This is a genomic window from Streptomyces sp. NPDC014864 (assembly GCF_043081525.1).
Lineage (GTDB): Bacteria > Actinomycetota > Actinomycetes > Streptomycetales > Streptomycetaceae > Streptomyces.
Map to the genome: position 1 here is coordinate 337,017 of NZ_JBIBWT010000007.1, position 54,692 is coordinate 391,708.

The 54,692-nt window shown below is 73.3% G+C and carries 57 protein-coding genes and 1 pseudogene; 29 read left to right on the forward strand and 29 right to left on the reverse strand.

From position 1 onward, the window contains the following. Positions 1-16 precede the first annotated feature (16 nt). Positions 17-1,645, forward strand: coding sequence for an APC family permease (locus ACF1A5_RS15840; RefSeq protein ID WP_392193420.1), 1,629 nt, complete (start codon positions 17-19; stop codon positions 1,643-1,645). A gap of 137 nt (positions 1,646-1,782) precedes the next feature. Here ACF1A5_RS15840 and ACF1A5_RS15845 read toward each other — a convergent pair whose 3' ends face one another. Further along, positions 1,783-2,142 (reverse strand): ArsR/SmtB family transcription factor, encoded by a 360-nt coding sequence (locus tag ACF1A5_RS15845; RefSeq protein ID WP_392193421.1) that lies wholly within the window; start codon positions 2,140-2,142, stop codon positions 1,783-1,785. A gap of 62 nt (positions 2,143-2,204) precedes the next feature. On the opposite strand from ACF1A5_RS15845, the gene ACF1A5_RS15850 reads away from it, so the two are divergent. After that, positions 2,205-3,380 (forward strand): cation diffusion facilitator family transporter, encoded by a 1,176-nt coding sequence (locus tag ACF1A5_RS15850; RefSeq protein WP_392193422.1) that lies wholly within the window; start codon positions 2,205-2,207, stop codon positions 3,378-3,380. A 53-nt stretch (positions 3,381-3,433) separates the two neighbouring features. Here ACF1A5_RS15850 and ACF1A5_RS15855 read toward each other — a convergent pair whose 3' ends face one another. Next, positions 3,434-3,988 (reverse strand): YbaK/EbsC family protein, encoded by a 555-nt coding sequence (locus ACF1A5_RS15855; RefSeq protein ID WP_392193423.1) that lies wholly within the window; start codon positions 3,986-3,988, stop codon positions 3,434-3,436. A 43-nt stretch (positions 3,989-4,031) separates the two neighbouring features. Beyond that, positions 4,032-4,604 carry a helix-turn-helix domain-containing protein gene (locus tag ACF1A5_RS15860; RefSeq protein WP_392193424.1) on the reverse strand — a complete coding sequence of 191 codons (573 nt, stop codon included), beginning with the start codon at positions 4,602-4,604 and terminating at the stop codon, positions 4,032-4,034. Between the two features lie 93 nt (positions 4,605-4,697). On the opposite strand from ACF1A5_RS15860, the gene ACF1A5_RS15865 reads away from it, so the two are divergent. Beyond that, the gene (locus tag ACF1A5_RS15865) at positions 4,698-5,555 is read left to right on the forward strand and encodes an EamA family transporter (protein ID WP_392193425.1); all 858 of its coding nucleotides are present in this window, start codon (positions 4,698-4,700) and stop codon (positions 5,553-5,555) included. 53 nt (positions 5,556-5,608) lie between these two features. On the opposite strand, the gene ACF1A5_RS15870 is transcribed toward ACF1A5_RS15865, so the two are convergent. After that, positions 5,609-6,439, reverse strand: a complete 831-nt coding sequence (locus ACF1A5_RS15870) for an acyltransferase (RefSeq protein ID WP_392193426.1) — start codon at positions 6,437-6,439, stop codon at positions 5,609-5,611. Between the two features lie 119 nt (positions 6,440-6,558). Here ACF1A5_RS15870 and ACF1A5_RS15875 point away from each other — a divergent pair, with 119 nt between their 5' ends. Then, positions 6,559-7,086 carry a gamma carbonic anhydrase family protein gene (locus ACF1A5_RS15875; RefSeq protein ID WP_392193427.1) on the forward strand — a complete coding sequence of 176 codons (528 nt, stop codon included), beginning with the start codon at positions 6,559-6,561 and terminating at the stop codon, positions 7,084-7,086. A gap of 123 nt (positions 7,087-7,209) precedes the next feature. Here ACF1A5_RS15875 and ACF1A5_RS15880 read toward each other — a convergent pair whose 3' ends face one another. Continuing rightward, positions 7,210-7,863, reverse strand: a complete 654-nt coding sequence (locus ACF1A5_RS15880) for a DedA family protein (protein ID WP_392193428.1) — start codon at positions 7,861-7,863, stop codon at positions 7,210-7,212. Between the two features lie 180 nt (positions 7,864-8,043). Continuing rightward, positions 8,044-9,156, reverse strand: a complete 1,113-nt coding sequence (locus ACF1A5_RS15885) for a hypothetical protein (protein WP_392193429.1) — start codon at positions 9,154-9,156, stop codon at positions 8,044-8,046. 369 nt (positions 9,157-9,525) lie between these two features. Between ACF1A5_RS15885 and galU the strand changes: the two are divergent. Further along, positions 9,526-10,543: pseudogene (galU, locus tag ACF1A5_RS15890) on the forward strand (UTP--glucose-1-phosphate uridylyltransferase GalU). A 24-nt stretch (positions 10,544-10,567) separates the two neighbouring features. Here galU and ACF1A5_RS15895 read toward each other — a convergent pair. Beyond that, positions 10,568-11,005, reverse strand: a complete 438-nt coding sequence (locus tag ACF1A5_RS15895; RefSeq protein WP_392193494.1) for a DUF4442 domain-containing protein — start codon at positions 11,003-11,005, stop codon at positions 10,568-10,570. Positions 11,006-11,150: 145 nt separating this feature from the next. Here ACF1A5_RS15895 and ACF1A5_RS15900 point away from each other — a divergent pair, with 145 nt between their 5' ends. Next, on the forward strand, positions 11,151-12,155 hold the full coding sequence (locus ACF1A5_RS15900) for a hypothetical protein (RefSeq protein WP_392193430.1): 1,005 nt from the start codon (positions 11,151-11,153) through the stop codon (positions 12,153-12,155). Positions 12,156-12,214: 59 nt separating this feature from the next. Here ACF1A5_RS15900 and ACF1A5_RS15905 read toward each other — a convergent pair whose 3' ends face one another. Next, positions 12,215-13,060, reverse strand: coding sequence for a spermidine synthase (locus ACF1A5_RS15905; RefSeq protein ID WP_392193431.1), 846 nt, complete (start codon positions 13,058-13,060; stop codon positions 12,215-12,217). Between the two features lie 150 nt (positions 13,061-13,210). Continuing rightward, positions 13,211-14,380 (reverse strand): elongation factor Tu, encoded by a 1,170-nt coding sequence (gene tuf / locus ACF1A5_RS15910; RefSeq protein WP_392193432.1) that lies wholly within the window; start codon positions 14,378-14,380, stop codon positions 13,211-13,213. Positions 14,381-14,749: 369 nt separating this feature from the next. On the opposite strand from tuf, the gene ACF1A5_RS15915 reads away from it, so the two are divergent. Next, the gene (locus tag ACF1A5_RS15915; RefSeq protein WP_392193433.1) at positions 14,750-15,628 is read left to right on the forward strand and encodes a TVP38/TMEM64 family protein; all 879 of its coding nucleotides are present in this window, start codon (positions 14,750-14,752) and stop codon (positions 15,626-15,628) included. A 221-nt stretch (positions 15,629-15,849) separates the two neighbouring features. Beyond that, a complete protein-coding gene (locus tag ACF1A5_RS15920) occupies positions 15,850-16,725 on the forward strand; it encodes an undecaprenyl-diphosphate phosphatase (protein ID WP_392193434.1) in 876 nt (291 codons plus the stop codon). A 7-nt stretch (positions 16,726-16,732) separates the two neighbouring features. Here the strand turns inward: ACF1A5_RS15920 and ACF1A5_RS15925 are convergent, their stop codons facing one another. Further along, the gene (locus ACF1A5_RS15925) at positions 16,733-17,671 is read right to left on the reverse strand and encodes an N-acetylmuramoyl-L-alanine amidase (RefSeq protein WP_392193435.1); all 939 of its coding nucleotides are present in this window, start codon (positions 17,669-17,671) and stop codon (positions 16,733-16,735) included. Between the two features lie 196 nt (positions 17,672-17,867). Between ACF1A5_RS15925 and ACF1A5_RS15930 the strand changes: the two genes are divergently transcribed. Beyond that, a complete protein-coding gene (locus ACF1A5_RS15930) occupies positions 17,868-18,047 on the forward strand; it encodes a hypothetical protein (RefSeq protein WP_392193436.1) in 180 nt (59 codons plus the stop codon). 24 nt (positions 18,048-18,071) lie between these two features. Here ACF1A5_RS15930 and ACF1A5_RS15935 read toward each other — a convergent pair whose 3' ends face one another. Beyond that, positions 18,072-18,812 carry an SDR family NAD(P)-dependent oxidoreductase gene (locus ACF1A5_RS15935; protein ID WP_392193437.1) on the reverse strand — a complete coding sequence of 247 codons (741 nt, stop codon included), beginning with the start codon at positions 18,810-18,812 and terminating at the stop codon, positions 18,072-18,074. 270 nt (positions 18,813-19,082) lie between these two features. On the opposite strand from ACF1A5_RS15935, the gene ACF1A5_RS15940 reads away from it, so the two are divergent. Together ACF1A5_RS15940 and lnt are read left to right on the forward strand one after the other, a co-directional pair. Next, entirely contained in the window at positions 19,083-19,568 is a 486-nt protein-coding gene (locus ACF1A5_RS15940) for a nuclear transport factor 2 family protein (RefSeq protein WP_392193438.1), read from the forward strand. Between the two features lie 133 nt (positions 19,569-19,701). Then, entirely contained in the window at positions 19,702-21,276 is a 1,575-nt protein-coding gene (lnt, locus tag ACF1A5_RS15945) for an apolipoprotein N-acyltransferase (RefSeq protein ID WP_392193439.1), read from the forward strand. Here lnt and ACF1A5_RS15950 read toward each other — a convergent pair. Beyond that, a complete protein-coding gene (locus ACF1A5_RS15950; RefSeq protein ID WP_392193440.1) occupies positions 21,194-22,105 on the reverse strand; it encodes a Gfo/Idh/MocA family protein in 912 nt (303 codons plus the stop codon). The two genes, lnt and ACF1A5_RS15950, sit on opposite strands and share 83 nt — an antisense overlap. A 10-nt stretch (positions 22,106-22,115) precedes the next feature. After that, on the reverse strand, positions 22,116-23,300 hold the full coding sequence (locus tag ACF1A5_RS15955) for an FAD-dependent monooxygenase (protein WP_392193495.1): 1,185 nt from the start codon (positions 23,298-23,300) through the stop codon (positions 22,116-22,118). Positions 23,301-23,448: 148 nt separating this feature from the next. Between ACF1A5_RS15955 and ACF1A5_RS15960 the strand changes: the two genes are divergently transcribed. The 3 genes from ACF1A5_RS15960 (at position 23,449) to ACF1A5_RS15970 (ending at position 25,194) form a co-directional block, all read left to right on the forward strand. After that, on the forward strand, positions 23,449-24,054 hold the full coding sequence (locus ACF1A5_RS15960; protein ID WP_392193441.1) for a TetR/AcrR family transcriptional regulator: 606 nt from the start codon (positions 23,449-23,451) through the stop codon (positions 24,052-24,054). Between the two features lie 28 nt (positions 24,055-24,082). Continuing rightward, positions 24,083-24,595: a DinB family protein gene (locus tag ACF1A5_RS15965; protein WP_392193442.1), complete on the forward strand. Its 513-nt coding sequence runs from the start codon at positions 24,083-24,085 to the stop codon at positions 24,593-24,595. Positions 24,596-24,720: 125 nt separating this feature from the next. Continuing rightward, a complete protein-coding gene (locus ACF1A5_RS15970) occupies positions 24,721-25,194 on the forward strand; it encodes a hypothetical protein (RefSeq protein ID WP_392193443.1) in 474 nt (157 codons plus the stop codon). Between the two features lie 94 nt (positions 25,195-25,288). Here ACF1A5_RS15970 and ACF1A5_RS15975 read toward each other — a convergent pair whose 3' ends face one another. The 7 genes from ACF1A5_RS15975 to ACF1A5_RS16005 all read right to left on the reverse strand — a co-directional run bounded on the left by ACF1A5_RS15975 (position 25,289) and on the right by ACF1A5_RS16005 (position 31,433). Further along, entirely contained in the window at positions 25,289-25,810 is a 522-nt protein-coding gene (locus ACF1A5_RS15975; RefSeq protein WP_392193444.1) for a hypothetical protein, read from the reverse strand. Between the two features lie 159 nt (positions 25,811-25,969). Then, positions 25,970-26,653 (reverse strand): uracil-DNA glycosylase, encoded by a 684-nt coding sequence (ung, locus tag ACF1A5_RS15980; RefSeq protein ID WP_392193445.1) that lies wholly within the window; start codon positions 26,651-26,653, stop codon positions 25,970-25,972. Positions 26,654-26,744: 91 nt separating this feature from the next. Next, the gene (locus ACF1A5_RS15985; protein ID WP_392193446.1) at positions 26,745-28,322 is read right to left on the reverse strand and encodes an ABC transporter substrate-binding protein; all 1,578 of its coding nucleotides are present in this window, start codon (positions 28,320-28,322) and stop codon (positions 26,745-26,747) included. Positions 28,323-28,532: 210 nt separating this feature from the next. After that, complete coding sequence (locus ACF1A5_RS15990) at positions 28,533-29,291, reverse strand: SDR family oxidoreductase (RefSeq protein ID WP_392193447.1); 759 nt, start codon at positions 29,289-29,291, stop codon at positions 28,533-28,535. Between the two features lie 17 nt (positions 29,292-29,308). Further along, positions 29,309-30,070: a 3-oxoacyl-ACP reductase FabG gene (gene fabG / locus ACF1A5_RS15995; protein ID WP_392193448.1), complete on the reverse strand. Its 762-nt coding sequence runs from the start codon at positions 30,068-30,070 to the stop codon at positions 29,309-29,311. A gap of 161 nt (positions 30,071-30,231) precedes the next feature. Then, positions 30,232-30,672 carry a DUF3037 domain-containing protein gene (locus ACF1A5_RS16000; RefSeq protein ID WP_392193449.1) on the reverse strand — a complete coding sequence of 147 codons (441 nt, stop codon included), beginning with the start codon at positions 30,670-30,672 and terminating at the stop codon, positions 30,232-30,234. Continuing rightward, positions 30,669-31,433 (reverse strand): HipA family kinase, encoded by a 765-nt coding sequence (locus tag ACF1A5_RS16005; protein ID WP_392193450.1) that lies wholly within the window; start codon positions 31,431-31,433, stop codon positions 30,669-30,671. Before ACF1A5_RS16005 ends, ACF1A5_RS16000 begins: the two co-directional genes overlap by 4 nt. A gap of 159 nt (positions 31,434-31,592) precedes the next feature. On the opposite strand from ACF1A5_RS16005, the gene ACF1A5_RS16010 reads away from it, so the two are divergent. Both ACF1A5_RS16010 and ACF1A5_RS16015 read left to right on the forward strand, forming a co-directional pair. Further along, the gene (locus tag ACF1A5_RS16010; RefSeq protein ID WP_392193451.1) at positions 31,593-32,078 is read left to right on the forward strand and encodes a Rieske (2Fe-2S) protein; all 486 of its coding nucleotides are present in this window, start codon (positions 31,593-31,595) and stop codon (positions 32,076-32,078) included. A gap of 184 nt (positions 32,079-32,262) precedes the next feature. After that, on the forward strand, positions 32,263-32,730 hold the full coding sequence (locus tag ACF1A5_RS16015) for a pyridoxamine 5'-phosphate oxidase family protein (RefSeq protein WP_392193452.1): 468 nt from the start codon (positions 32,263-32,265) through the stop codon (positions 32,728-32,730). A 47-nt stretch (positions 32,731-32,777) separates the two neighbouring features. Here the strand turns inward: ACF1A5_RS16015 and ACF1A5_RS16020 are convergent, their stop codons facing one another. Continuing rightward, positions 32,778-33,680, reverse strand: coding sequence for a LysR substrate-binding domain-containing protein (locus ACF1A5_RS16020; protein WP_392193453.1), 903 nt, complete (start codon positions 33,678-33,680; stop codon positions 32,778-32,780). A 75-nt stretch (positions 33,681-33,755) separates the two neighbouring features. Here ACF1A5_RS16020 and ACF1A5_RS16025 point away from each other — a divergent pair, with 75 nt between their 5' ends. After that, positions 33,756-34,820, forward strand: coding sequence for a DMT family transporter (locus ACF1A5_RS16025; RefSeq protein ID WP_392193454.1), 1,065 nt, complete (start codon positions 33,756-33,758; stop codon positions 34,818-34,820). A 36-nt stretch (positions 34,821-34,856) separates the two neighbouring features. Here the strand turns inward: ACF1A5_RS16025 and ACF1A5_RS16030 are convergent, their stop codons facing one another. Further along, positions 34,857-36,188, reverse strand: a complete 1,332-nt coding sequence (locus ACF1A5_RS16030) for an aminotransferase class I/II-fold pyridoxal phosphate-dependent enzyme (protein WP_392193455.1) — start codon at positions 36,186-36,188, stop codon at positions 34,857-34,859. A 35-nt stretch (positions 36,189-36,223) separates the two neighbouring features. On the opposite strand from ACF1A5_RS16030, the gene ACF1A5_RS16035 reads away from it, so the two are divergent. Together ACF1A5_RS16035 and ACF1A5_RS16040 are read left to right on the forward strand one after the other, a co-directional pair. Further along, on the forward strand, positions 36,224-36,907 hold the full coding sequence (locus ACF1A5_RS16035) for a pyridoxamine 5'-phosphate oxidase family protein (RefSeq protein WP_392193456.1): 684 nt from the start codon (positions 36,224-36,226) through the stop codon (positions 36,905-36,907). After that, the gene (locus tag ACF1A5_RS16040) at positions 36,907-37,539 is read left to right on the forward strand and encodes an FMN-binding negative transcriptional regulator (RefSeq protein ID WP_392193457.1); all 633 of its coding nucleotides are present in this window, start codon (positions 36,907-36,909) and stop codon (positions 37,537-37,539) included. Before ACF1A5_RS16035 ends, ACF1A5_RS16040 begins: the two co-directional genes overlap by 1 nt. 47 nt (positions 37,540-37,586) lie before the next feature. On the opposite strand, the gene ACF1A5_RS16045 is transcribed toward ACF1A5_RS16040, so the two are convergent. The 4 genes from ACF1A5_RS16045 to ACF1A5_RS16060 all read right to left on the reverse strand — a co-directional run bounded on the left by ACF1A5_RS16045 (position 37,587) and on the right by ACF1A5_RS16060 (position 41,447). Beyond that, complete coding sequence (locus ACF1A5_RS16045; RefSeq protein ID WP_392193458.1) at positions 37,587-38,540, reverse strand: DMT family transporter; 954 nt, start codon at positions 38,538-38,540, stop codon at positions 37,587-37,589. 178 nt (positions 38,541-38,718) lie between these two features. Beyond that, entirely contained in the window at positions 38,719-39,726 is a 1,008-nt protein-coding gene (locus tag ACF1A5_RS16050; RefSeq protein WP_392193459.1) for a DMT family transporter, read from the reverse strand. 83 nt (positions 39,727-39,809) lie between these two features. After that, positions 39,810-40,505, reverse strand: a complete 696-nt coding sequence (locus tag ACF1A5_RS16055; protein ID WP_392193460.1) for a Clp protease N-terminal domain-containing protein — start codon at positions 40,503-40,505, stop codon at positions 39,810-39,812. A gap of 327 nt (positions 40,506-40,832) precedes the next feature. After that, positions 40,833-41,447 carry a PadR family transcriptional regulator gene (locus ACF1A5_RS16060; protein ID WP_392193461.1) on the reverse strand — a complete coding sequence of 205 codons (615 nt, stop codon included), beginning with the start codon at positions 41,445-41,447 and terminating at the stop codon, positions 40,833-40,835. A gap of 173 nt (positions 41,448-41,620) precedes the next feature. Between ACF1A5_RS16060 and ACF1A5_RS16065 the strand changes: the two genes are divergently transcribed. Then, a complete protein-coding gene (locus ACF1A5_RS16065) occupies positions 41,621-42,448 on the forward strand; it encodes a PhzF family phenazine biosynthesis protein (RefSeq protein WP_392193462.1) in 828 nt (275 codons plus the stop codon). A 22-nt stretch (positions 42,449-42,470) separates the two neighbouring features. On the opposite strand, the gene ACF1A5_RS16070 is transcribed toward ACF1A5_RS16065, so the two are convergent. Both ACF1A5_RS16070 and ACF1A5_RS16075 read right to left on the reverse strand, forming a co-directional pair. After that, positions 42,471-43,271, reverse strand: coding sequence for a CPBP family intramembrane glutamic endopeptidase (locus tag ACF1A5_RS16070; RefSeq protein ID WP_392193463.1), 801 nt, complete (start codon positions 43,269-43,271; stop codon positions 42,471-42,473). A 329-nt stretch (positions 43,272-43,600) separates the two neighbouring features. Further along, a complete protein-coding gene (locus tag ACF1A5_RS16075; RefSeq protein ID WP_392193464.1) occupies positions 43,601-45,118 on the reverse strand; it encodes a glutamate--cysteine ligase in 1,518 nt (505 codons plus the stop codon). Positions 45,119-45,686: 568 nt separating this feature from the next. Between ACF1A5_RS16075 and ACF1A5_RS16080 the strand changes: the two genes are divergently transcribed. Together ACF1A5_RS16080 and ACF1A5_RS16085 are read left to right on the forward strand one after the other, a co-directional pair. Then, positions 45,687-46,271, forward strand: coding sequence for a hypothetical protein (locus tag ACF1A5_RS16080; protein WP_392193465.1), 585 nt, complete (start codon positions 45,687-45,689; stop codon positions 46,269-46,271). Between the two features lie 404 nt (positions 46,272-46,675). Further along, the gene (locus ACF1A5_RS16085; protein ID WP_392193466.1) at positions 46,676-46,882 is read left to right on the forward strand and encodes a DUF5999 family protein; all 207 of its coding nucleotides are present in this window, start codon (positions 46,676-46,678) and stop codon (positions 46,880-46,882) included. Between the two features lie 501 nt (positions 46,883-47,383). On the opposite strand, the gene ACF1A5_RS16090 is transcribed toward ACF1A5_RS16085, so the two are convergent. Then, positions 47,384-47,611, reverse strand: coding sequence for a potassium-transporting ATPase subunit C (locus tag ACF1A5_RS16090; protein WP_392193496.1), 228 nt, complete (start codon positions 47,609-47,611; stop codon positions 47,384-47,386). Positions 47,612-47,758: 147 nt separating this feature from the next. Between ACF1A5_RS16090 and ACF1A5_RS16095 the strand changes: the two genes are divergently transcribed. The 7 genes from ACF1A5_RS16095 (at position 47,759) to ACF1A5_RS16125 (ending at position 54,585) form a co-directional block, all read left to right on the forward strand. After that, a complete protein-coding gene (locus tag ACF1A5_RS16095; protein ID WP_392193467.1) occupies positions 47,759-48,391 on the forward strand; it encodes a hypothetical protein in 633 nt (210 codons plus the stop codon). A gap of 307 nt (positions 48,392-48,698) precedes the next feature. Then, on the forward strand, positions 48,699-50,648 hold the full coding sequence (locus ACF1A5_RS16100; protein WP_392193468.1) for an amino acid transporter: 1,950 nt from the start codon (positions 48,699-48,701) through the stop codon (positions 50,646-50,648). A gap of 95 nt (positions 50,649-50,743) precedes the next feature. Continuing rightward, on the forward strand, positions 50,744-51,139 hold the full coding sequence (locus ACF1A5_RS16105) for a helix-turn-helix transcriptional regulator (RefSeq protein ID WP_356193855.1): 396 nt from the start codon (positions 50,744-50,746) through the stop codon (positions 51,137-51,139). 174 nt (positions 51,140-51,313) lie between these two features. Continuing rightward, positions 51,314-52,150 carry a molybdate ABC transporter substrate-binding protein gene (modA, locus tag ACF1A5_RS16110; RefSeq protein ID WP_392193497.1) on the forward strand — a complete coding sequence of 279 codons (837 nt, stop codon included), beginning with the start codon at positions 51,314-51,316 and terminating at the stop codon, positions 52,148-52,150. Further along, a complete protein-coding gene (locus tag ACF1A5_RS16115) occupies positions 52,147-52,989 on the forward strand; it encodes an ABC transporter permease (RefSeq protein WP_392193469.1) in 843 nt (280 codons plus the stop codon). Before modA ends, ACF1A5_RS16115 begins: the two co-directional genes overlap by 4 nt. Next, positions 52,986-54,077: an ABC transporter ATP-binding protein gene (locus tag ACF1A5_RS16120; protein ID WP_392193470.1), complete on the forward strand. Its 1,092-nt coding sequence runs from the start codon at positions 52,986-52,988 to the stop codon at positions 54,075-54,077. The genes ACF1A5_RS16115 and ACF1A5_RS16120 overlap by 4 nt, the downstream gene beginning before the upstream one ends. Positions 54,078-54,165: 88 nt before the next feature. Further along, positions 54,166-54,585, forward strand: a complete 420-nt coding sequence (locus ACF1A5_RS16125) for a molybdopterin-binding protein (RefSeq protein WP_392193471.1) — start codon at positions 54,166-54,168, stop codon at positions 54,583-54,585. Positions 54,586-54,692 lie beyond the last annotated feature (107 nt).

A 54,692-nucleotide genomic window follows, 5' to 3' on the forward strand; every position in this document is an offset into this window, starting at 1 on the left:
CCTTGACATGGTGAAAGTGGACCATGTAACGCGTGAGACCACGCGGGACACAAGCAGCCTGCGGCGCGATGTCGGACTGATCGGGCTGATGTGGGCCTCGGTCGGATCCATCATCGGCTCCGGCTGGCTCTACGGCGCCGAGAAGGCCGTGGTGACGGCCGGACCCGCAGCGATCATCTCGTGGTTGATCGGTGCGGTGGCGATCGTCCTCCTGGCGCTCGTGCACGCCGAACTCGGCGGCATGTTCCCGGTGGCGGGCGGCACGGCCCGCTACCCGCACTACGCCTTCGGCGGCCTGGCCGGAATGTCGTTCGGCTGGTTCTCCTGGCTGCAGGCGGCGACCGTGGCGCCGATCGAGGTCGAGGCCATGATCGGCTACGCCGCTCACTGGAACTTCGCCAAGGGCTTCCAGCACACCGACGGAACACTGACGACCAGCGGTTTCATCGTCGCGGTCGTCCTGATGGCCCTCTTCGTCGCCGTCAACTTCCTGGGTGTGCGCGTCCTGGCCCACACCAACAGCGCGGCCACCTGGTGGAAGATCGCCGTACCGCTCGCCGCGATCTTCATCATCGCCGTGGGCAACTTCCACCCGCACAACTTCACCGTCGAGGGCTTCGCCCCGTTCGGCGCCAAGGGCGTGCTCGGCGCCATCAGCTCCAGCGGCATCATCTTCGCGCTGCTCGGATTCGAGCAGGCGATCCAGCTCGCGGGCGAGAGCCGCGACCCCAAGCGCGACCTCCCCCGCGCCACGCTCGGCTCGGTCGCGATCGGCGCGGTCATCTACGTCCTGCTCCAGGTCGTCTTCATCGCCGCGCTGCCGCACAGCTCGTTCGCGCACGGCTGGGCCAAGCTCGACTTCCCGGGCATCAGCGGCCCGTGGGCGGGTCTGGCGACGCTGGTCGGCCTCGGCTGGCTGAGCGTGGTGCTCTACCTGGACGCCGTCATCTCCCCCGGCGGCACCGGCCTCATCTACACCACGGCCACCTCCCGGGTCTCCTACGGCCTGTCCAAGAACGGCTACGCCCCGAAGATCTTCGCGAAGACCGACTCCCGCGGCGTGCCGTGGTTCGGCCTGATCATCTCCTTCGTCACCGGCATCGTCTGCTTCCTGCCCTTCCCCAGCTGGCAGGAGCTGGTCGGCTTCATCACCTCGGCGAGCGTCCTGATGTACGCCGGCGCCCCGCTGGCCTACGGCGTCTTCGCCGACAAGCTGCCGAACCACGAGCGCCCCTACCGCCTGCCGGCCGGCAAGGTGCTGGCCCCGCTGTCCTTCGTGGTCGCCAACCTGATCATCTACTGGGCCGGCTGGGACACCCTGTGGCGGCTCGGTGTGGCCATCGTCCTCGGCTACGTCCTGCTCGGCGGCTACGCCTGGTACGCCACCAGCAAGAACCTGCCGGACGCGCCCCTGATGGACTGGAAGGCCGCGCAGTGGCTGCCCGGCTACCTGGTGGGCATGGGCCTCATCTCCTGGCAGGGCGGCTTCGGCGGCCAGGGCAACATCCCGCTGTGGTGGGACATCGTGGTCGTCGCGGCCTTCTCGCTCGCCGTCTACTACTGGGCCCGGGCCACCGCGTCCAAGCCCGAGGCGATCGAGCGGAGCATCGAGGAGGTCGTCGTCACCGACGCCCCCGCGCACTGACCCCGATCCGGTCCCGAACGGTGTCCCGTCGGCCGCGGCCCCAGCGCTGCGGCTGACGGGACACCGTCATGATGTTCGGGATCATGCTCGGGTGACGCACGCCTCCCCATCGCGGCGCCGTCCGCCCTCGGGCGGGCTCAGTCGTGCACGGGCCGGTCGCCGATGCGGTGGTCCGCGACGCTGAGCGCCTCGTCGACCAGCCGGCGCAGATGGCCGTCGCGCAGGGAGTAGACCACCCGGCGTCCCTCCTTGCGGGTGGTCACCAGTCCCGCCAGCCGCAGCCGCGCCAGGTGCTGGCTGACCGCGGGCCGCGCGGCACCGCACACCTCCGTGAGCGTCGTGACGTCCGCCTCCCCGCCCGTCAGCGCGTGCAGCAGGACGAGCCGCGTACGGTCGCCGAGCAGGGCGAGCAGTTCCGCGGCGAGCGTGAACTGCTCCTCGCCCGGGTGGTGCGGGTGCGCATCATGCGCAGGTGACAGGTGCATGCGTGCGCTCATACGCACATAATGACGTCAGGGACGCCCAGCGTCCACTGTCCGCGCACCGGAAGGGGAACCACGTGAGCGACCGGCACCACCACGAGCACGGCGACGAGCAGGCGTCCGGCGGCCACCGCGGTCATGGTCACGGGCGGGACGAACGCGGCCACAGCCACGCCCACCCCCGCGAGCACGATCACGCGCACGGACATCACCACGCCCACGGCGGCCCCGGGCACGAGCACGGACATGACCACGGCGCCGCCCCCGCCTCCCTCCGGCACCGCCTCGCGCACCTGTTCACCCCCCACTCCCACGAGACCGCCGACAAGCTCGACTCCGCGCTGGAGTCCTCGGCACGGGGGATGCGGGCCCTGTGGGTCTCGCTCGCGGTGCTCGGTGCCACCGCCCTGGTGCAGGCCCTGGTGGTGGTCGCCTCCGGTTCCGTGGCGCTGCTCGGCGACACGGTGCACAACGCCGCGGACGCACTGACCGCCGTACCGCTCGGCATCGCGTTCGTGGTGGGCCGGCGCGCGGCGACCCGCCGCTTCACCTACGGCTACGGTCGCGCCGAGGACCTGGCCGGCCTGGTGATCGTGCTGACGATCGCCGCGTCGGCGGTGTTCGCGGCGTGGGCGGCCGTCGAACGGCTCCTCGATCCGCGCCCGGTCCAGCACCTGCCCGCCGTGGCCGCGGCCGCCCTGGTCGGCTTCGCGGGCAACGAGTGGGTGGCGCGTCACCGCATCCGCGTGGGGCGCGCGATCGGCTCGGCCGCGCTGGTCGCCGACGGACTGCACGCGCGCACGGACGGCTTCACGTCACTGGCCGTGCTCCTCGGGGCGGGCGGCTCGGCGCTCGGGTGGCATCTCGCCGACCCGCTGGTGGGTCTGGCCATCACGGCCGCGATCGCGCTGGTGCTGCGGGATGCCGCGCGTGAGGTGTTCCGGCGGATGATGGACGCGGTCGACCCCGCCCTCGTGGACCGGGCCGAGCGGGCACTGCGCGAGGTGCCCGGTGTGCGCGGGGTCGGCGAGCTGCGGCTGCGCTGGATCGGCCACCGGCTGCGGGCCGAGGTGGCGGTCGTCGTGGACGGCGACGTGACGGTGCGCCAGGCCCACGACGTGGCCGTCGAGGCCGAGCACGCCCTGCTGCACGCCGTGCCGAGGCTCACCGCGGCCCTGGTGCACGCCGACCCGGCATCGGCCCCTGGCGCCGGCGACCCGCACCGGGCCCTGGCCCACCACACGGCGACCTGAGCCGGCCCACCCCGGGCTCGCCGGGCCCTGGCCCCGCCACGCCCCGGCCGTGGTCAGGTTCCGAGCCCCTCCAGCACCACGGCCCCCGGCAGCTCCGCGAACGCCTTGCCCGGCACCAGCAGCTTGCCGCGGCGTCGGCCGCTGCCGACCAGGACGTACGGCAGGTCGACGACGGCCGGGTCGACCAGGACCGGCCAGCCCTCGGGCAGCCCGATCGGGGTGATGCCGCCGTACTCCATGCCGGTCAGCCCCGTGGCCACGTCCATCGCGGCGAACGACGCCTTGCGGGCGTCCAGTCGGCGGCGCACGACACCGTTGACGTCGACGCGGGTGGTGGACAGCACGACACACGCGGCCATGCGGGTCTCGGCGCCCCGCCGGCCGGAGACCACCACGCAGTTCGCGGACCGCTCCAGCAGGTCCTGCCCGTAGTGCTCGACGAACACGGCGGTGTCGGCCCACCGGGGGTCCGTGTCGACGTGGACGATCTGCTCGGCGGGGACGCTGCCACGCCAGTGGCGGACGGCGTCGGCGACCGGGCGAGGCAGTTCGTCGAGGCGGTCGGGAGCGGGGGCGGCGTGGTCGAAGTTCCCGAGGGGAGCGCGCATGACCGCACGCTAACAGCACGGCGGGACGGGCCGGCCGCGCGTCTCAGTGCACGGGCGGGACCGACACCGTCATCATCATGCCCACCGGCACGGCACCCGTGTTGGCGTACGTGTGCGGGGTGTTCGCCTCGAAGGAGGCGCTCGCGCCCTCCGGCACGCGGTACTCCACTCCGTCGACCGTGAGCGTCAGCTCCCCCGAGGTGACATGGACCAGTTCGACCGTGCCCGCCGGGTGCGGGTCGGAGGGGCTGCCCTCACCCGGCATCAGGCGCCACTCCCACATCTCCAGCGGGCCGGGCGCCTCGACGCCCGCGAGCAGCCGGTTGTAGCTGCCGGCGTCGGTGTGCCACAGCCGGACGGCCTGGTCGGCGGGGACGATGCGGACCTCCGGGCCCTGCTCGTAGTCGAGCAGGGTGGTGATGCTGACCCCCAGCGCGTCCCCGATCTTGACGACCGTGCCGAGGCTGGGATTGGTGCGGGCCTGCTCGATCTGGATGAGCATGCCGCGGCTGACTCCGGCGCGGGCGGAGAGCGTGTCCAGGGTGAAGCCGCGCTCGGTGCGCCAGCGCTTGACGTTGCGCGCCAGGGACTGGGTCAGCAGGTCGAGGTCCGACACATTCCGTCCAATATCATGGATGACAAGGTTCACTGCATTGAACTACGGTGGGGTGCACCCGATCGTTCACCGAACTGTACTGCGAGGCACGCCGTGACAGCATTCTTCGCCCTGGCCACCAGCCTCCTGTGGGGGCTGGCCGACTTCGGCGGCGGCCTGCTCACCCGGCGCAGTCCTGCTCTCACGGTCGTCGTCGTCTCCCAGACGATCGCGGCGGTGGTGCTCGGCGCGATCGTGCTCGCCACGGGCGGCTGGAGCGAGGCCGGCCCGCGGCTGTGGTTCGCGGTCGCCGCGGGCCTGGCCGGGCCGGTGGCGATGCTCTCCTTCTACAAGGCCCTGGCCCTCGGCCCGATGGGCGTGGTCTCGCCGCTCGCGACGCTGAGCGTGGCCGTTCCCGTCGGGGTCGGCCTCGTGCTCGGCGAGCGGCCCGCCCTCGTGCAGGTCGCGGGGATCGCGGTGGCCGTCGCGGGCGTCGTGCTGGCGGGCGGCCCGCGGCTCGGGGGTGCCGCCGTGGAGCGGCGGACGATCGGGCTGACGCTGGTCGCCGCGCTCGGCTTCGGCATGGTGTTCGCGCTGATCGCCGAGGCGTCCACCACGGTCACCGGACTCTTCCTGGCGCTGTTCGTGCAGCGCGTGACGAACGTCGCCGCCGGGGGCGCGGCGCTGTGGCTCTCCACCCGGCGGGGCGCTCCCGCGCTGCCGGAGGGCGGCTTCCCCTGGTCCTCGCTCCCGGCGCTGGCCTTCGTCGGCCTCGCCGACGTCGCGGCCAACGGCACCTACTCGGTGGCCGCCCAGCACGGCCCGGTCACCGTGGCCGCGGTCCTCGCCTCGCTCTACCCGGTGGTCACCGCCCTGGCCGCCCGCGGCTTCCTCAGCGAGCGGCTGCGCGCGATCCAGGCGGCGGGCGCGGGCCTGGCCCTGGTGGGGACTCTGCTGCTGGCGACGGGCTAGGGGGCTTCGCTGCCGCGGCCTGATCCGACCTGACCCGGACGAAACGCCCTGGGTCAGCCCTCGGCCTCGGCCTCCGCGAGCCGGGGGGCCGGCTGCGCGGCCGGCGCGGCGAGTCCGGCGGCTGCCGGCTCGTCGAGGGCGGCCGGCCGGGCCAGACTCTCCTCGTCCAGCTCCGCCAGCGCGGCAAGCTGCTCCGGGGTGACGTCCTTTGGAATCGGCGTCGGGGCCGGCGTCCGCAGCGGCGGCTGCCATCCCTCGGCGGGCGTCCAGCGGCGTACGACCCGGGCGGGCGCCCCGGCGACGACCGCGTGGTCGGGCACCTCGCCCCGGACCACGGCGCCGGCCGCCACCACCACGTTCCGCCCGATCCGCGCCCCCGGCAGGATCACCGCGCCGGTGCCGATCCAGCACCCGGGGCCGATCTCCACGGGCTCCATCCGCGGCCACTGCCTGCCGATGGGCTGGTGCGGGTCGTCGTAGGAGTGGTTGGTGGAGGTGACGTAGACGTACGGCCCGAAGTAGCAGTCGTTGCCGATGCTGACCGTCGTGTCCGCGATGACGTGGCTGCCGCGGCCGAGGACCACGCCGTCGCCGATGCGCAGGATGGGGTCCGGGCCGAGGTCGAGATCGGGCATCAGCCCGGCGGTCAGGGTGACCTGTTCGGCGATGATGCAGTAGGAGCCGAGGTGGATCCAGGGCTCACCGAAGACCGTGCCGAGCGGGAAGGCGAGTCCGGTGCCCGTGCCTATCGCGCCGAAGCGCAGCCGGCCGGGGTGTTCGGCCGAGACCGAGCCCGCGCGCCGCACCCAGGCCCAGCCCGCGTGGACGGCGCGCTGCGCGAGGCGGCGCCGCCATGATGAGAACGTGTTCTTGCGCTTGGGCACCCGCTCACGGTACTCAGGGCGGGCCGCGCCCATGAGACCGGACGCCTGTGATCTTCGCCCCACCGGTTGACGTACGGTGCCGGTACACCCAGGAGGACCGGACGAGGGAGAGGACCGGCATGACGCACGAGGCGCTGATCGCGGGCATCGGCGGCAGGGAGCCGCAGGTCGATCGGGGGGCGTTCGTGGCGCCCACGGCCACGGTGATCGGTGACGTGGCGCTCGGCGCGGGCACGAGCGTCTGGTACGGCGCGGTGCTGCGCGGCGACGTCGAGCGGATCGCTGTCGGGGCGAGCAGCAACGTGCAGGACAACTGCACCCTGCACGCCGACCCGGGTTTCCCCGTCAGCGTCGGCGAGCGCGTCTCGATCGGGCACAACGCCGTCGTGCACGGCGCGACCGTCGAGGACGACTGCCTGATCGGCATGGGGGCGACGGTGCTCAACGGCGCGGTGATCGGCGCCGGGTCGCTGGTGGCCGCACAGGCGCTGGTCCCGCAGGGCATGACGGTGCCGCCGGGGTCGCTCGTGGCGGGGGTGCCGGCCAAGGTCCGGCGCGAGCTGACGGAGGAGGAGCGCCAGGGGATCACCCTGAACGGCACGATGTACGCGGAGCTGGCCAAGGCGCATCGCGACGTGCACGCGTAGGGGCGCGCCCGCGCGCGGTCTCGGGGCTCCGACCGGTGTGCGGGCAGGGGAGGAGACGTGCGTACCAGGGGGCGGAGAGGGGCCCGCGCGGGTTTCACCCCTGCGGCTTCACCCGTGCGGGCTTCACTCGCCGGCGGGAACCGGCTCCGGCTCCTCGGCCGTCGGCGGGGCGGCCTGTGCCTTCTTCGCCTTGCGCTTGAGCACCAGCATCGAGGTGAGCCCGATGAGCACGGCCGCCACCAGACCCAGCCAGGAGAACTTCTTCAGCCAGGACTCGGCGACCACGCCGACGTAGTAGATGACGGCGGTGGTCCCGCCGGCCCAGCAGATGCCGCCGAGGACGTTGGCGACGAGGAACTTCCAGTACGGCATCCGCAGCACGCCCGCGAGCGGGCCGGCGAAGATCCGCAGCAGGGCGACGAACCGGCCGAAGAAGACGGCCCACATGCCCCACTTCTCGAAGGACCGCTCGGCGGTGGCGACGTGCCCCTCGCTGAAGTGCCGGGGGAACTTCCTCCCGAGCCAGGCGAGCAGCGGCCTGCCGCCCTTGCGGCCGATGGCATAGCCGATGGAGTCGCCGACCACCGCGCCGACGGTGGCGCAGGTGCCGAGGACGACCGGGTCGATGCCCGCGTGCTGGGAGGACATGAGCGCGGCGGAGACCAGCACGATCTCCCCCGGCAGCGGGATGCCCAGGCTCTCCAGACCGATGACCAGGCCCACCACTGCGTAGACGGCGGCCGCGGGTACCGTGTCGAGCCATTCCTGGACGTGCACCGCCGGTTCCTCCCCGATTTCGCGTCCGTGCGTGCTCCCCGGGGGCGCCCGCAAGGACGCGCCCCCGGGAAGCCTACCCGCTCGACCCGAACCGGGGGGCGTCCACGAGCGGCGCCCGGTTCCGTCGGCGGGTTCGTTCAGGAGCCGGCCCGGGGCGGCTCCCACGGACCCGGTGGCAGGTCAGCCGCCGGCCGACGGCCCTACGACCAGGCCGGTTCCCGGAACGACGACGAGCCCCCGGCCGGACACGGTGGCGTGCGGTCCGGGGGCGGTGTGGTCGTCGGTCCGGTCCATGACGGCGAGCGCGGTCGCGAGCAGGACGAGGGACGTGAGGCCGACGACGACGGCGACGGACGCCCGGTGCCTGCGCCCCGCCTCGTCCGTATCGGCCGGCGGGGTGCGGTGGCGGCCGCCGGGCGTGCCCCGGACCCGCCCGGCGGCCCACGGCCCGGCCGGGGAGGCGGCGCGGGCCGGCCGGGAGCCGAGGTAGCGGCGGGCGCCCCAGCCGAGCACGCTCTCGGCGAGCAGGAGCGGCAGGCCGTCCTCGCACAGGCCGAGCTGCTCGGCGCCGTGGCGGCAGTGCCGGCACTCCCCCAGGTGCCGTCGGACGTCGGGCAGCAGAGCCCCGCCGCGGCGCGCGGGCGCCTCGAGGAGACGGTTGTGGAAACGGCATTCCCGGGTGGGCGCGAGTTCCCGGTGGGCGCGCAAGCAGCTCGCCCGGAATTGCTCGCGGGCCCGCTCCAGCGTGACCGTCGCGGTATCGGTGTCCATCGCCAGCAGACCGGCAGGTACGGTTATGGGTTCGCCCTCGACCTCGGTGTGCCACAGCAGGCATTGGAAGGCTCCGGGAAGGGCCTGGAATGCCCACGCGGCGAGTTGCCGCTTTTCGGACGTCATGGACCTGGCCGCACGCAGTCCACGACCGCCGGTGGGCCTGCGCAGTTCCGGCAGGACGACACATGCGGCGTCGTCGGCGGCCCACGCGCGGACGGTGTCCCGGACGGCGACGAGGAGCTGGGGGCGCAGTGCGCCGCCGACCGCTCCGCCGGCCAGCCGCCGCAGCACCCGGTGGTAGGCGGCGGTGGCCACCATCGCCGCCGAACTGCCGGAGCCGGCAAGGCAGATGGCCGCGTAGTCGTGAGCCGCCCGCCAGTGCCGGGCGAGCAGCAGGGCGACGGCGTGGTGGCCGCCGTCGGTGTCCCGCAGCCGGGCGACGAGAGCGCGGTCGGACTCCCCCGGAACCAGGCCGGGGTGGGGTGGATGAGGAGGACGTGGGGGGTGGGGATATTGCACGAAAGCATTTCCTTCCAAGGCGCAGGACGGGCATGCGCAATGCGCGTCCACTGGAAAGCAGGTGCCTGATTGGTGCATACCTGACCGGAAAACGGGGCCGGCCGTCGCCTTTCCCGATTCCCGACGGGGACGCTCACCCTCGCACAAGCGATCGCGCCCAACAAGAAGGACGAAAGGCGGCGCCGCGAAGGGCGGAAAATGAACGGCGTCGCCAGGCACACCCCACCCGCATTCGACGAATCCGTCGCAGCGGCGTCACCTTGTGTCGGCCGACGGCGGACGGCACACGAAATCTCCCCCTCCCCGCTCACAGCCCGCCCCTACCTTCCACCCGGCTCGCTCTCATCCCGGTGGACCAGCATGGCCCGCATGATCACCCCCCGCACCGCGCCCCCGTCCTCCTCCCTGCACCCGTCCCCGGCCGCTGCCGCCCGCACCGTGCGCAAGGCCGTCGTCCCGGCCGCCGGGCTCGGCACCCGGTTCCTGCCCGCCACCAAGGCGACCCGAAGGAGATGCTGCCGGTCGTCGACAAGCCGGCCACCCAGTATGTCGTCGAGGAGGCCGCGGCGGCCGGGCTCGACGACATCCTGATGATCACCGGGCGGCACAAGCGGGCCATCGAGGACCACTTCGACCACGCCGTGGAACTGGAACGGGCGCTGGCGGCCAAGGCGGACACCGCGCGGCTCGACGCCGTCCGCGCCCGGCGCGCCTCGCGGCCGTCCACCACGTCCGGCAGCGCGAGCCGCTCGGTCTCGGCCACGCCGTCCTGTGCGCCCGCCGCCACGTGGGCGACCAGCCGTTCGCGGTGCTCCTGGGCGACGACCTGATCGACCCTCGCGAGTCCCTGCTGAGCCGCATGATGGAGGTCCGCGACCGGCACGCGGGCAGCGTGGTCGCCCTGATGGAGGTCGATCCGGCGCAGATCCACCTCTACGGCTGCGCGGCCGTCGAACCGACCGGCGAGGAGGGCGTCGTGCGCGTCACCGGCCTGGTGGAGAAGCCCGCCCGCGAGGAGGCGCCGAGCACCTGCGCGGTCATCGGGCGTTACGTCCTCGACCCCGGCGTCTTCGACGTCCTGGAACGCACGCCGCCCGGCCGCGGCGGCGAGATCCAGCTGACCGACGCCCTGCGGGAACTCGCCGCGCGGGGCACCGTGCACGGGGTCCTCTTCACCGGGTCGCGCTACGACACCGGCGACCGGGCCGACTACCTGCGCACCTGGGTCCGGCTCGCCTGCGCCCGGCCCGACCTGGGGCCCGAGTTCGTGGCCTGGCTCAAGGAGTTCGCGGCGGGACTCGGCCCGGTTGGCACCGGCACCGGGGCCGCCGCGCGCGGGGGCACGACCGGCACCGGGCCCGCCGCGAGTGCGGGCGCGGCGGTCTGACGAACGGCGCGGCGCCCGGGCGCCTCAGCCGTTAGGGCGCAGGGTCCAGACGACGGTCATCTCGCCGGTCACGGCGCCGTCCGCGCGGCGGATCTCGATGGCGACCGGGAACTCGGGCCGCTGCCCGGCGTCCAGTTCGGCCACGACCTCGGCGGCCGGCCGGCCCAGGGTCGCGGTGGCGGTGACGGCGCCCATGGCGAGCTTCCTGTAGGCGATCTCGGCGCGCACGGCGAGCGGCACGGCCCGCGAGAGCTGCTCACCGAACGCGGCCAGCACGATCGCGCCGCTGGCGGACTCGCCGAGCGTGAACATCGCTCCGGCGTGCGGCCCGCCCACGTGGTTGTGGTACGCGCCCTGGTCCGGCAGGGCCACCACGGCCTTGTCCGGCGCGGTCTCCACGAATTCGAGGTTCAACGTGCGGGCCATCGGCACGGTGGCGGCGAGCATCTCACCGATGGACATCTGATCTGCGCTCATGGCGGCATGTTACTCATGGGTAGCCCGTGCTGACCAGAGCGGGGCCCGCCGGCCGGCTCCTATTTCTGGTACGTCCCTGACAAGACCCGGTGACCGAATCGTGTCCGCGGCGCCACTAGGGTTACTGGCCATGTGGCCAGGACAGCAGCCGCCCGGGGGCGAGCAGAACCCGCAGAACAACCCGTATCAGCAGCCGGGATACCAGCAGCCGAATCCGTATCAGCAGCCCGGCTATCAGCAGGGCAACCCCTATGCGCAGCAGTCGCAGTGGGGGGCGCCCGGGCCGGCGGGGGCTCCCCAACCGCCGCCGGGCGGGGGCGGCGGCAACCGGACCAAGCTCGTCGCGATCATCGCGGCGACGGCCGTGGTGGTGGCCGCCGGCGTGACCGGTTTCCTGGTCCTGGGCGGCGACAAGGACGACAGCGCCGGCGGCGGCACGAGCGACAAGGGCGGCCCGTCGGCGTCCGCGGACCCGAGCGTCTCGGCGTCGGAGTCGGAGGACAACCCGCGCGGCAACGAGACCGAGAAGCCGACGGTGCCCGGCTGGAAGGTCGTCGTCAATCCGAAGTACGGCACCGCTTTCGACGTGCCCCCGACCTGGTCGGTCGACTCCCCCGGCATCTTCACCTTCTTCGAGGACGAGAAGAAGGGCGACGGCTCGGCGTACATCGGCTTCTCCGCACCCGCGTTCCTGAAGGAGAACTGGTGCACGTCCGACGACGACAAGGACGGCACGGAGGAGTCGTCGTCCCTGGCGGCCAGCGGCACCAAGGGTGAGGACGGCGGGAAGGACACCGCCAGCATCGCCCGCGGCGACGCGGCCGCGTTCGCGTTCGGCGGGTACACCGACCAGAGCGACGCCGCCAAGAAGTACCTGAAGATCGGGGCGGCCAAGTCCTACACCACGAAGTCCGGGGTGAAGGGCAGCGTGGCGACGTCGTACACGTCGGGTGTGAAGAAGACACACAAGTGCGACAGCGACGGCAAGGCCACCACCTTCGCCTTCAAGAACTCGCAGGGCGACTTCGTCTCCTGGACCCTCTACGGCGCCAAGGGCGTGCGCGAGGAGATCCCGGACGCGACGATCCAGAAGGTCCTCAGCACGGTCCGGCTGCACGGCGACCCCACGGGCTGACCGGCGACGGCCGGACCCGCCCGGCCGCGCCGAGTCCTGGGGGCCTGGCGGAGAGCGGGTCAGCCGATGCCGAACGCCCCGCCGGGGGGCGCGGGTGACGGGACGGCGTCCTCGTCCCGTACCGGCTCGGCCCCGGCGACGAACGCGCGCAGGGCGGCGCCGTGTTCGACCCGGGCGGGGAAGGCGTCGGCGGCGGTGAGCCGGGCCAGGGCGGCGGTGTCGAGGGGGTGGTGCGCGGCGGCGAGCACCGCGTTGCCGAACCGGCGGCCGCGCAGCACACCGGGCTCGGCGATGAGCGCGATCTCCTCGAACACCGCCGCGAAGGTGGCGAGTTGGGAACGCAGGAAGGCGAAGGGCGCGGCGTCGGCGAGGTTGGCCAGATAGACCCCGCCGGCGCGCAGCACGCGCCCGGCCTCACGGGCGTAGGCGAGGGACGTGAGGTGGGCCGGGACCCGGGAGCCGCCGAAGACGTCGGCGATCAGCACGTCCGCGGAGTCGGCCGGGGCGGCCTCCAGCCCGGCGCGGGCGTCGGCCGCGTGCAGCGCGATCCCGGCGTCGTCGGGCAGCGGCAGATGGGCGACGACCAGTTCCAGCAGGCCGCGGTCCGCCTCGACGACGTCCTGCCGGGAGCCGGGGCGGGTCGCGGCCACGTACCGGGGCAGGGTGAGCGCACCGCCGCCGAGGTGCAGCACGTCCAGCGGTCGGCCCGGCCCAGCGAGGGTGTCCAGGACGTGCCCGAGCCGGCGCGCGTACTCGAACTCCAGGTGAGTGGGGGCGTCCAGGTCGACGTACGACTGCGGCGCCCCGTCCACGGTCAGCAGCCAGGCCCGCTCGCGGTCCACGTCGGGCATCAGCTTGGCGGTCCCGTGATCGACATCGCGCAGCAGGGGTATCGGCTCGGTCACGGCTCCATTGTGCCGGGGACGGGCCGGCACCGGTCCCCGCACGCCGGACCCCGGCCGCCGCGCGCAGGGCCCGAACCCGCCGAGCCTCCGGCGCCCCGGCCCCCCTGGCTGGGGAGTTCGGGGCGCGGAGGACTCGGGCGGCGGCCCGGACTACTCCACGGTGGTCACGGTGCCCGCGGCGACGGTGCGGCCGCCCTCGCGTACGGCGAAGCCCAGGCCCGGCTCGAGCGGCACCTCGCGGCCCAGTTCCACCGTCATCGTGACGGTGTCGCCGGGCCGGGCGACGGCGCTACCGCCGAGGTCCACGTCGCCGACCACGTCCGCGGTGCGGATGTAGAACTGCGGGCGGTAGCCGGTGGTCAGCGGGGTGGTCCGGCCGCCCTCGCGCTCCGACAGGACGTACACCCGCGCCGTGAAGCGCCGGCTGGGCGCGACGCTGCCCGGAGCGGCGACGACGTGGCCCCGGCGGACCGCGCCCCGCGGGACACCGCGCAGCAGCAGCGCCACGTTGTCCCCGGCCTGCGCCTCCTTCATGGGCTTGCCGAAGGTCTCCAGGCCGGTCACCACGGTCTCCACGCCCGCGCCGAGCACCTCGACCCGGTCGCCGACCCGCAGTGTGCCGCGCTCCACCGCGCCGGTGACCACCGTGCCGCGGCCGGTGATGCTGAGCACGTTCTCCACCGGCAGCAGGAACGGCGCGTCGAGATAGCGCTCGGGCAGGGGCACATAGGTGTCCACCGCGTCGAGGAGCGCCTCGATCGACGCCGTCCACCGCGGGTCGCCCTCCAGGGCCCTCAGCCCGGAGACCCGTATGACGGGCACACCGTCCCCGCCGTAGCCGTGCGCGGTGAGCAGGTCGCGGACCTCCAGCTCGACGAGGTCGTTCAGCTCCTCGTCGCCCGCGTCGGCCTTGTTCAGGGCGACGACGATGTGGTCGACGCCCACCTGCCGGGCGAGCAGCACGTGCTCGGCGGTCTGCGGCATGATCCCGTCGAGCGCGGAGACGACGAGGATCGCCCCGTCGAGCTGCGCGGCCCCGGTGACCATGTTCTTGACGTAGTCGGCGTGGCCCGGCATGTCCACGTGCGCGTAGTGCCGGGTGTCGGTCTCGTACTCGACGTGCGCGAGGTTGATGGTGATGCCGCGGGCGGCCTCCTCCGGGGCCCGGTCGATGCGGTCGAACGGCACGAACGTGCCGCCGCCCCGCTCGGCGAGGACCTTGGTGATGGCGGCGGTCAGGGTGGTCTTGCCGTGGTCGACGTGGCCCATCGTGCCGATGTTCAGGTGCGGTTTGGTGCGCGCGTACGCCGTCTTGGGCATGGCTGTACCTCGAAGCCTCTTCGGTGGTGCTCGGTGAGGGTCCCGGCGCGGATGCGGACACGCGGCCGGGACGGGGACCCCGGGAACTCCCCGACCCTCCCCCTGCGGGGTCCGCCGGACGATCCGGGGAGGGTCAGCTTCGGGCGCCGTCGACTGCGGCCGCGAGGATCAGGACGGCAGCCTTCGGGGCATCCGCGGCGGCGGATGCTGCGAGGAGGAAGGCGTACCGGAACATGGGACGATCATGTCCGACGCGTCCGTGCGCGTCGACCGGTTTTTCCGCGCGCCGCCCGCCGAGCGCCCGCGTCCGTGCCGCCCGGGGGAGGGACCATACGGCGATCACACACATGTGTCGGTTAGTGTCGCCGGATGCTCGATGCCACCACCCGCTCTGGAGGCACCGCCACGGCCTCTCCCCGGGCCGCCGCCACGGAGCGCTCCGTAGCCGTGGCCACGCCCCTGCCCGTCTCGATCGCCGCGCCCGGCGCCCCGGCTTCGTCGGTCCCGGCCGTCGAGCCGGTTCAGGACGCCCCGGCCGTCGTCCCGATCCCGGGCGCGGGCGTCGTCCCGGACGGGCGGCTCGCCCGCTGCTCCAGAGCGCTGCTCTCGCCCTGGTCGCGTCTGACGCTGCTGGTGGTCCTGCTCGCGGCGGCGGGGACCTCGGTGCTGCTCTTCGAGCCGCAGCGGCTGCTGGCGGCCGGCTGGCCCCCGCAGCTCGGCGGTGCCGCGGCGGCGGTGACGTTCGCGGTGGCGTACGGCCTGTGCACGGTGGCGTTCGTGCCGCGTCCGCTGCTCAACCTCGCGGCGGGCGCGGTGTTCGGCTCCCAGCTGGGACTGGCGTCGGCGCTGGCCGGCACCGTCCTCGGGGCCGGGTTGGCCTTCGGCCTCGGCCGGGTGCTCGGGCAGGACGCGCTGCGCCGGCTGCTGCGCGGCCGCTGGCTGACGGCGGCGGACGGGCAGCTGAGCCGGCACGGCTTCCGCTCGATGATGGCGGCGCGGCTGTTCCCGGGCGTGCCGTTCTGGGCCGCGAACTACTGCGCCGCCGTCTCCCGCATGGGCTGGCCGGCGTTCCTGCTCGCGACGGCGCTCGGATCGGTCCCCAACACCGCCGCCTACGCCGTCGCGGGCGCCCGTGCCTCCGCGCCGACCTCGCCGGCCTTCCTGATCGCCCTGGCCTTCATCGCCGTACCGGCCGTGGCGGGCGCGGTGCTGGCGTGGCGCAAGCGCCACCACCTGCGCCGCCTCTGAACGCCCGCGCCACCACCCGCGCCTCCCCTGGCTGCCCGCGCGCGACCCGGCGGCGTCCCTCCCTCGCGGCCGGAGAGCCGCACCTCCCGGCCCGCACGGCCCTGTGAAGGCCCCGTGCTCACGGGGCGCTACGCTGCCCCTCATGACACCCGATCACCGGGCACGGCGGCCCGGTGTGTCCATCTCCGTTTTCCCGATCGGCACTTGGACTCCCAACCTCCATGTCTTGGCTTGAATCCCTCATCCTCGGACTCGTCCAGGGGCTGACCGAGTTCCTCCCCGTCTCCTCCAGCGCGCACCTGCGGCTGACCGCGGCCTTCTCGGGCTGGAAGGATCCGGGCGCGGCCTTCACCGCGATCACCCAGATCGGCACGGAGTCGGCGGTGCTCATCTACTTCCGCAAGGACATCGGCCGGATCCTGTCCGCCTGGTTCCGCTCACTCGCCGACAAGGAGACGCGCCGCGACCACGACGCCCGTATGGGCTGGCTGGTGATCGTCGGATCGATACCCATCGGCGTGCTCGGGGTGACGCTCAAGGACCAGATCGAGGGGCCGTTCCGCGATCTGCGGATCACCGCGACCATGCTGATCGTCGTCGGCGTGGTCATCGGCATCGCTGACCGGCTGGCGGCGCGCGACGAGGCGGGCGGCCGGCACCGCGCGCCCAAGCAGCGCAAGACGCTGGAGAACCTGGGCGTCAAGGACGGTCTGGTCTTCGGCTGCTGCCAGGCCATGGCACTCATCCCGGGCGTCTCCCGCTCCGGTGCCACCATCAGCGGCGGGCTGTTCATGGGCTACAAGCGGGAGTCGGCGGCCCGCTACTCCTTCCTGCTGGCCATCCCGGCGGTCCTGGCCTCCGGCGTCTTCGAGTTGAAGGACGCGATGGAGAGCGACCACGTGGCCTGGGGGCCGACCCTGTTCGCCACGGTCATCGCGTTCGCGTCCGGATACGCGGTCATCGCCTGGTTCATGAAGTACATCTCGACCAAGAGCTTCATGCCGTTCGTCTGGTACCGGGTGGCCCTCGGAGCAGTCATCATCGCCCTGGTCGGCGCCGGTTTCCTGAGCCCGCACGCGGCGGAGTCCGCGGGCTGAGCGCGCTTCAGGACCCCCTGGCCACCAGGGTGGTCAGCTCCGCGACAGCGGCCCGCAGGTTCGCGACCTCACGGCGCAGCACGTCCACACCCTCGTGCGCGGCGCGGGCGTGCGCGTAGCCCGAGCCGAGCGCGGTGCCCACCGGAACCGAACCGTCCGACAGGGCGCCGTCCTCCGGCCACCGGGCCCGCGCCCACTCCGCGACCGTGACCGCGTCCGCGAGTGTCACCGCCACGGGCTCGGCCGTGCCCTCGACCGTCCGGCCCGGGCCCACGCGGTCGGCCGTGCCCGGCCCGGCGAGGGCGGGGGCCGGTGCCGGACCGGCGGCGAGCGTCGCCTTCACGTCCGCCCTGACCTGCGGCATCGCCATGATGGTGTCGCGGGCCCGCCCCGGGTCCCACTTGTCCTTCGACCACTCGCCGTGCCCGATGACGGACTTCTCGGACCAGCCGTGGAAGTCGAGCACGGCCGCCGATAGCCGAAGGGCCGTCCGGTACTGGACCTCGGCCATCGGGTGACTGCCGCTGTACTGGATCTCGACACCGTAGAAGTGGGCGTTGCCGTCGACGCCGTCCCGGTCCCCCTTGGCCGGGTGCAACTGCCCGGTGTAGTCCTCCTCGACGACGTGCCGCAGCACCACCGGGTCGCCGCCGCCCGCGTGGTTGGCGCGGCCCCAGCCGACGAGGTAGACGGTGCCGTCGACGCCGATGGAGAAGTGGCACAGCGGGCCGGGCAGGCGGGCGTCCCCGTTGAAGAGGTGCCCCGCGGCGTACGCCCGCGCGTCGGGGACGTCGACGCCGGTGTGGTGCCAGACGAATCCGTTGACCGGGCCCCAGGGACCCTTGTGGTTGCGGTTGTGGGTGGCCCATCCGGAGATCCCGGCGTGCGCGATCCGCCATTTCTTCAACTGGTCGACGACCTGAGTGGCCGTCATGGGTGCGGCCATGTCGGCCTCCTCCCTGTCCCCGTGGGACGACGGCTGTCCCGTCGTCCAGGCCATGGTGCTCCCGATCGGTCCCGCCGACCGGTATCGACACTCGTGGAAAGCGCGCGGCCCGGGCGCGGCGCCGGTGACCGAGTCCATACGGTCCGCGTAGCCGTCCGGTAGCGCAGAGTCAGCTCTTGCCCCTAGGCTGGTCGCCATGTTCCCCGAATCCATGGCCCGTGGTTCCGTGCGCTCCGCCGCCGAGCTGAACGAGCGGATCCGGGCGCTGTGGCTGCGCTCGGGCGGTTCCCTGTCGGCTCAGGAGCGCGCGGAGTACGAGCTGTTGGTGGTCGAGTGGGCCGCCGCCCTGCGGGGCGAGGTCATCGAGGCGGCCTGACGTCTTCCGGCCACGCGCCGGGTCTCACCGTCCGCCCGACACCCGCAGCACCGCTCCCGTCGTGTAGGAGGCGTCCGGAGACATCAGCCAGGCGACCGCCGCGGCGATCTCCTCGGCGCGCCCCGCGCGGCGCAGCGGGATCGTCTCGGCGGCGCGCCGGACCCGGTCGGGGTCGCCCATCGCCGCGTGGATCCCGGTGTCGACGACGCCCGGCGACACCGCGTTGACGCGGATGCCGTCCGGGCCGAGCTCCTTGGCGAGGCCCACGGTCAGGGCGTCCACGGCGGCCTTGGCCGCGGCGTAGTGGACGTACTCCCCGGGGCTGCCCAGAGTGGCGGCGGCGGAGGACACGTTCACGATCGCGCCGTTGCCCCGGGGCGTCATCAGCTGCGCGGCGCGGCGCGAACAGAGGAGGGTGCCCAGGAGGTTGACGTCCACCACCCGCCGCAGGTCGGTCACGTCCGTGTCCGCGAGGCGGCCCAGCGGGCCGGTCACCCCGGCGTTGTTCACCAGCCCGGTCACCGGGCCGAGCCGCTCCTCCGCAACGGCGAAGAGCCGCTCCACGTCCGCCTCGGCCGACGTGTCCACCGGCACGGTGACGCTGCGCGCCCCGGCCTCGAGCACCTCGTCCGCCACCGCCTCGGCGGCCTCGGCGTCCCGGACGTACCCCACGACCACGTCGTGCCCGTCGGCCGCCAGACGCCGGCAGACCGCGGCGCCGATGCCCCGGCTGCCGCCGGTGACCACGGTGACGAGACGCTTCATACGGACCTCCGCTCCACCCGCCGACACCCCCGCATGTGATCACCCTAGGCCCGCGGGCGGCCGGGCACATCGCCGGACCCCGTCGGCATCCAGTCCGATCCCCCGGCCCCGCGCCCCACCGCGGGACCCCGTGCCGTCCCGCGCATCCGCCCGCCCCGGCCGTATCACCCGTCCGGCGCAGCGCGTTCCTCCCCCGCGAGCGGCCGTGCGCCTCACCCGGTCCCGGCCGCGCCCCTTGGCTCCTCGCGTCCGGTGCCCAACACTGAGCCGATGACGCAGCGGATCGAGCTCGCGACGGTAATGGACCGGCTGGCCGTGGACGGCCTGATCACGGAGTACGCGGTGGCGGTGGACGACGGCGACTGGGCCGCCTACCGGGGGCTGTTCACCCCGGACGGGCGCGCGGACTACCGGTCCGCCGGCGGGATCGAGGGCGACGCCGGGCAGGTCGCCGGGTGGCTCGCGGAGACCATGCGGCAGTTCCCGGTGCGCCAGCACCTCATCGCGAACCGGCGGCTGAGGTTCGGGATCCTCGAGCAGGACACGGGCGACACCGCCCGGGTGCAGGCCGACTACGTCAGCCCGATGTGCCTCGCGGGCGACGACGCGGGAGGGACCGCCCCCGACTTCGTGTGCGGCGGCCGGTACGCGTTCGCGCTGCTGCGCACGGACGAGGGCTGGCGGGTGCGCGAGGTGGTCGTCCACGAGAAGTGGCGCTCCCTGCCCGGACCCCGGTCCAGGCCGATGCCCGGCTGACCGGCTCCCGTTGTGCGGGCTGAGCGGGTGAACCGGGGCCCGCTGTGCGAGCCGAGCGGGTGGGCCGGGGCCCTCTGTGCGAGATCGCCCACAGCACGCACACTGGAATGACCACGGGGTAGGAGGGCGCCGTATGAAGACCTTCGGCAACTGGCCGGCCTCCCCGTGGCGGCGCTCGCTCCTCGCCGCGCTCGCGGGTGCCCTCCCCATGCTCGCCTTCCCGGCGCCCTCGCTGTGGTGGTTCGCCTGCGTCGCCCTGGTCCCGTGGATCCTGCTCGCCCGCGCCGCCCCGACCGGGAGGCGGGCCGCGTACGACGGCTGGTGCGGCGGCCTGGGCTTCATGCTGGCCGTGCACCACTGGCTGCTGCCCGAGCTCCACGTCTTCACCGTGGTGATAGCGGGGCTGCTGGGCGCCCTGTGGGCCCCCTGGGGGTGGCTCGTGCGCCGCTTCCTGGCCGGTGCTCCCTCACCGGGGCGCGCCGCGGCCGCCCTGGTCGTGCTGCCGTCGGGCTGGCTGGCCGTCGAACTCGTGCGCTCCTGGCAGGGGCTGGGCGGGCCGTGGGGGATGCTCGGCGCCAGCCAGTGGCAGGTGGCTCCGGCGCTGCGGCTGGCCTCGGTCGGCGGAGTGTGGCTGGTCAGCTTCCTCGTGGTGGCCGTGAACGTGGCGGTGGCCGTGCTCGTCTCGGTCCGCGCGTCCCGGGTGCCCGCGGTGGCCGGCCTGGTGGCGACGGCCGCGCTCACCTCCGCGGCCTGGGTCTGGGCGCCGCGCCCGCACGTCGACGGCCGGGTCCGGACAGCCGTGGTGCAGCCGGGCGTCGTCGACGGCGTCGACAGTCCCGCCAGACGCTTCGACCTGGAGGAACGGCTGACCCGCCGGCTTGCCGGCCGGCATGTCGACCTTGTCGTCTGGGGGGAGAGCAGCGTCGGCTACGACCTCGCCCGGCGCCCCGACCTGGCGCGCCGCGTCGCCGCCCTGTCCCGCGAGACCGGCGCCGACATCCTGGTCAACGTCGACGCCCGGCGCTCCGACCGGCCCGGCATCTACAAGAGCTCCGTGCTCGTCGGCCCGAACGGCCCGACCGGCGAGCGCTACGACAAGATGCGGCTGGTCCCCTTCGGCGAGTACGTGCCCGCCCGTTCCGTGCTCGGCTGGGCGACGGCCGTCGGCAAGGCGGCCGGCGAGAACCGCAGGCGGGGCACCGCGCAGGTGGTGATGGACGTCGGCCACGGCCTGCGCGTGGGCCCGATGGTGTGCTTCGAGACGGCGTTCCCGGACATGAGCCGGCATCTCGCCGAGGACGGCGCCGAGGTGCTGCTCGCGCAGTCCTCGACCTCCACCTTCCAGCACAGCTGGGCGCCCGAGCAGCACGCGACGCTCGGCGCGCTGCGTGCCGCCGAGACCGGCCGGCCCGTGGTGCACGCGACGCTGACCGGCGTCTCCGCCGTCTACGGCCCGGGCGGGCAGCGCATCGGGTCCTGGCTCGGCACCGACGCGAGCACGGCCGCGGTGTACGACGTGCCGACGGCCCACGGAACCACCGTCTACGTCCGCTTCGGCGACTGGCCGGTGTACGGCGCGCTGCTCGTACTGCTCGCGACCTGCGCCGCGGAGGGCGTGCGGGCGCTCAGGCCGCGGCGGAACGCTCCAGCACGGCTCGTACCACCTGTTCGCACAGGGCGTGGGTCTCCAGCGCGTCCCGGGCGCTGAGCGGTTTGCCGGAGCGCACCGTGTCGAGGAAGGCCAGCACGGCCTGTTCGATACCGCGCTGCCGGGCGACCGGCACCCAGTCGCCGCGCCGCCGTACGGACGGCTGCCCCTTGTGGTCGACGGTCTCGGCGAGGTTGACGACCTGGCGCTTGGTGTCCTGCCCGGAGACCTCCAGGATCTCCTCGGCCGAGCCGCTGAGCCGGTTCATGACGCCGAGCGCGGTGAACCCGTCACCGGCGAGCTGGAGCACGACGTGGTGCAGCAGGCCGTCACGCACACGGCCGCGCACGATGACGTCGTCGACCGGGCCCGGCACCAGGAACCGCAGGGTGTCCACGACGTGGATGAAGTCGTCGAGGATCATCGTCCGCGGCTCCTCGGGCAGCCCGATGCGGTTCTTCTGCATCAGGATCAGCTCGCGCGGGTGCTCGGCGCACTGCGCGTATCCGGGGGCGTGGCGCCGGTTGAAGCCGACCGCGAGCGGGACGCCGCGCTCCTCGGCGAGGGCCACCAGGCGCTCGGAGTCGGCGAGTTCGTAGGCGAGCGGCTTGTCGACGTAGGTCGGGACGCCCGCCTCCAGCAGCCGGGTGACGATCTCCGGGTGGGTGGCGGTGGGGGCGTGCACGAAGGCGGCGTCGAGGCCCTCGGTGAGCAGAGCGTCCAGACTGGGGTGCCGCCGGCCGGCCGGGAGGTGCAGGGTGTCGGCGACGCTTTCCAGGGTCGCGGGTGTCCGGGTCTGCAGGTGCAGCTCGACCCCGGGCAGGGTGCCGAGCACCGGCAGGTACGCCTTCCGCGCGATGTCGCCGAGTCCGACGCAGCCGACCTTCACTTGGACTCCCTCACCGCTCGCCTGTCCCCGCCTGCGTCGCAGCATACGGGGGCTGCGGCGGACGCCAGTCGGCGATCCCGTCGAAACCGCGCAGCAGCAGTGCCGGGCGGGCCCGCGACAGTGCGGCCAGGGCGGTGTCGCGCACGGCGGTCCCGGCGCGGCTGCCCGTCATGTTCAGGCGGGCGGCCCGCACGGCCCGGCGGGCGACGGCGGTCGTACGGGGCAGGCGGGCCGCCGTGTAGGCGGCGAGGTCGTCGCGATGGTGGGCGAGCACGACTGCGTCCTCGAGGGCCTGGTTTCCGCCCTGCCCGAGGGTCGGCGGCATGGCGTGCGCGGCGTCCCCTAGGAGGGCGACCCGGCCGCGGTGGTGGGCGGGCAGCGGCTCGGCGAGGTGGTGCACGTCATGGCGCAGCACGTCCTCGGGGCGGGCCGCCTCGATCACGGCCGGGACGGGGTGGTGCCAGCCGCCGAACCGGCGCAGGAGTTCGGCCCGCTCGTCGTCGGCCGCGTGCTGCCCGGCGGGCGTGACGGCGGCGGCGTACGCGTAGACCCGGCCGTCCTCGAGGGGCTGGGTGCCCCACAGGCGGCCCCTCCCCCAGGTCTCGTGCGCGGCGAACTCGGCGCCGGGGACCGGGATCACCACCCGCCAGGTGGTGAAGCCCGAGTAGACGGGTCCGGGGTGGCGGGGGAACAGGGCCCGGCGTACGGCGGAGTGCAGACCGTCGGCGCCCACCACCAGGTCTGCCTCCAGCTCGCCGTCCGGGGTGCGGACTCGGGCCGGGCGGTGGGCGTCCCCGGGGTCGGCGAGGTGCGCGGCGGTGTCCGTGCGGACCCCGTCGGGCGGCAGGAGCGCGGCCAGGCGTTCGATCAGGGTGGCGCGGTGCAGCAGGACGAGGGGGCCGCCGAAGCGCTCGGCCGCCGCGGCGGCGTCGGTCCTGGCGATCCAGCGGCCGCCCGGGGTGCGCAGCCCGCCGTCGCCCTGCCAGGCCGCGAGGTCGCGGATCGCGTCGCCGATGCCGAGCACGTCCAGGGCACGCAGCGCGTTCGGGGAGAGGGAGATGGCAGCGCCCACGGGTTCCAGGGAGCGGGCCCGCTCCAGGACGATGACCTGCCGGCCGGCCAGGTGCAGCGCGGCGGCCGCGGCGAGGCCGGCGATGCCGCCGCCGATGACGACGACGCGTGACGACTGGGCCATGGCCATGGCTCCTCCTGGTGCGCTGACTACAAGTGTAGTGCCCGGCCCTGCGACTGTACTACGGCTATAGTGAGCGCGGCTACGACCACAACGGGCGCGGTGACTACGGCCGTAGTCGCCCGAGGGAGCCGCGGGTAGGTTCGTCTCCATGGCCGCACACCCCCCGAGCGCCTCTCGCGCCGACCTCGTCGCCGACACCGCCCTCGCCCTGCTCGCCGAACGCGGGATGCGCGGTCTGACGCACCGGGCGGTCGACGAGACGGCCGGACTGCCGCAGGGCTCCACCTCCAACGTGGCGCGCACCCGCCTGGCCCTGCTCGAACTGGCGGTGCGGCGGCTCGCCGACCGCGAGGCGCGGGTTCTGGCCCTGCACGAGATGCCGGACCCGCGCGGCGGACTCGACGCCCTAACCGACGGGCTCGCCCTGGCCACGCACCGCGCGCTGACCCTCAACCGGGAACTGACCGTCGCCCGCTACGAACTGGCCCTGGAGGCGACCCGCCGCCCGGAGCTGCGGGCCCACTTCGACGCGGCGGGCGCCCGCTTCCGCGACCAACTGGACGCGCTGGTACGGGCGATGGGCTCGACGGACGCCGACCGGCACGTGCTGTCCCTGGTCGCCTGGGCGGACGGGCTGATGTTCTCCTGCGTGGTCGGGGCCTTCCACACCCGGGTGCCGGGGTTGGACGAGGTGCGGGCGGGGCTGCGCGAACTGTTGGAGGGGATGTTCGGTGCCGGAAAACGGCTGGTGTGACGGCTCGGCCCGGGACAGGATCGGGGACATGACGATCGAGCGCCGAGAACCCGCCCTGAACGCCGACGAACGCACCATGCTGGAAGGCTGGCTGGACTACCACCGGCAGACCCTGGCCTGGAAGTGCGAGGGCCTGACCGACGAGCAGGTGCGGACCGCGGCCGTGGAGCCGTCCGAGCTGTCCCTGATGGGGCTGGTGCGCCACATGGCGGAGGTGGAACGGGGATGGTTCCGCAAGGTGCTGGTGGGCGAGGAAGCGGGCCCTATCTACTGCACCGATGAGGACCGGGACCGCGACTTCCACCTCGCCGAGGAGGACAACTGGCAGGAGGCGTACGCCACGTGGCAGGCCGAGATCGAGGTCGCGCGGCGCACCTGCGTCCCGTTCGCCCTGGACGACCTCTCCAAGGGCCGGAGCAGGTCCACGAACGAGCCGTTCAGCCTGCGGTGGATCTACACCCACATGATCGAGGAGTACGCGCGGCACAACGGCCACGCCGACCTGATCCGGGAGCGGCTCGACGGCGCGACCGGGGACTGAGCGCTGGGCCCGGCGTCAGCCGGACGGGCCGCCCGCACTCGCAGGGGGTCAGGAGATCACTCGTGCGGGGCATCCTCCGGCGGTCCGCCGCCCCCCGGTGACCCTGACCCAGCAGAGTGGCGCGGGTGCATCGAACGACGACCACCGCAACGCTCCTGCTCTCCGTGGCCGTCTCGGCCCTCTCCGGTTGTGTCACGGTCCAGCAGCGGCCGCCCGTCTCCGCCCCGCAGACGGCTCCCTCCCGCCCGTCGGCGCCCCGCCCGGAAGGGAGCGCCGAGCCGCGGGACGTACAGGCGCCCGCCCGGGAGGCCCTGGAGCTGATCAGCCCGCAGCGCACGCCCGGGGCGGCCGCCCGCGCCCACGCCCCGGCCGCCCCGGCGGAGGACCGCTCCCGTCCCCCGGCGCACTTCCCCGCACCTCACCCGCCCGTCCCTGCACCACCGCACCGCCACGCACCGCCGCCGCGCATCGACCTCCCGAAGCTCCCGCCACAGGCGGCGCGGAAGAAGGCGGACATCTGCGCCCTCGGCCGGAAGTACGGCGACTGGAAGCCGGGCAGCCCGGAGGCGGTCATCTGCGGGCAGGCGTACGGCCGGTGAGACGGACCGGGACACCACGCGCGGCCTGGGCGTCCGGCGGGTCTTGCCGGTCCGGCGGCTCCGGCACGTCCGGCGGGGATCGGGCGGGAGGCCGCTACTCCGGGCGCTGGCGTGGCGGGCTCCGCCTGCCGCCGGTGGGACCGCCCTCCCCGAGCCGCAGTGCCAGGCGGTGGATCGCCGCGCGCACCCCGTCGCCGTACCGGTCGTCGCCGAGCGCGCCGGCCGCGCCGCGGGCCCGGTGGAGGTGGACGCGGGCGGCCTCGGCGCGGCCGAGCTTCACGTAGTCGGCGGCGAGGTTCAGGTGGAGGGACGGGTAGAGGGTGCGGACCGCAGGCGCGCCCTCGGCCCCGGCGAGCCGCTCGTCCCTGAGCTCCTCGGCCGCCGACAGCGCCCTGAGGTCCCAGGCCAGTTCGTCCTCGGGGTCGTCCTGGGTGTCGGCGAGATAGTGGGCCAGGGTGCAGCGGTGCAGAGGGTCGCCGTCCTCGCCGATCTCCCCCCACAGGTCGAGGAAACGCCCCCGGGCCTCCTCGCGGTCCCCGGCGTGATGCAGCAGGACGCTCTGCCCGATCCGCGTCAGCACGGCGTCCGGCGCCGCCTGCTCCTGTCGCTCCACCACCAGCGCCTCCAGCCCAGTCCCGGACCCGATCCCCCGACGCTAACCGCAGCGCACACCGATCCGGCTCAGGCACCCCCGAAGAACACCGCCCCGGCTGCGCCTCACCCGGCCGAGCCCGGGCGCGCGGCGCCCCCGGGCCCCCGTGGCCGGGCGGGACGCTCAGCCCAGGTTGGGGATGTGCCAGTCGATCGGCTCGTGGCCCTGCCGGGCAACTGCCTCGTTGATCTGGGTGAACGGCCGGGAGCCGAAGAACTTCTTGGCGGACAGCGGGGAGGGGTGCGCGCCCTTGACGACCACGTGCCGGGACTCGTCGATCAGCGGGAGCTTCTTCTGCGCGTAGTTGCCCCAGAGTACGAAGACCGCCGGGTCCGGGCGGCCGGCCACCGCCCGGATCACCGCGTCGGTGAACTTCTCCCAGCCCCGGCCCTTGTGCGAGTTGGCCTCGCCGCCGCGGACGGTGAGCACCGCGTTCAGCAGCAGGACTCCCTGCCGGGCCCAGGGCATCAGATACCCGTTGTCCGGGACGGGCGTGCCCAGCTCCTCGTGCATCTCCTTGTAGATGTTGCGCAACGACGGTGGGATCCGGACCCCCGGCCGGACGGAGAAGCACAGCCCGTGGCCCTGCCCCTCGCCGTGGTAGGGGTCCTGACCGAGGATCAGGACCTTCACCTCGTCGTACGGCGTGGCGTCCAGCGCGGCGAAGACCTCCTCCCGGGGCGGGTACACCGGCCCCTTCGCCCGCTCCTCCTCGACGAACTCGGTCAGCTCCTTGAAGTAGGGCTGCTGCAGCTCGTCGGCCAGAACCCCGCGCCAGGACTCGGGCAGCATGGCGATGTCGGTCACGTCAACGTCCTCACGATGTGCGGTCACTTCCAGGTCTCAGAACCTACCGGCGACCACTGACAACGAACCCCCGCCTTGGAGAACGCCCCGCCTACCAGCTGGTCTTCCGGGACAGCTCCCACATCATCATGATGGTCGAGGGGTCGAGCGCCCGCTCGCCGCCGGAGATGTCGTCGCTCGCGGCCACGTACTGCTTGCCCTGCCACAGCGGCAGCAGCCGCGCGTCGTTCACCAGGATCTGCTGCGCCTGCTCGAACTCCTTCACCACGGCCCCGCGGTCGCTCTCGCCGCGCGACTTCGGCAGCAGCTCCGTGGTGATCTTGGGCGCCGGGTAGGGCGTACCGAGCGCGTTCTGCTGGCCGACGAAGGGGGCGATGAAGTTGTCGGCGTCGGGGAAGTCCGGGAACCAGCCACGCCCGAACACCGGGTACTCGCCCTTCTGGTAGCCGACCACGTAGGTCTTCCAGGGGCGGCTCTTCAGGGTGATGGTGAACAGGCCGGACGCCTCCAGCTGCCGCTTGAGCTCCTGGAACTGCAGGGCGGTCTCCGAGCCGTAGCGGTCGGTGGTGTACCAGAGGGTGAGCGGGACCTTCTGGTCGATGCCCGCCGCGGAGAGGATCTTGCGGGCCTTGGCCACGCTGGGGTCGCCGAAGTCGTCGAAGAAGCCGGTGGTGTGGCCGGTCAGACCCTTGGGGACCATCGAGTACAGCGGGTCGACGGTGTCCTTGTAGACCTTGTGCGCGATCGCCCCGCGGTCGACGACCTGGGCGACGGCCTTGCGGACGGCGGTCTTCTGCGCCCAGGGATCCTTCGGGTTGAACACCAGGTAGCTGATGTCGGTGCCGGCGCCCTCGACGAGCTGGAGGTCCTTGGCGTCCTTGCGCTGCAGGGCGATGATGTCGTCGGCGGCCAGGCCACGGTAGGTGACGTCGATCTGCCGGTTCCGCAGCGCCTTGACCATGGTGGCCGAGTCCTGGAAGTAGCGGATGGTCACCGCATCGTTTCTGCGCTGGGCGAATCCCTTGTAGTTGCCGTTCTTGACCAGCTCGGCCTGCTTGCCGTCCTCGTACGACTTGAGGGCGTACGGCCCCGAGCCGAAGACCTTGTTGTCCTTGCGCAGGGTGCGGGCCGGGTACTCGTCCGGATCGACGATCGACATGGCAGGGGTGGCGAGGACGAACGGGAAGGTGGCGTCGGGCTTGTTGAGGTGGAAGACGATCTGCTGGTCACCCAGCACCTGTACCCGGTCCAGGCTGCCGAGCAGCCCCGCCGGGCCGCCGGCCACGTTGATGGTGCGGATGCGGTCGATGGAGTGCTTGACGGCCCGCGCGTCGAGCCGGTCGCCGTCGGCGAACTTCATCCCGGAGCGCAGCACGCAGCTGTAGGTGGTGTTCGCGCTGTCGGTGAACTTGCAGCTCTCGGCGGCATCGGGCTGGGGCGTGGTCGCACCGTTCGGATAGGCCAGCAGCGTCTGGTAGATGTTCCGGAACAGCTCCCAGGAACCGTCCCAGGAGGCGGCCGGATCCAGAGTGCTCGGGGCACTGGTGGTGCCCACGACGATCGGTCCCTGGTCGTCCGGGGTGCCGTCGGAAAAGACGCTGCACCCGGCGACCAGGGATATGGACGCGAGGCCCATTACGGGCCGCAGGCATCGGTTCCGGTTGAACACGCGCACGCTCCTCGATCCGCCATACCCAGGGTTGGCAGACCATACCGCAGTGCCCCGCCCGGTGAACCCGGTCTGAACCAGACCTTGATCAGCACGTGACTGACTACGTTGTCATCCGTGCGCGGCACGGGTCATACATCGACGCGGGCGCCGTTTCCGTCAAGAGGTCCGCGGAAATCGTCACGGGAACGGAAACGGCGCCCGGGCCGGTCAGCCGACTCCGGCGTTGAGGAAGATGCCGCCGTCGACGACGAGCGTCTGCCCGGTGATCCAGTCGGACTGCTGCGAGGTGAGGAAGGCCGTCGCGCCGCCGATGTCCGAGGGCACGCCGAGCCGGCCGAGCGGATAGGACGCGGCCGCCTCCGCCTCGCGGCCCTCGTACAGAGCCTGGGCGAACTTGGTCTTCACCACGGCCGGCGCGATCGCGTTGACCCGCACCTTCGGCGCGAACTCGTGCGCCAGCTGCTGGGTCAGGTTGATCATCGCGGCCTTGCTGACGCCGTAGGCGCCGATGAAGGGCGAGGGCGCGAGGCCGGCGACGGAGGCGATGTTGACGATCGTGCCGCCGTTGTCCTTCTGCCAGGCGTGCCAGGTGCGCTGGGCGAAGCCGAGCGCGGAGATCACGTTGGTCTCGAAGACCTTGCGCGCCACGTTCAGGTCGAGGTCGGCGATCGGCCCGAACACCGGGTTGGTGCCGGCGTTGTTGACCAGGTGGTCGACGCGGCCGAAGGCCTCCATGACGCGCTCGACGGCCTCGGCCTGGTGCGCCTCGTCATGGGCCTTGCCCGCGACGCCGATGACCCGGTCGGCGCCGAGTTTCTCGACGGCCTCCTTCAGGGCCTCCTCGTTGCGGCCGGTGATGCACACCCGGTCGCCCCTGGCCACCAGCGCCTCCGCGACGCCGTAGCCGATGCCCCGGCTGGCGCCCGTGACGAGCGCGACCTTGCCGGAAAGTTCCACGGAAGTCATGTTCCCGTCCCCCGGCCTCAGTCGAGCGGTCCGCCGGCGACGTACAGCACCTGGCCGGAGACGAAGCCGGCCGCGTCGCCCGTGAAGAAGGCGATCGCGTTGGCGATGTCGTCCGGCTCGCCGACGCGATGCACCGGGATCTGGGTGGCGGCGGCGGCCTTGAAGTCCTCGAAGCCCATGCCGACGCGGTCGGCGGTGGCCTTGGTCATCTCGGTGGCGATGAAACCGGGGGCGACGGAGTTCGCGGTGATGCCGAACTTGCCGAGCTCCTTGGCGAGTGTCTTGGTGAAGCCCTGCAGACCGGCCTTGGCGGCGGAGTAGTTGACCTGGCCCCGGTTGCCGAGCGCGGAGGACGAGGAGAGGTTGACGATGCGCCCGAAGCCCGCGTCGACCATGTGCTTCTGGCAGGCCTTGGCCATCAGGAACGAACCGCGCAGGTGCACGTTCATGACGGTGTCCCAGTCGGAGACGCTCATCTTGAACAGCAGGTTGTCGCGGAGCACACCCGCGTTGTTGACGAGGATCGTCGGCGCGCCGAGCTCCTCGACGACGCGCGCGACGGCGGCCTCGACCTGTGCCTCGTCGGACACGTCGGCGCCGACCGCGATGGCCCTGCCGCCGGCCGCCGTGATCTTCTCCACGGTGTCCTTGCAGGCGGCCTCGTCGAGGTCGATCACGGCGACCGCGCGCCCCTCGGCGGCCAGTCGTACGGCGGTCGCGGCGCCGATGCCGCGCGCGGCACCGGTGACGACGGCCACCCGCTGCTCAGTGGTGGACATTGCTGGTTCTCCTCGCCCTTGGAAAGCCTGGAACACCTTCGGAACATCTGCGGCTGCAACGGTACGCCCCTCAGGTGAGCGACCGCTTAGTACCTTCAGCAGACGTGACGCTAGAAGCCCTGGCACCCGGTGTCAACGGCACACCCGGTGCGTGTGATCCATTACCTCACCAGGAGGTCCAGCAACCGCTCAGTCTCCGCCGCCGGATCGGTGGTCAGTCCGGTGTGCACGGGTCCCGGCTGGACGATGGTGGAGCGGGGCGCGATCAGCCAGCGGAAGCGCCGTCCCGCGTCGTCGCCCGCGGCCTGCCCGGCGGTCTCGCCCCCGGCGCAGACGCCCTCGACGGCACGGAGTGCGGCCCGCACGCCCGCCACGTCCGCCTCCGGGTCGAGCGCCAGCAGCCGGGCCTCGTCCAGGTGGGTGCGGGCGCCGACGTAGGCCGTCGCCCGGCAGTAGACGAGCACGCCCGCGTTGACGCACTCGCCGCGTTCGATGCGTGGCACCACGCGCAGCAGGGCGTACTCGAAGACGTGCCGGTCGCTCGCCGGGCCGCCCCTGATGATGTGGCGGTCGTCCGTACGGCCGCCGCGCTGCCCGCTCATGCGGCCTCCCCGATGCCCCGGACGCGCTCGTGGATGACGGCGGCCCGCGCGAGCAGGGGCCGCGCGTAGGCCCGGCGCAGTTCGTCCGGGGTGGCGAAGCCGGGCTCGCCGGTCAGCCAGGCGTCAGGGATCTCGGCGGTCACCTCGGCGAGCAGGTCCTCGGTGACCAGGGGCGCGAGGCGCGCGGCCGCGGCCGCGACATCCGGGCGGAAGGGCAGCAGGGCGTGCTCCGAGGCGTCGTAGGGACGGGCGGCCGAGGTCTCGGCGCCGGGCCAGTTGTGGTGCCAGATCATGGTGGCGCCGTGGTCGATGAGCCACAGGCCGCCCCGCCATCTGAGGAGGTTGGGGTTGCGCCAGGAGCGGTCCACGTTGTTCACCAGCGCGTCGAACCAGACGATCCGCCCGGCCTCCTCGGGATCCACCGGGAAGGCGAGGGGGTCGAAGCCGAGGGCGCCGGAGAGGAAATCCATGCCGAGGTTGGTGCCGCCGCTGGACCGCAGCAGCTCCTGCACCTGCTCGTCGGGCTCGCCGAGTCCCAGCACCGGGTCGAGGCCGACGGTCACCAGCCGGGGCACCCGGAAACCCAGCCGCCGGGCGAGTTCCCCGCACACCACCTCGGCCACCAGCGTCTTGCGGCCCTGCCCGGCGCCGGTGAACTTCAGGACGTACGTCCCGAAGTCGTCGGCCTCGACGAGTCCCGGCAGCGAGCCGCCCTCACGCAGCGGCGTGATGAAGCGGGTCGCGATGACTTCCTTGAGCATCGCCCCAGGCTACTGGCGTACGGCGGGGCCGGTCACCGGCGTGCGGCCGGGCCCGGGACCGCCCGGTGGCAGGTGGCCGCGGGGCCCGCTGAACACCTCGGGCCCGTCGGCCGTACCCCTGTGCGGACGCACGAAGCCTGCGCGGAAGGGAACGTCAGCATGACCAGCGAATCGCTTCAGCCCCCGGGGTCACCGGCCCGCCGCACCGTCGTGGCGGCGGTGGGCGCGGTGGGACTCGCCGCCGCGCTGGCCGCGTGCGGGTCGGACGACGAGTCGTCCGGCTCCTCCAGCACCGGGAACAACAGCAAAGGCGGTGGCGGCAGCGGCGGTTCGGGCGGCGGTGGGGCCGCGGCCGGCGGCGCGGTCCTCGCGAAGACCGCCGACATCCCGGAGGGCGGCGGCAAGGTGTTCGCGAGCCAGGGCGTGGTCGTCACCCAGCCGAAGAAGGGCGAGTTCAAGGCGTTCTCGTCGAAGTGCACCCACCAGGGCTGCGCGGTGAACCGGATCGCCGACGGTGTGATCAGCTGTCCGTGTCACAAGAGCGAGTTCTCGGCCACCGACGGCAGCGTCAAGAAGGGCCCCGCGACCCAGCCGCTGCCCGCCAAGAACATCACGGTGTCCGGGGAGGAGATCACGCTCGCCTGACGCCCACGCCCGGCCCGCCGACCGGTCTCCCGTTGCCACCGGCGGTGCGGCCGGGCGAGAGTGGCCACCGTTGCGTGCGGAGGGAAGACGACCCATCCTTTTCTGACGTGATGTCAGAGAATCTCTCCCGGGCGGGCCGGGGGACTTTCCCCTCTGGCACGACGTGAGACATGGAGGGGGCCGCATGACCGCCACACAGCGCCGGGGCCGGAAGATCATGATGACGCCGGGCGAGCTGGACGAGTTCCTCACCACCCAGCGCACCTGCCGGGTGGCCACGGTGTCCCCCGGCGGCGCCCCGCACGTGAGTGCCCTCTGGTTCGCCTGGGACGGCACCTCGCTGTGGCTGTACTCCGTGGTGCGCAGCAGGCGCTGGGCCGACCTGCGCCGCGATCCCCGGGTGGCGGTCGTGGTCGACACGGGCGAGGAGTACGACCAGCTGCGCGGTGTGGAGCTGTCCGGCACGGTGGACTTCGTGGGTGAGATCCCCCGTACCGGGGAGCTGCACGCCGAACTCGACGTGCCGGAGACCCTGTTCGCCCGCAAGAACTTCGGGCTGGACGAGATGCCCCACGACGGCCGGCACGCGTGGCTGCGCCTGACCCCGGAGAAGGTCGTCTCCTGGGACTTCCGCAAACTCGGCTCCGCCTGATCCCGGCGGGAGGCCTTCGAGACCCACCCGTCGACTCGGGCCGCGGCTCAGGCGATCCCCTCCCCCGCCGCGCGCAGGGCGTCGGCCGCCGCGCGGATGGAGGGGCGGCGGTCGGCGTCGGCCCGCCACACGGCGTAGACGTGCCGCCGCACCGCGTGCCGCACCGGGACCGTGCGCACGCCCGCAGGCAGCGGACCGCGCCCCAGCCGCGGCGCCACGCAGACCCCGAGTCCGGCGGCGACCAGGGCGAGCTGCGTGGCGTGCTCCTCGGCGCGGTGCGCGATGCGTGGTTCGACGCCCTTGGAACGCAGGGTGTCCAGCAGCCACTCGTGGCAGAACTCGGCCTCGCCCCAGGTGATCCAGTCGTCGTCCGCGAACTCCTCCAGGTCCGCCTCGGCGCGGGCCGCGAGGGGATGGGCCGCAGGCAGGGCCACATCGGCGGGGTCGTCGAGGATCGGGGCCCGGCTGAGCCCGTCGGGGACGGGCAGCGGCTTGTTGTACCAGTCGAGGACGACGGCCAGGTCGACGTCGCCGCGCAGCACCGCGCGCACGGCCGCCGCCGGCTCCATCTCGGTGGTGGTGACCCGCAGGCCCGGGTGGCGGTCGCGCAGATGGCCGAGCGCGGCGGGGAACAGCCCGCGCGCGGCGGTGGGGAACGCGCCGAGCCGCAGCTCACCGACGACCTGCCCGCGCTGCGCCTCCAGATCGGACTGGGCGATCTCCACCTGGGACAGGATGCGCGCCGCGTGCTCGGCGAGCAGCCGCCCCGCGTCCGTGAGCCGCACCCCCCGGCCGTTCCTGGCGAGGAGCTGCTGGCCCACCTCCCGCTCCAGCTTGGCCATCTGCTGCGAGACGGCGGAGGTCGTCACGTGCAGCCCTTCCGCCGCGCCGCTCACCGAGCCGTGGCGGGCGAGCGCGTCCAGGGTGCGCAGGCGCTCCAAGTTCAACATGTAAGCGATGCTACGAGATACAGCGCTCGAATTCTCGCTTGTGCTACGAGGTTACCGGGCGGCATGGTTACGTCCATGACCACCGCGACCACCGCGACCGCCGCCCCGTCGACCCCGCCCCGTCCCGCCGCACGCGCCCGCGGGCCTCTTCCGTGGCGGGTCCGTTTCGCCTTCCTGTCGTCCGTGTGGGGCTTCAGCTTCCTGTTCATCAAGGTCGGCACGGAGGGGTTCGCCCCCTTCCAGGTCACGTTCGGGCGGCTGCTGTTCGGCACGGCGGTGCTCGCGGCGGCGATGGCGGTGAAGCGGGAGCGGCTGCCCCGCGGGGTGCGGACCTGGATGCATCTGGCCGTCGCGGCGTTCTTCCTCAACGCGCTGCCGTTCTCGCTCTTCGCCTACTCGGAACTCACGATCCCCTCGACGCTCGCGGGCATCTGCAACGCCACCTCGCCGCTGTGGGGCATGGCCCTGTCCCTGGTCGCCCTCTCGGAGGACCGCCCGACCCGGGTGCGGGTCGCGGGGCTCGGGCTCGGCTTCCTCGGCGTGCTCACCGTGCTGGGCGCCTGGCAGGGCTTCCACGGCCTGGACGCCGCGGGCACGGCGATGGCCCTGCTGGCCTCGCTGAGCTACCCGGTGGGCTGGATCTACGTCCGGCGCACCCTGGCCGGTTCCACCGAGTCGCACCTGGCGCTGACCGGCGGGCAGTTGCTGCTGGCCACGCTGCAACTGGCCGTCGTCACACCGCTGTTCACCAGCCTGCCGAGCCATGTGTCCGTGCTGCCCCTGCTGGCGGTCGCCGCGCTGGGCGCCCTGGGCACCGGCCTGGCCATGCTCGTCCAGTACGGCCTGGTGGCCGAGGTCGGCCCGACGACGGCGCAGATGGTCACCTACTTCGTCCCGATCATCGCCACGGCCGCCGGTGTCGCCGTACTCGGCGAGCACCTGGCCTGGTCGACCCCGGTGGGCGCGGTGATCGTCCTGGCGGGGGCGGCCCTGACCCAGGCCCGCCCGAAGCGGCGGACCGAGCCCGCCCGGGAGCCCCTTCAGGAGCCCGCCCGGGAGCCGGCCCCGCGGCCCGGGGACGAGGTCCTCCGCTCCGGCGACGAACTCACGGCCTGCACGGCCCCGGCGGCCCGGGCCTGAGGCCCGGTCTCGCAGACCGGAGGCCCCGGCGCCGTCCTAGACGTAGCCGCGGGCGGGCGCCGGGCCGAGGGCGGCGGCGACCGCGTCCGCCAGTACGGCGATGTCCTCGTCGGTCAGTGCCGAGACGGTGATCCGGACGCCCGGCGGGGCGCTCATGCGGAAGCGGGCGCCGGGCGCGACGGCCCAGCCGGCGTGGAGCAGCCGGGCGACGGCCCCCGTCTCGTCCGGCACGGGCACCCACACGTTCATGCCGCTGCGCCCGTGGGCCCGCACCCCGCGCCGGGCCAGCGCGCCGATCAGAAGGTCGCGCCGCCTGCCGTACTCCGCCGCCACCGCGCACGTGTCGAGCACGCCGTCCGCCCACAGCCGCACCACGGCCCGTTGCAGCAGCAGACTGACCCAGCCGGGCCCCAGCCGCTGCCGGCCCCGGACCCGGTCGACCGTGACGTCGTCGCCGGTCAGCAGGGCGAGACGCAGGTCGGGTCCGTACGCCTTGGCGACCGAGCGCACGAAGGCCCAGTGGCGGGTGACCCCGGCGAGCGGGTGCAGGGGCAGGTCGACGATCCCGTGGCCGTGGTCGTCCTCGATCACCAGCGTCCCGGGGTGCTCGCGGAGCACGGCCCGCAGGGCACGCGCGCGCGGGGCCGTCACCGCGGCGCCCGTCGGGTTCTGCGCGCGGTCGGTGACGATGAGGGCCCGCGCGCCGCTCTCCAGGACGCGCCGTACGTCGTCGGGGAGCGGCCCCTCGTCGTCGACGCCGACGCCGGCCGTGCGCAGGCCGAGGGCGGGGACGAGGTCGAGGGTCCGGCCCCAGCCCGGGTCCTCGACGGCGACCGTGTCACCGGGCTTGAGGTGGGCGGCGAGGACGCGCTCCACTCCGTCGAGCGCGCCGGACAGGACGGTGAGCGGTCCGTCCGGCACTCCGTCCGCGTCCAGCCCGGCGCGCGCGATCCGCGCCAGTTCGGGCTCCACCGCGTCGTCCCCGTAGAGCACCGGCTCCCGGTCGCCCTGGACGGCTGCCGCCGCGAACGCGGGCGCCAGCGGCGGCAGCAACGCCGGGTCCGGGTTGCCGCTCGACACGTCGCGCACGCCCTCGGGCACGTCCACGCGGATGTGGTCCCGCCCGGTCGTGGCGGGCGCGGGCCGCACCCGGCTGCCCCGGCGCCCGGCGGTCTCGATGACTCCGCGCTCCCGCAGGATGCGGTAGGCGGCCGCGACGGTGTTGGGGTTGACGCCCACTTCGACCGCCAACTCCCGCATGGACGGCAGCAGTTGACCCGGCTCCAGCTCTCCCGACCCGACCGCGCGTTCGACGCTCGCCGCGATCTCCGCTGCGCCTCGCCCCTCGATCCGATATCCTCCTAGCACAAACATCATTATGCACTAGTGCAATGGAGACCGCAATGCAGGGGACCCAGCAGCCGACGTCACCGCCCAGCGCCTACGCTCCGACCGACCGGACGGTCCCCACGCGCTCCGCGAAGCGGGCGTCGTACGACAGGGAATTGGTGCACGCGATCCTCGACGCGGACTACGTCTGCCACCTCGGCTTCGTCCGCGACGGCGCGCCCGTGGTGCTGCCCACGCTCTACGGCCGGATCGGCGAACGGCTCTACGTGCACGGCTCGACGGGCTCACGCCCCCTGCGCATGACGGGCAAGGCGGACCCGGGGCTCCCGGTCTGCCTGACGGTCACCCTGGTCGACGAACTGGTCCTCGCCCGCTCCGCCTTCCACCACTCGGTCAACTACCGCTCCGTCGTGGTGCACGGCATCGCCCACCAGGTCACCGACCCCGAGGAGAAACGCACGGCGCTGGACGCGCTGGTCGACCACGTGGTGGCGGGCCGCTCGGCCGACTCCCGGCCCGCGAACGCCAAGGAGCTGGCCGCGACCGCGGTGATCCGGCTCGATCTGGACGAGGTCTCCGCCAAGGTGCACACCGGGGGCGTGGCCGACGAGCCCGAGGACCTTGCCCTCCCCCACTGGGCGGGCCTCGTCCCCGTCCGCAGGCAGTACGGCGCCCCGGTCCCCGACCCCGGCCTGGCGCCCGGCACCGTGCTCCCGGACTACCTGACGGGCCTGTGATGCTGATACACCCCTGGGACGCGCCCCGCGACGACGAGGAGTGGCAGCGCTGGCTGGCCGCCCACGACTTCGGCCAGCTCGCCGTCAACGGCCCGGCCGGCGCACCGCCGTTCGTCCAGCCGCTCCACTTCGCCTACGACCCGCGGCGGGGCGAGGCCGTCACCCATCTCGCCCGCCCCAACCCGCTGTGGCCCGCCCTGGAGGCGAACCCGACGGTGCTGCTGAGCGTGGTCGACGACTACGCGTACGTCCCCGGCCCCTGGCAGGCGGCGCCGGACTCGCCGCCCGAGCACGGCGTGCCGACGAGCCTGTACGCGGCCGTCCAACTCACCTGCACCGCACGGATCGTGGACGATCCGCGGGAGAAGGCCGAGCTGCTGAACCGGCAGACGGGCCACTTCCAGCCGGAGGGCGGCTCGGCCCGGGCCGCGGCGGGCGAGGAACCCTACGGGCGCCTGCTGTCCGGCATCCGCGGACTGCGGCTGGCCGTCACCGGCGTACGCGCCAAGTTCAAGTACGCGGGAAAGAGGTCCGAGCAGGTCCGGGACCGCATCGCGGTGGGGCTCGGGGAGCGCGGGGGCCCGCGCGACGCGGCGGCGCGCGAGCACCTGCTGCGCCGCAGCGGGCCATGACGCCGTGAGGGGGGCGAGCCCCGTCGGCCAGGGTTCGCCCCCCGCGGTCACACCGGAACCGGCTCCCGCTCCGCCCGCACGGCCCGCGCCCCGCGCGCCTCGGCGTATGCCAGGCCGGTGACCGAGCCGAGCATCAGCGCGGTGCCGACCAGGGTCGCCGCCGTCAGCCGCTCACCGAGGGCGACCGCGAGCACGGCCGCGCTGACGGGCTCCAGCAGCATGATCACCGACACGGTGGCCGACCGTACGACGGCCGCCCCCGCGAAATAGAGGGCGTAGGCCAGGGCGGTGGGGACCGTGGCGATGTAGGCGACCAGCCACAGCAGACGCCCGGGGTCGGCGGTGTGCGGCACCAGCCCCTCCGCGAACGCGAACGGCAGCAGGCACAGGGTGGTGACCCCGAACGCCCCCACGGTCGTACCGGAGTTGTCCGCGCCGCCGTCCCGGCCCCACCAGCGGGTGAGCAGCGTCATCAGGGAGTAGCCGGCCGCCGACGCCAGCGCGAGCAGGACACCCCACGGGCGCACCGTGGCGTCGCCGCCGCCGAGCACCAGCACAGCGAGACCGGCGAGCGCCCCGGCGACGGCGATCACGCCGCCGCGGCCCAGCCGCTCGCCCAGCGCGAGCCGGGCCCCGAGCGCGATGAGGACGGGACCGGCGCCCAGCGTCACGACGGTCGCCACGGCGAGGCCGGTGGCCGACACCGCCGCGAAGTAGGCCGTCTGGAACACCGCGAGGCCGATCCCGGTGGCACCGGCCCGCACCGCCCCGCGCCGCAGGGGCACCGAGGGCGCGGACCGGTCGCGGGGACGCAGCAGACGGGCGGCGATCAGCAGCACGGACCCGGTGGCGCAGCGCCAGAAGGACAGCGCGACCGGGCCCATGTCGCTGGTGCGGTAGACCAGCAGCGCGGCCGCGCCCGCGGTGCCCCAGGCGGCGCCGGCGACGATCAGGTAGAGCAGGCCACGCCCGACGGGCAGGCCGGAGGAAGCATCGGACACGAGATTTCTCCGCAGAGTGCAGAAGTTCGGGAAGGGACCCCGCTCGAGCGGGGTCGGCGGACTTCTTCTGCGGGCAGCACCGTTCGGCCCGGCACAGCGCCGGGCTCGGTCACCGGAGGGCCCGCCTCAGGCGGCCGGCGGCGGAAGAACGAGTGCGTGCAGATGCATGATCATCACCCTAGGCCGCCGTTCCCCGGGCCGCCAACTCCCTTTCCGCGCCGCCGCCCGCCACCGGCTCCGTGGAGCTTTTCGCGGGCGCCGACGACTGCGCGATGAACGCGCCCAGCAGCACGACCACACCGCCGACGACCTGCGGCGCCGAGAGGTGCTCGCCGAGCAGCACCCAGGCCAGCACGGTGGCGATGACCGCCTCCAGGCAGGCGACCACGCCCGCCACCTGCGGCGAGAGCCGGCGCACGGACAGCACTCCGGTGACGTAGGCGAGGACCGTGGCGACCAGCACGATCCAGGCCAGCAGCGCGGCCGCCGGGACCGCGCTGCCGTCCATGCGCGCGGTGTGCGCGAGCACCGTCCAGTCCATGGTCCAGGGACGTGCCACGGCGGTCAGCGCGGCGGCGCCGACCAGCAGCCCGTACGCGATGACGCCGAGCGGGTCCGGGGCGGCCGCGCCGCCCGGTTCGCCGCCGTGGTCGGAGAGGATGAAGTAGCCGACCTGGCAGCACGCGGCGCCGAGCGCGAACAGCAGCCCGAGGGCGTCGAAGCCCAGGCCCGACCAGACCTCCACGACACAGGCGAGTCCCCCGACCGCGAGCACCACACCGAGGGCGGCGGCCCGGGTCACCGGCCGCCGCTGCACGAACCGCACCCAGCCGAGCACCAGGGCGGGCGCCAGATACTCGACGAGCAGGGCGACCCCGACGGGTATGCGGGAGATCGCGGCGAAGTAGCACGCCTGGACGCCCGCCACGGCGAGCAGCCCGTAGCCCAGGAGCAGGGCGGGGCGGCGGCGCAGCAGCGCGCGGTGCCGCACGGCGAGCGGGGCCATGACGAGGGCCGCGCCGGTGACACGCAGCCAGACGACGTGCAGCGGGTCCAGGCCCGCCTCGATCAGTGGCTTGGCCGCCACACCCGACCCGCCGAAGGCCACCGCGGAGACGAGCGCCAGGCCGATCCCGGCACCCTTGCCGGAGCGGCTCCGACTGCTCTCAGACGTACGCATCGGCACATGATGACAGGGGATGACATGAGCGTCATCCCCGATGGCACCTGTCTCATCGGCTGGACAGGGACACTCCCCGCGCCGGGCGCTCAGGGGCCGGTTGCGGCGCCTCCGGCGCACTCCCCCACGCAGCCCTCGGCATCGTTGTCGAGACGCGTCCCGAGTTCGTCGCCGGGCTCGCCGACGAACTCGCCGTCGAGCTTGTCGCCGAGCCCGTTCTCGAGCCGGAGGGCGAGGGCCTCGGCGTCGATGCCGGCGCGCGTGAGCACCTCGACGGCGCGCGCCTGCGGGTGCGCGACGCTCCCGGCGAGCAGGTCGACGCCACGCGCCAGGACGTCGCCGCGCCGGCCGGCCCGCGCCCGAGCGCACTCCAGGGCGGCCGCGGCCAGGGGCGAGAAACCGTCGGCGTCCGTCACCGCGGGCAGGTTCCCCTCGGGCCCGGTCACCAGCCGTCCGGACACGAGGGGTCCGGCCGTCGGCGGTCCGGCGCCGAAGTCCTCCACAGCGCTCTGCCAGCGCAGGCCGTAGCCGATGCTGCGCTGTACGAGATAGCCGAGCAGCCGGGCGATCTGCGGGCCGACGAAGACGGCGCGCACCCCGGGGTCGGCCTCCAGCAGCGAGTGCAGCAGGTGGGCGGTGTCGATCTGCCGGTCCCCGTCCCGGACGGCTCTCCGGCGGGCACCGGCGACCACCGTCGCCAGTTCGGCGCTGAGCGGCCCGGCATGGCCGTCAGGGGGGCGGTCGCCCTGCTCATCGGCCGACTGCCGCGGAAAACGGGGGTGCACATCCCCCACCTCATCAGCCCCCGACGGCCCGGGGCATCCCCGGCGGGAAGCATCTTCGCGTCCCACGGAAAGTGGACCCGGGCCGATGAAATCTCCTCCTTACGGATGAGATCAGGCCGACCGCCACACCTCCCTGACGGTTCATCAGTATGGAACTTCGCCGTTCCGGCCGCTCCGTTCCGCCCGCCCCTTGCCGCGCCCGAACGGTCGCCCGCCTCGTACGCGACGGTGCCCCGCGGACGATCCGCGGGGCACCTTGTGCCTGCCTGCGCCCGGTGCGGTGGTGGGGCCGCTCGGCCGCACGCGTCAGCCGGGCCCGGCGGGCCGTCAGTCCTCGTCGGCGAGGATCAGATACAGCTTCTTGCGGGCGTCGTTGATGACGGTGAGCGCCTTCTCGCGCTGCTCCTTGCTCCCGGTCTTCCAGACCTGCCCGAAGGCCTCCATCAGGCCGAAGCCGGCCTGTCGGATCTCCCCCAGCGCCTCCCAGTCGACCCCGCGCGAGGCCTCCTCCCACGGGGCGTCCGCCCCCTCGGCGGCCGCGGCGCACCCCGCCTCGGTGAGCGAGAACAGCTTCTTGCCGCCCTCGCTCTCACTGGCGATCAGCCCCTCGTCCTCCAGCAGTTGGAGCGTGGGGTAGACCGAGCCCGGGCTGGGCTTCCACGCGCCGCCGCTGCGCTCGGCGATCTCCTGAATCATCTCGTAACCGTGCATGGGGCGGTCCTTCAACAGGGCCAGGATCGACGCCCGTACGTCACCGCGCCGTGCCCTCCCGCGCGGTCCGCCGCGCCCTCGCCCACCCCAGGGGCCCGGACCGAAACCCGGTCCGAAGCCGGTACCGCCCGGACCGAAGGGGCCGAAGGCCGCCCGCCGCCCCTCGAAGCCGCCCCGACCGCCCCGAGGGCCGTCCTGCCGGTGGCCACGCTCGAATCCATGGCTGCGCACCGCCACCACTCCATTCCATCGTTGATCAGTCGCGATGCTTCGACGATATATCGCAACAGCTCGTCCGACAATCCCCCACGGACTCTCTCCCGGCCCTGACGCCTCCCGCGCGGAGGCCGCCGACCGCGGATTGGCCTTGGCCCGGGACTTCACCGACCGTCTAGCGTCGGAACATGCGCATACGAATCGTCGACGCCTTCACCGACCGCCCCTTCTCCGGCAACCCGGCGGGAGTCCTGCTCCTGGACGCCTTTCCCGAGGACGACTGGCTCCAGAAGGTGGCACTGGAGTTCAACCACGCCGAGACCGCGTTCGCGCACCGGTTGCCCGAGGGCGGTGAGGCCGACTGGGCACTGCGCTGGTTCACCCCCGCCACCGAGGTCGCGATGTGCGGCCACGCGACCCTGGCCACCGCCCATGTGCTGCACGCCACCGGCACCCACGACGGCCCGGTGCGCTTCGCCACCCGCAGCGGCGTACTCGTCGCGACACCCGCCGCGGACGGCTCGATCACCCTGGACTTCCCCACCGCGCCGCTCACCGCGGTCGAGGTCCCCGACGGCGTCGCCGAAGCCCTCGGTGCCGAGCCGCGCGCCGCCTTCGACACCGGCCCGAGCGTGGGTGACCTGGTCCTGGAGCTCGCCGACGAGAAGACCGTGCGCGGCCTCACCCCCGACCACAGGGCCCTCGCCGCGTACTCCATCCGCGGTGTCATCGCCACCGCCCGTGCCGAGGACCCCGCCCGCGGCTACGACTTCGTCTCCCGGTGCTTCTTCCCGAACGTCGGCATCGACGAGGACCCCGTCACGGGCAGCGCGCACACCGCGCTGGCTCCCTACTGGTCCGAACGGCTCGGCCGCCCCGACCTGACCGGACTCCAGGCCTCCCCGCGCTCCGGCCTGGTCCGCACCGGCCTGCGCGGCGAACGCACCTTCCTCACCGGCCGGGCCGTCACCGTGATCGACGGCGAACTGCTCGCCGGACCCGGGCCCGTCCGGTAGGCCGGGCCTGTTCGCGGGCGGCTCAGGCGGTGGGCAGCCAGCCCACCTTCCCGGCCAGCAGCGCGTACCCCACGAAGGCCCCGATGTCGAGCAGGGAGTGCGCGACCACGAGCGGGCCGACGCGGCCCCAGCGCCGGTACAGCCAGACGAACACCACGCCCATCACCATGTTGCCGACGAAGCCGCCGATGCCCTGGTAGAGGTGGTAGGAGCCGCGCAGCACCGAGCTGGCCACCAGCGCGGTCCCCGGGGTCCAGCCGAGCTGCCTGAGCCGGCGCAGCAGATAGCCGACGACGATGACCTCTTCGAGGATCGCGTTCTGCAGCGCCGACAGGATCAGCACCGGGTACTTCCACCACACGTCGGGCAGCGCCTCCGGCACCACCGTGAGGTTGAAGCCGAGACCGCGGGCGGCCAGGTAGAAGGCGATGCCGGTGCCACCGATCACCGCGGCGATCCCGGCGCCCCGGCCGAGGTCGGGCCACGGCCGGGTGCGGTCGAAGCCGAGGGTGCGCAGGCTGCGGCCCTCCCGCAGCAGCAGGTGCGCGACGAGCACGACCGGCACCAGCGCCGACGCGATCCCGAACAGCTGCCAGGCGAGGTCGAGCCAGGGGCGGCCCGGGGCCGCGGAGGCGTTGAGCGTGGCCGCCTGGTCCTTGAGGCCGCCGGGCTTGGTGACCGACCCGACGAAGCTGATCAGGGCGGACACTCCGCTCGCCCCGAGCGAGAGCGCCAGGACGAGCAGGGTCTCGTCGCGCAGGATCCGCCGCGGCGGCCGCTCCCGCCATTCAGCGTCGGCCCCGGGTCCCGCCTCCGCGTGCACACCTGCCTCCAGTCGCGTAGTCCCGCCTCGCCCCCGTCCTCACCCGATCCGCATCCCTGTCCGCACCGGGCCGAACCGCGGCAGAACCGAGTGGGCCGACGGACGACACGCAGTGACAAGGTCGCCGTCGGCAGGGGTACGACCGTCCTCGGACGTCACAGCTTGCCCCATCCGCCCGGCGCGCACACCGGCGGCCCCGGAAACACGCGGGAACCGGGCAAGCGCACGAGACCGCAGGACCGTACGGCCGGAGGACTGGAGGACCGCGCGAGCGGACCCCGGCCCGCCGCCCCTCCCGTTCCCCGACCTCACGCCCTCACGCCGGCGGATCACCCCGTCGGCACGGGCTGCGGCAGGCCCACCGGCCAGGTGTGCACGGGCTCGCCGAGGTGCATCAGCCGGCAGTACTCACGCGTGGTGGCGGCCAGCGCGGCATCCCGGCCGAGCCCCTGTTCGAGGGCCTGGTGGAAGGTGGCGACCTGCCAGGACGCGCCGTTGACCCGGCGCCGGCAGCGCTCCTCGATCACCCCGAGGTACAGATCCCGGTCGGCGGGCTCCACGCCCCAGGCCGTCAGGCCCGACTCGGCGAGCGGCAGCAGTTCGTCGCGGACCAGGCTGACGGCGTCGACCTCGGCCGTGCCGGAATGGCGGCCGCGCCGCGGCCACGTGAGGCGGGCGTCGATGCCGTACCTGCAGGCGGCGTCGAAGTTGGCGGCCGCCGCCTCGAACGGCAGCCTGGTCCACACCGGCCGCGACTCCTCGGCGAGGGCGCGGACCAGGCCGTAGTAGAAGGCCGCGTTGGCGACCACGTCGACGACGGAGGGCCCGGCGGGCAGCACGCGGTTCTCCACCCGGAGATGGGGGACGCCGTCCGCGATGTCGTAGACGGGGCGGTTCCAGCGGTAGACGGTGCCGTTGTGCAGCACGAGCTCGGCGAGCTTCGGGACGCCGCCCTTGTCGAGAGCGTCGAGGGGGTCCTCGTCGTCACAGATGGGCAGCAGGGCCGGGAAGTAGCGCAGGTTCTCCTCGAACAGGTCGTAGGCCGAGGAGATCCACCGTTCGCCGAACCAGGTGCGCGGCCGTACGCCCTGGGCCTGGAGCTCGGGCGGGCGGGTGTCGGTGGACTGCTGGAACAGCGGGGGCCGGGACTCGCGCCACAGCTCGCGGCCGAAGAGGAAGGGCGAGTTGGCGCCCATGGCGATCTGCGCGGCGGATGCGGCCTGCGCCGCGTTCCACACGTCGGCGAAACGGCCCGGGGTGACCTGGAGATGCAGTTGCACGGAGGTGCATGCGGCCTCGGGGGCGATGGACTTCGAGGTGCAGCGGAGGTGTTCCACCCCTTCGATGTCGAGCGTGAAGTCCTCCCCGCGTGCCGCGACGATCTGGTCGTTGAGGAGGGTGTAGCGGTCGACGTCGGAGAGGTTCGAGGAGACCAGGTCGTCCCGGTCGAGGGTCGGCAGGATGCCGATCATCGCAATTCCGGCGTCGACCTCTCCCGCTTTCCGGTGGGCATATGCCAGAGAGGTCGTCACCTCTTCGGCGAGCCGGTCGAATACCCGGCCGCCGAGCCGGTGGGGAGCGATGTTGACTTCCAGGTTGAACATGGCGAGTTCTGTTTGGAAGTCCCGGCTCGCGATGCGCTCCAGTACTTGCGCATTCAGCATTTTCGGCGTCCCGTCGGAGCCGACGAGATTCAATTCGATCTCCAACCCCATGAGGTTCTTGGGGCGATCGAACCGCTTTTCCTCCAGGAGCCGCTCCAGCCCCTGCAGGCACCGCTTGAGCTTGTCGCGGTAGCGGTTGCGATCGGACAGGTCGAACTGGCCTGCCACGACCTTCTCGCCCATCGCAGTGTCCCTCCTTGCACGGGCGGGCCGCACGTACGGCCGCCTGGGGTCCCGGTCAGGTGTGATGATGCCCCGCGAACGCGATCGATAACGTCCCACGGCGGCCCCGCACCGACTACTCTGGATCCAGGTGACCAGAGGCACATTCACGAGGCATGGGGCACGAAGCAGTTTCCGTTCCCCGCGGAACTCGTGAAAAACGCCGACGAGAACGGGCCGACCGCCCCGCGGGCAGAACCCGAGGCCAGCGCGGCGAAACCGGCTCGGAATCGGGAGCATTACCGCATATCCGCGGCCGAATAGACCCTTGTTGCGCGCGCCGGAAACGGCTAGACGAAACATCGTCTGAACATGTGTCGTATAAACTCCACACCACAGGCAGAAGGTTGGCGCCCACGGCCCTGGATCCTGCCGCCAAGGTCACGTGTGCAGGCCGCACTTCGCACCCCCTCGTTTCGCCGCTCCCGGCCCCACCCTCTCCTGCCTCGAGAGCTGACAGCGCCGTCCGCCCCCGCCCCCGCCCCACGCCCTCGCGCCACCGTGCCTGTCGAAAGAGAGGCGACCCACCATGCCCCTGCACGTCCCTCCGGCTCCCGCGCCCGCACTGCGTTCCGTCCTCACGGCCCTCGCGTCCCCCACCGCCGTCCGCGAGGCCCGCACCCCCGCTCTCCGCGCCGCCCAGGAACCCGCCACCGCCGAGCTTCCGCTGCCCGTGCACGTACTGGACCGGATCACCCCCGAGGGGGTCTCCGCGACCAGGCTGGCCGGCTGGCGTTTCCAGATCCGGTGCGGCAGCCACGCGGTGGCCGCCGCGGAGACCATGCTGACGCCCGACGGCTGGGCCTTCTCCCACTTCTTCGAGGGCCCCTACGTCACCTCGACCGAACGCGCGCTGCGGCAGGCCGAGACCATGAGCCAGCCCTACCAGCCGCGTCTGCTGTCCGTGCCCGGCCTGTACATGCTGACGCTGTGGCTGCACGGCGATCTCTCCGCCGACGGCGCCACCGGCCATCCGGTCGCCACCGACCTGCTCGTCCCGCTGGCGCCGGCTCCGCCCGGCATCGCGGCCAACCGGCCCCTGCGGGTCGCCGAACTGCTCCCGGTCCTCACTCACCGGGTGACTCCCGTCCGGCTCATGGGATCACCCGCCTGACAACGCGCTTCTCACCCCGCCTCGTACCCCGCCGCCGGATTTCCCGGAGGCGGGGTCGTCGCTTTTACGGAGGGTACGCAGGCGTTTACCGCAGAATTACGCTCGGACGAGCCGGATTACGCTCGCATGAGCCCGAAAAGAGTGCGCCCCCACCGGACTAGCCCCATCCGGCCACGCCGAACCACCCAAAGGGACAGGGCAGTTGGGATGAACCGCCCAGGTGGGTGACGCGTCCTCATCCTGTGAGAAGCGGTGCCGCGAAATGCCTGCGGAATCACGCCCGTGGGGCAACACTGGGTTCAGACCGACTTATCAAACGGGGGGCGGCCATGGAGAATGCCTCTAGCCGCGGGATACGCACGACAACCAGCCCACACCACACGACAGAGCGAAAGATCCCACCAATGTGCCAGCACCAGCCACCGTGCCCGTCAGCCGACTCCGCCGACCGGGAATCCGCCCGCCTCGCGGCGCATCACCCGGAGCAGGGATGGAGCCTGCTGTGCAACGGCGTTCTGCTCTTCGAGGACACCGGTGAGCTCCTGCCGGACGGCCAGATCATCGCCCCGCACCGCCCGCTCGGCAGCGACAAGGTGATGACGGCCGCCTAGAGCCTCTCTTTCGGATCCTGCCGCGGCCACGGGGCCTGCCACCTCAGAAGGCACCGGCGCCCGGAGCCGGCCGGATCCGAAAGGAACGCCCTGGCGGCCCGGACGGCCCGCGCGGGCGTCCGTGTTTTTCCAGGGGCCGGCCCGCACCCACGCGGTGCGCACCGGCCCCGACGCATGTCCGGGGGCGACTACTCCCGGTAGCCGACTGGGAACGCCCCCCGGGGCGAGCGCGCCTCCCGCGGTGCGCCGGACCGGACGGACACTCAGGTGTCGAGACGGGCTGACGTGTGCCAACACGCCGAGGCGGGGCGGCACGTCCGCGCCGGCGAGCGAAGCGCCCCGGACGCGGGGAGGCGGACCGGGGCTGGGCCCGACCCTATGCCCGGCACCCCGCTCCCGGACATCCCCCCGACGCGATGCTGACGGTGATCGGCCCGCCGTGGACACGACGGTGACACCCGGGTGGCGGCTCCCACTCCGGCCACCCGGCGGGGGCGCGCTTCACCAGGTGGGGGGCCGTCCGTCACGGTCGGCCCTCGGTCCCCGGTCGCACCGGATCGGCTCCCAGGGCACGGTGCCGATTTCAACGACGTTCACCCGCGGCTCGCCCCGGAGACCGGCCGTGCGCACCGGGACCCGGTCCCTGACCAGCCACTCCACCCGGGTGGTGGGCAGATGGCTCCTCTCGGCGGGCCGGTCCACCCGGATCCGTGCGCACGCCGGGGAGATGTCCGGATCCGGTCATGAAGGCCGGCGCTCCCCGTTGCGGCTGCGGGTCGCCGCTGTCGGGGCGTCAAGAAAGGCCCACCGGCCGTCAGAGACGTGTCAACGCCCCCGGCACCGGCCCCACCCGCGCCTACGGTGGGTCGTAGTCGTATGAGACATCGTGACGACGCGCGGCCGGGCGCGGCGGGCACGGCAGACCGGACCGGCGCGGCAGGCGCGGCAGACGCGGCAGACGCGGCAGACGCGGCAGACGCGACGAGCCCGACCGGCACTCGATCCGACGGACCCGCCCTCCACGACCGCCACTGGGCGCGGGACGTGCGCGGCTCCACCGGCTGCGCGGCGGCCCTTCTCGCGCTGCTGCTCCTGCTGGACTGGGCCTCGGGCAGCCTCACCTGGTGGCACGCCGCTCTGTGGGCCGCCCTCGCCGTACTGCTCTTCCTGGTGCTCTGCCCGGCCCGGGTCTCCGCCGGCGAGGGCTGGCTCGCCTCCCGGTCGTTGCTGCGCGGGCGAGCGGTGCGAACCGATCTGCTGGTGTCGGTGCGGAGCCCGGACGGCGTCTGCCGGCGCGTGGTCCTGCGAGACGCCCTCGGGGGCCGTGTGGAGATCGACCCCGAGGTCCTGATGGTCAACCCGGACATCTGGTACCGGCTCGACGCGGACGCGTGGACATCGTCGCTGCGCGGCTGCCCGCAGTACGACCCGGACGGGCTGCGAAGCCTGGCGGAGCAGGTCGAGCGTGAGACCGCCCGGTCCGTGTTCCGGATCTCCGGGCTGGAGTGAGAACTGCCGGGGCGGCCGCCCCGGCCGGGCGCCCCTGGGTCCGACGACGCGCGGCCCCCGCGCAGATGACGCTGCGTGCACGTCTCCGGCCCGTCCGCCCTGCACCCCCGCGTGGCCCGGGCCCCCTGCGAGACATCGCTCGCCGGCCTTCCCTGGTGCGCCTTTCCCGCACCGGGGCCAGTTCTTAACGGAAGATTGACGCCCGCGAGGCCCTGGATCCGTGGGCCCTCACATCACTCTCCGCATACGCTGGTGCCGCCGTCCGTGCGATGGCTCATTCCCGTACCGCACACCAGGAGCCGGGCCGATGGCCACCACCGATCACCCTCCCAGTCGTCTGCGTGCCTGGATGCTGGAGGGCCTGTCCGACATGGGCAAGGACGTGCAGCAGGCGCCGCACGCCGCACCCGAGCCCGCGCACGAGGGCCAGCGATGGTGGCGGGTGATGTGCCTGACGGGTGTCGACTACTTCTCCACCCTCGGCTACCAGCCGGGCATCGCCGCGCTGGCGGCCGGCCTCCTCTCGCCGGTGGCGACCCTCGTGCTGGTGGTCGTCACCCTCGCGGGCGCCCTGCCCGTGTACCGGCGCGTGGCCGCGGAGAGCCCGCACGGCGAGGGCTCCATCGCGATGCTGGAGCGGCTGCTGTCCTTCTGGCAGGGCAAGCTGTTCGTCCTGACGCTGCTCGGCTTCGCCGCAACCGACTTCCTGATCACCATCACCCTGTCGGCCGCCGACGCCTCCACCCACCTGGTGGAGAACCCGCATCTGACGGGCGTGCTGCAGAACCAGCAGATGCTGATCACACTGCTGCTCGTGGCGCTGCTGGGCGCGGTCTTCCTCAAGGGGTTCCTGGAGGCGATCGGTGTCGCCGTCGCTCTGGTGGGCGTCTACCTCGTGCTGAACGCCGTGGTGGTGGTCGTCGGCCTGTGGCACGTCATGACCGCCGGCCAGTTGGTGACGGACTGGTCCCATGCGCTGACGGCCGAGCACGGCAACGCTTTCGCGATGGTCGGGGTGGCCCTCCTGGTGTTCCCCAAGCTCGCCCTCGGCCTCTCCGGGTTCGAGACCGGCGTCGCCGTCATGCCCCATGTGCGGGGCAACCCGGACGACACCGAGGAGCGGCCCATCGGCCGGATCCGGGACACCAGGAAGCTGCTCACCACCGCCGCCCTGATCATGAGCGTCTTCCTGATCGCGACGAGCTTCATCACGACCCTGCTCATCCCGGCGAAGGAGTTCAGGGCCGGCGGCCAGGCGAACGGGCGCGCGCTGGCGTATCTGGCGCACGAGTACCTGGGCAACGCCTTCGGCACGGTCTACGACATCTCCACCATCGCCATTCTCTGGTTCGCGGGCGCCTCCGCGATGGCCGGTCTGCTGAACCTCATGCCGCGTTACCTGCCCCGGTACGGCATGGCACCGCACTGGGCGCGCGCCGTGCGTCCGATGGTCATCGTCTTCACCCTCATCGGCTTCCTGGTCACCTGGATCTTCGACGCAAACGTCGACAAGCAGGGCGGCGCCTACGCCACCGGCGTGCTGGTGCTGATCAGCTCGGCTGCGATCGCCGTGACCATCGCCGCCCGCAAGGCGGGCCAGCGGAGGTGGACCGTCGCCTTCGGGCTGATCGCTGCGGTCTTCCTCTACACGACGGGGGCCAACGTCGTCGAACGGCCGGACGGTGTGAAGATCGGCGCCTGCTTCATCGTTGGCATCATCCTGGTCTCGCTGCTGTCCCGGCTGGCCCGGTCCTTCGAACTGCGGGTGACCGGCGTGACGCTGGACCCCATGGCGGAGCGATTCATCCGTGACATGGCCAGCCGCAAGATACGGCTCATCGCCAACAAGCCGGGACTGCGCGACACGGCCGAGTACCGCGACAAGGTCGAGCAGATCCGCCAGGACAACGACATCCCGGCCACCGAGGACTTCGTCTTCGTCGAAGTGACGGTCACCGACCCGTCCGAGTTCGAGGCAGGCCTCACGGTGCGCGGCGAGGTGCTGCACAACCGCTACCGCGTCCTGAGCCTGGAATCCGCCTCCATTCCCAACGCGCTGGCCGCCCTCCTCCTGCACGTCCGCGAGCGCACGGGCCGCACCCCGCACATCTACTTCGAGTGGACCGAGGGCAACCCGTTCGCCAACTTCCTCCGCTTCTTCCTCTTCGGACAGGGCGAGGTCGCCCCGGTCACCCGTGAGGTGCTGCGCGAGGCGGAGCCGGACCGCGCCAAGCGGCCGCGGGTGCACACCGGCTGAGCGATCCGCGCGGGCGGGGCCGCGGCTCCGGTGACGGGCTCCCACTGCGGCCCCACCTCCGCGACGGGCTCCCTCGGGGCCCTATCGTGACCGGCATGCAGTCCTACACGATCGGTCAGGCCGCCCGGCTGCTCGGCGTCAGCCCGGACACCGCCCGCCGCTGGGCGGACGCGGGCCGGGTCGCCACGCACCGCGACGACACCGGGCGACGGCTCATCGACGGCCGCGACCTCGCCGCGTTCTCCGTCGAGCTCGCCCGGTCCGGGGACGGCGAGGAGATCCCCTCCCGCACCTCGGTGCGCAACGCCTTCCCCGGCATCGTGACCGCCGTCAAGCTGGGCGACGTCGCCGCCCAGGTCGAGATCCAGGCCGGCCCGCACCGCCTCGTCTCGCTGCTGACCCGGGAGGCCGTGGAGGAGTTGGGCCTGGAGGTCGGCATGGAGGCCACGGCCCGCGTGAAGTCGACGAACGTGCACATCGACCGGACCTGAGTGGAGGGCCGTACGAACGCACATGCAGCCCCCAACGAACTTCTTGCCCGGCTCATGCGATGCGACAGGGGACTTCCCCCTCGCACATGCGGCAGTATGATCGCCACATGGCCACCGAGAGGCCGTGGCAGGACCGGGGGTCCTGGTGAGCAGCACCAGAGGGAGTCGACCGTGATCATCCGTCCCGTGCGCCGGACCCGGCGCACTCTGCGGGCGGCCGGCGCCGCGACCGCCGCACTGCTGGCCCTGAGCGCCTGCTCCTCCGCATCGGACTCGTCGGACCCGGCGCGGTCGCAGAAGCCGGCCGGCTCCGGCTCGTCCTCCTCCGCGAAGCTGTCCGGGACCGTGACCGTCTTCGCCGCGGCCTCCCTCAAGGAGAGCTTCACGAAGCTCGGCAAGGAGTTCGAGAAGCAGCACCCCGGCACGAAGGTCACGTTCAGCTTCGGCGGCAGCGACAGCCTCGCCGCCGGCATCACCGGCGGTGCCCCCGCCGACGTGTTCGCCGCGGCCAGCCCCAAGACCATGGCGATGGTGACGGAGCAGCGGGACGCGGCCGGCCCGCCGGTCACCTTCGTCCGCAACCAGCTGGAGATCGCCACCCTGCCCGGCAACCCGGACAAGGTCTCCTCCCTCAAGGATCTGACCAGGCCCGGGCTCAAGGTCGTCCTGTGCGACAGGACGGTGCCGTGCGGCGCCGCGGCCCGGAAGGCGCTCGCCGCCGGCGGCCTCGAGCTGACCCCCGCCTCCTACGAGCAGGACGTCAAGAGCGCCCTGACGAAGGTGGAGCTGAAGGAGGCCGACGCGGCCGTCGTCTACAAGACCGACGTGCGGGCGGCCGGGGGCAAGGTCGAGGGCGTGGAGTTCCCCGAGTCCGCCCGGGCCGTCAACGACTACCCGATCGCCCTGCTGAAGAACGCGCCCAACGCCCCGGCCGCCGAGGCGTTCGTCGCGCTGGTGCGCTCCGCTGCGGGCCAGAGGGTCCTCACGGCGGCGGGGTTCCTCAAGCCATGACCGCCACCGCCAGGCCCGATGCGGTGACCCCGGCGGGCGGGTCACGGCGCGGGCGCCTCCTTCGCCCCGTACCGCTGCCCCTGCTGGTCCCCGCACTCGTGGGCCTGGCGTTCCTGCTGCTGCCTCTGCTCGCCCTGCTGGTACGGGCGCCGTGGCGCAGCCTGCCGGACCAGCTGACCAGCCCCGAGGTCTGGCAGGCGCTCCGGCTGTCCCTGGTCAGCGCGACCGCCGCCACCGCCGTGAGCCTGGTGCTCGGCGTGCCGCTGGCCTGGCTGCTGGCCCGCACGACCTTCCCCGGGCGCGGACTGGTGCGGGCACTGGTGACCCTGCCCCTGGTCCTGCCGCCGGTGGTGGGGGGTGTGGCGCTGCTGCTGGCGCTCGGCCGGGGCGGTGTCGTGGGGCAGTGGCTGGACTCCTGGTTCGGGCTCACCCTGCCGTTCACCACGGCCGGGGTGGTGGTCGCGGAGACGTTCGTGGCCATGCCGTTCCTCGTCATCAGCGTCGAGGGCACGCTGCGCGCCGCCGACCCGCGCTACGAGGAGGCGGCCGCCACCCTCGGCGCCTCCCGCTTCACCGCGTTCCGCCGGGTCACCCTGCCGCTGATCGCACCCGGCATCGCGGCGGGTGCGGTGCTGGCCTGGGCGCGGGCGCTCGGCGAGTTCGGCGCGACGATCACCTTCGCGGGCAACTTCCCCGGACGTACCCAGACCATGCCGCTGGCGGTCTACCTGGCACTGCAGAACGACCCGGCCGCCGCCATCGCCCTGAGCCTGGTGCTGCTCGCCGTGTCGATCACGGTCCTGGCGGGGCTGCGCGACCGCTGGATGAGGGCGTCATGACCGACCTCGACGACACCACGCGCGGCGCCCTCGCCGCGGGCACCCACGCACTGGGGCTCGACGCCCGTCTCGTCGTCGAGCGCGGGGGCTTCCGACTCGATGCACGGCTGATTGCCGCCCCCGGCGACGTCGTCGCGCTCCTCGGCCCGAACGGCGCCGGCAAGACCACCGCCCTGCGCGCGCTCGCGGGTCTGACCCCGCTCTCCGGCGGGCATCTGCGCCTGGACGGCGCCGCGCTGGACCGGACGCCGCCCGAGGCCCGCCCGGTCGGCGTCGTCTTCCAGGACTACCTGCTCTTCCCGCACCTGTCCGCGTTGGACAACGTGGCCTTCGGGCCGCGGTGCCGAGGCGCCTCAAAGGCGGAGGCCCGCGCTCAGGCCGCCGCCTGGCTGGAGCGGATGGGTCTCGCCGGCCACGCCGGTGTCCGGCCCCGCCGTCTCTCCGGGGGCCAGGCGCAGCGCGTCGCGCTCGCCCGCGCCCTGGCCACCCGGCCCCGGCTGCTGCTCCTGGACGAACCGCTCGCCGCGCTCGACGCCCGTACCCGGCTGGAGGTCCGTGCCGGGCTGCGGCGCCATCTCGCGGAGTTCGAGGCGGTCGCCGTCCTGGTCACCCACGATCCGCTGGACGCGATGGTGCTGGCCGACCGGCTCGTCGTCGTCGAGGACGGCGGCGTGGTCCAGGAGGGCACCCCCTCCGACATCGCCCGCCACCCGCGGACGGACTACGTCGCCCAGTTGGTCGGACTCAACCTGTACCGGGGCCGGGCCGAGGGCCACGTGGTCCGGCTCGACGGCGGTGCCGTGCTCACCACCACCGAGATCCTGACGGGTCCGGCCTTCGTGGCGTTCCCGCCCGCCGCGGTCACCCTTCACCGGGACCGGCCCATCGGCTCCAGCGCCCGGAACCTGTGGCGCTGCGAGGTCGCCGGTCTGGAGACCCACGGCGACCAGATCCGCGCGGACCTGACCGGCGAGCTGCCCCTCACCGCGGACCTGACCACGGTCGCCGCGGCCGAACTCGACCTGCACCCCGGTGCACCGGTCTGGGCGACGGTGAAGGCGGCGCAGACCCACGCCTACCCGGCCTGAGCCGGCCCCCGCGGCTACGGTGAGGACCGCCAGGGGGTGAAATCCCCCTGTACCTCCCGTTTCTCCTCACCTCTGCGAGGCGTGACCGATGAGCCTGAGCATCCGCAACCGACTGCCCGGTACCGTCACCGCCCTCAACCCGGGCGAGGCCATGGCCACGGTCGGGGTCCGACTGGACGGCGGGCAGGACCTGACCGCCGCGATCACCCGCGAGTCCTTCGACGAACTGGGCCTGACCGTGGGCTCCGCCGTCCGCGCCCTGGTGAAGTCCACCGAGGTGTCCCTGGCCACCGGGCCGCTCGAGGGCCTGTCCATCCGCAACCGGCTGCCCGGCACGGTCACGGGCATCGCCACCGGCCGGGCCATGGCGTCCGTCAAGGTCGGCGTCGACGGCGGGGAGCTGACCGCCGCGATCACCAAGGACGCCGTCACCGAGCTGGGCCTCACGGCGGGCTCCCCCGTCGTCGCCCTGATCAAGTCGACCGAGGTCGCGCTCTCGACGCCGTGATGTGCCGTGCCGGCGAGGGCACCTGCCCGGGGGAACCGGGCCCTGGCCGGACAGGGCCGCGGCGCGGCAAGGGCTCCGCACCGGCCTTCGAAGGGCCGGGGCGGAGC

Coding starts and splice junctions, on each gene's coding strand:
- ACF1A5_RS15895 (WP_392193494.1), bottom strand. CDS start 11,005: ATGTCCATCGGTGAGATGCTCGCCGCCACCGTGCCGATGGCCCGCACG.
- lnt (WP_392193439.1), top strand. CDS start 19,702: ATGAAGACCTTCGGCAACTGGCCGGCCTCCCCGTGGCGGCGCTCGCTC.
- ACF1A5_RS16000 (WP_392193449.1), bottom strand. CDS start 30,672: ATGAGCGGGCAGCGCGGCGGCCGTACGGACGACCGCCACATCATCAGG.
- ACF1A5_RS16005 (WP_392193450.1), bottom strand. CDS start 31,433: ATGCTCAAGGAAGTCATCGCGACCCGCTTCATCACGCCGCTGCGTGAG.
- ACF1A5_RS16015 (WP_392193452.1), top strand. CDS start 32,263: ATGACCGCCACACAGCGCCGGGGCCGGAAGATCATGATGACGCCGGGC.
- ACF1A5_RS15920 (WP_392193434.1), top strand. CDS start 15,850: ATGTCTTGGCTTGAATCCCTCATCCTCGGACTCGTCCAGGGGCTGACC.
- ACF1A5_RS15925 (WP_392193435.1), bottom strand. CDS start 17,671: ATGGCCGCACCCATGACGGCCACTCAGGTCGTCGACCAGTTGAAGAAA.
- ACF1A5_RS16040 (WP_392193457.1), top strand. CDS start 36,907: ATGCTGATACACCCCTGGGACGCGCCCCGCGACGACGAGGAGTGGCAG.
- ACF1A5_RS15855 (WP_392193423.1), bottom strand. CDS start 3,988: ATGCGCGCTCCCCTCGGGAACTTCGACCACGCCGCCCCCGCTCCCGAC.
- ACF1A5_RS16080 (WP_392193465.1), top strand. CDS start 45,687: ATGCCCCTGCACGTCCCTCCGGCTCCCGCGCCCGCACTGCGTTCCGTC.
- ACF1A5_RS16105 (WP_356193855.1), top strand. CDS start 50,744: ATGCAGTCCTACACGATCGGTCAGGCCGCCCGGCTGCTCGGCGTCAGC.
- ACF1A5_RS16120 (WP_392193470.1), top strand. CDS start 52,986: ATGACCGACCTCGACGACACCACGCGCGGCGCCCTCGCCGCGGGCACC.
- ACF1A5_RS16095 (WP_392193467.1), top strand. CDS start 47,759: ATGAGACATCGTGACGACGCGCGGCCGGGCGCGGCGGGCACGGCAGAC.
- tuf (WP_392193432.1), bottom strand. CDS start 14,380: ATGCCCAAGACGGCGTACGCGCGCACCAAACCGCACCTGAACATCGGC.
- ACF1A5_RS15965 (WP_392193442.1), top strand. CDS start 24,083: ATGACGATCGAGCGCCGAGAACCCGCCCTGAACGCCGACGAACGCACC.
- ACF1A5_RS15935 (WP_392193437.1), bottom strand. CDS start 18,812: ATGAAGCGTCTCGTCACCGTGGTCACCGGCGGCAGCCGGGGCATCGGC.
- ACF1A5_RS16010 (WP_392193451.1), top strand. CDS start 31,593: ATGACCAGCGAATCGCTTCAGCCCCCGGGGTCACCGGCCCGCCGCACC.
- ACF1A5_RS16025 (WP_392193454.1), top strand. CDS start 33,756: ATGACCACCGCGACCACCGCGACCGCCGCCCCGTCGACCCCGCCCCGT.
- ACF1A5_RS16100 (WP_392193468.1), top strand. CDS start 48,699: ATGGCCACCACCGATCACCCTCCCAGTCGTCTGCGTGCCTGGATGCTG.
- ACF1A5_RS16035 (WP_392193456.1), top strand. CDS start 36,224: ATGCAGGGGACCCAGCAGCCGACGTCACCGCCCAGCGCCTACGCTCCG.
- ACF1A5_RS15875 (WP_392193427.1), top strand. CDS start 6,559: ATGACGCACGAGGCGCTGATCGCGGGCATCGGCGGCAGGGAGCCGCAG.
- ACF1A5_RS15845 (WP_392193421.1), bottom strand. CDS start 2,142: ATGAGCGCACGCATGCACCTGTCACCTGCGCATGATGCGCACCCGCAC.
- ACF1A5_RS16115 (WP_392193469.1), top strand. CDS start 52,147: ATGACCGCCACCGCCAGGCCCGATGCGGTGACCCCGGCGGGCGGGTCA.
- ACF1A5_RS15930 (WP_392193436.1), top strand. CDS start 17,868: ATGTTCCCCGAATCCATGGCCCGTGGTTCCGTGCGCTCCGCCGCCGAG.
- ACF1A5_RS16125 (WP_392193471.1), top strand. CDS start 54,166: ATGAGCCTGAGCATCCGCAACCGACTGCCCGGTACCGTCACCGCCCTC.
- ACF1A5_RS16020 (WP_392193453.1), bottom strand. CDS start 33,680: ATGTTGAACTTGGAGCGCCTGCGCACCCTGGACGCGCTCGCCCGCCAC.
- ACF1A5_RS15990 (WP_392193447.1), bottom strand. CDS start 29,291: ATGACTTCCGTGGAACTTTCCGGCAAGGTCGCGCTCGTCACGGGCGCC.
- ACF1A5_RS16075 (WP_392193464.1), bottom strand. CDS start 45,118: ATGGGCGAGAAGGTCGTGGCAGGCCAGTTCGACCTGTCCGATCGCAAC.
- ACF1A5_RS15900 (WP_392193430.1), top strand. CDS start 11,151: ATGTGGCCAGGACAGCAGCCGCCCGGGGGCGAGCAGAACCCGCAGAAC.
- fabG (WP_392193448.1), bottom strand. CDS start 30,070: ATGTCCACCACTGAGCAGCGGGTGGCCGTCGTCACCGGTGCCGCGCGC.
- ACF1A5_RS15960 (WP_392193441.1), top strand. CDS start 23,449: ATGGCCGCACACCCCCCGAGCGCCTCTCGCGCCGACCTCGTCGCCGAC.
- ACF1A5_RS15955 (WP_392193495.1), bottom strand. CDS start 23,300: ATGGCCCAGTCGTCACGCGTCGTCGTCATCGGCGGCGGCATCGCCGGC.
- ACF1A5_RS16065 (WP_392193462.1), top strand. CDS start 41,621: ATGCGCATACGAATCGTCGACGCCTTCACCGACCGCCCCTTCTCCGGC.
- ACF1A5_RS16085 (WP_392193466.1), top strand. CDS start 46,676: ATGTGCCAGCACCAGCCACCGTGCCCGTCAGCCGACTCCGCCGACCGG.
- ACF1A5_RS15915 (WP_392193433.1), top strand. CDS start 14,750: ATGCTCGATGCCACCACCCGCTCTGGAGGCACCGCCACGGCCTCTCCC.
- ACF1A5_RS15940 (WP_392193438.1), top strand. CDS start 19,083: ATGACGCAGCGGATCGAGCTCGCGACGGTAATGGACCGGCTGGCCGTG.